Origin of the sequence: Roseibium sp. (assembly GCF_048260565.1) — a bacterium.
In the GTDB taxonomy this organism is placed as follows: domain Bacteria; phylum Pseudomonadota; class Alphaproteobacteria; order Rhizobiales; family Stappiaceae; genus Roseibium.
On record NZ_JBLXGP010000004.1, the window covers coordinates 337837 to 394629 of the forward strand.

The 56793-nt window shown below is 62.0% G+C and carries 54 protein-coding genes (2 of these 54 cut by a window edge); 27 read left to right on the plus strand and 27 right to left on the minus strand.

Annotated features, from left to right (window positions below):
* Nucleotides 1-1009 carry the 3' portion of a methyl-accepting chemotaxis protein gene (locus ACN0SO_RS12515; RefSeq protein ID WP_417678099.1) on the plus strand. The gene continues 680 nt to the left of window position 1, outside the view, so only the last 1009 of its 1689 coding nucleotides appear in the window; the start codon falls outside the window, past its left edge; it ends in the stop codon at nt 1007-1009.
* 67 nt (nt 1010-1076) lie between these two features.
* Here the strand turns inward: ACN0SO_RS12515 and coaA are convergent, their stop codons facing one another.
* From coaA to hisB, 8 genes are all read right to left on the minus strand, one after another.
* Nucleotides 1077-2042: a type I pantothenate kinase gene (gene coaA / locus ACN0SO_RS12520; protein ID WP_417678101.1), complete on the minus strand. Its 966-nt coding sequence runs from the start codon at nt 2040-2042 to the stop codon at nt 1077-1079.
* A 44-nt stretch (nt 2043-2086) separates the two neighbouring features.
* Entirely contained in the window at nt 2087-2410 is a 324-nt protein-coding gene (locus tag ACN0SO_RS12525; protein WP_417678103.1) for a phosphoribosyl-ATP diphosphatase, read from the minus strand.
* A gap of 35 nt (nt 2411-2445) precedes the next feature.
* Entirely contained in the window at nt 2446-3225 is a 780-nt protein-coding gene (hisF, locus tag ACN0SO_RS12530; RefSeq protein WP_417678105.1) for an imidazole glycerol phosphate synthase subunit HisF, read from the minus strand.
* A gap of 18 nt (nt 3226-3243) precedes the next feature.
* Nucleotides 3244-4020 carry a DUF2711 family protein gene (locus ACN0SO_RS12535; RefSeq protein WP_417678107.1) on the minus strand — a complete coding sequence of 259 codons (777 nt, stop codon included), beginning with the start codon at nt 4018-4020 and terminating at the stop codon, nt 3244-3246.
* Nucleotides 4007-4759: a 1-(5-phosphoribosyl)-5-[(5-phosphoribosylamino)methylideneamino]imidazole-4-carboxamide isomerase gene (gene hisA, locus ACN0SO_RS12540; RefSeq protein WP_417678109.1), complete on the minus strand. Its 753-nt coding sequence runs from the start codon at nt 4757-4759 to the stop codon at nt 4007-4009. The genes ACN0SO_RS12535 and hisA overlap by 14 nt, the downstream gene beginning before the upstream one ends.
* An 85-nt stretch (nt 4760-4844) precedes the next feature.
* Nucleotides 4845-5498 carry an imidazole glycerol phosphate synthase subunit HisH gene (hisH, locus tag ACN0SO_RS12545; protein WP_417678111.1) on the minus strand — a complete coding sequence of 218 codons (654 nt, stop codon included), beginning with the start codon at nt 5496-5498 and terminating at the stop codon, nt 4845-4847.
* Nucleotides 5495-5995, minus strand: a complete 501-nt coding sequence (locus ACN0SO_RS12550; protein ID WP_417678113.1) for a DUF2628 domain-containing protein — start codon at nt 5993-5995, stop codon at nt 5495-5497. Before ACN0SO_RS12550 ends, hisH begins: the two co-directional genes overlap by 4 nt.
* A gap of 15 nt (nt 5996-6010) precedes the next feature.
* Nucleotides 6011-6604 (minus strand): imidazoleglycerol-phosphate dehydratase HisB, encoded by a 594-nt coding sequence (gene hisB / locus ACN0SO_RS12555; RefSeq protein ID WP_417678115.1) that lies wholly within the window; start codon nt 6602-6604, stop codon nt 6011-6013.
* A 222-nt stretch (nt 6605-6826) separates the two neighbouring features.
* On the opposite strand from hisB, the gene pyrF reads away from it, so the two are divergent.
* Nucleotides 6827-7555 (plus strand): orotidine-5'-phosphate decarboxylase, encoded by a 729-nt coding sequence (gene pyrF, locus ACN0SO_RS12560; RefSeq protein WP_417678117.1) that lies wholly within the window; start codon nt 6827-6829, stop codon nt 7553-7555.
* Between the two features lie 10 nt (nt 7556-7565).
* Here pyrF and dgt read toward each other — a convergent pair whose 3' ends face one another.
* Together dgt and hppD are read right to left on the minus strand one after the other, a co-directional pair.
* Nucleotides 7566-8897 carry a dGTP triphosphohydrolase gene (gene dgt / locus ACN0SO_RS12565; RefSeq protein WP_417678119.1) on the minus strand — a complete coding sequence of 444 codons (1332 nt, stop codon included), beginning with the start codon at nt 8895-8897 and terminating at the stop codon, nt 7566-7568.
* A gap of 211 nt (nt 8898-9108) precedes the next feature.
* Nucleotides 9109-10221 carry a 4-hydroxyphenylpyruvate dioxygenase gene (hppD, locus tag ACN0SO_RS12570; RefSeq protein ID WP_417678121.1) on the minus strand — a complete coding sequence of 371 codons (1113 nt, stop codon included), beginning with the start codon at nt 10219-10221 and terminating at the stop codon, nt 9109-9111.
* A gap of 124 nt (nt 10222-10345) precedes the next feature.
* Here hppD and ACN0SO_RS12575 point away from each other — a divergent pair, with 124 nt between their 5' ends.
* The 3 genes from ACN0SO_RS12575 to ACN0SO_RS12585 all read left to right on the plus strand — a co-directional run bounded on the left by ACN0SO_RS12575 (nt 10346) and on the right by ACN0SO_RS12585 (nt 12201).
* Nucleotides 10346-10813 (plus strand): Lrp/AsnC family transcriptional regulator, encoded by a 468-nt coding sequence (locus tag ACN0SO_RS12575; RefSeq protein ID WP_417678123.1) that lies wholly within the window; start codon nt 10346-10348, stop codon nt 10811-10813.
* A gap of 113 nt (nt 10814-10926) precedes the next feature.
* Nucleotides 10927-11658, plus strand: coding sequence for a tellurite resistance TerB family protein (locus ACN0SO_RS12580; protein WP_417678125.1), 732 nt, complete (start codon nt 10927-10929; stop codon nt 11656-11658).
* Between the two features lie 75 nt (nt 11659-11733).
* Complete coding sequence (locus tag ACN0SO_RS12585; protein WP_417678127.1) at nt 11734-12201, plus strand: DUF1203 domain-containing protein; 468 nt, start codon at nt 11734-11736, stop codon at nt 12199-12201.
* Here the strand turns inward: ACN0SO_RS12585 and ACN0SO_RS12590 are convergent.
* A complete protein-coding gene (locus ACN0SO_RS12590) occupies nt 12188-13363 on the minus strand; it encodes a hypothetical protein (RefSeq protein ID WP_417678129.1) in 1176 nt (391 codons plus the stop codon). The genes ACN0SO_RS12585 and ACN0SO_RS12590 overlap by 14 nt on opposite strands.
* 205 nt (nt 13364-13568) lie before the next feature.
* On the opposite strand from ACN0SO_RS12590, the gene ACN0SO_RS12595 reads away from it, so the two are divergent.
* The 12 genes from ACN0SO_RS12595 to ACN0SO_RS12650 all read left to right on the plus strand — a co-directional run bounded on the left by ACN0SO_RS12595 (nt 13569) and on the right by ACN0SO_RS12650 (nt 26502).
* Nucleotides 13569-15173: a GMC family oxidoreductase gene (locus tag ACN0SO_RS12595; RefSeq protein WP_417678232.1), complete on the plus strand. Its 1605-nt coding sequence runs from the start codon at nt 13569-13571 to the stop codon at nt 15171-15173.
* Nucleotides 15174-15213: 40 nt separating this feature from the next.
* A complete protein-coding gene (locus tag ACN0SO_RS12600; protein ID WP_417678131.1) occupies nt 15214-15594 on the plus strand; it encodes a winged helix-turn-helix domain-containing protein in 381 nt (126 codons plus the stop codon).
* Nucleotides 15595-15631: 37 nt separating this feature from the next.
* Nucleotides 15632-16405 (plus strand): molybdate ABC transporter substrate-binding protein, encoded by a 774-nt coding sequence (gene modA / locus ACN0SO_RS12605; RefSeq protein ID WP_417678133.1) that lies wholly within the window; start codon nt 15632-15634, stop codon nt 16403-16405.
* A 55-nt stretch (nt 16406-16460) separates the two neighbouring features.
* A complete protein-coding gene (gene modB / locus ACN0SO_RS12610; RefSeq protein WP_417678135.1) occupies nt 16461-17168 on the plus strand; it encodes a molybdate ABC transporter permease subunit in 708 nt (235 codons plus the stop codon).
* The gene (gene modC / locus ACN0SO_RS12615; protein WP_417678137.1) at nt 17161-18291 is read left to right on the plus strand and encodes a molybdenum ABC transporter ATP-binding protein; all 1131 of its coding nucleotides are present in this window, start codon (nt 17161-17163) and stop codon (nt 18289-18291) included. Before modB ends, modC begins: the two co-directional genes overlap by 8 nt.
* An 8-nt stretch (nt 18292-18299) precedes the next feature.
* A complete protein-coding gene (locus ACN0SO_RS12620) occupies nt 18300-20090 on the plus strand; it encodes an ATP-binding protein (RefSeq protein ID WP_417678139.1) in 1791 nt (596 codons plus the stop codon).
* Nucleotides 20091-20096: 6 nt separating this feature from the next.
* Nucleotides 20097-21434, plus strand: coding sequence for a sigma-54-dependent transcriptional regulator (locus tag ACN0SO_RS12625; RefSeq protein ID WP_417678141.1), 1338 nt, complete (start codon nt 20097-20099; stop codon nt 21432-21434).
* Nucleotides 21435-21515: 81 nt separating this feature from the next.
* Nucleotides 21516-21947 carry a carboxymuconolactone decarboxylase family protein gene (locus tag ACN0SO_RS12630; RefSeq protein ID WP_417678143.1) on the plus strand — a complete coding sequence of 144 codons (432 nt, stop codon included), beginning with the start codon at nt 21516-21518 and terminating at the stop codon, nt 21945-21947.
* A gap of 7 nt (nt 21948-21954) precedes the next feature.
* Nucleotides 21955-22869, plus strand: a complete 915-nt coding sequence (sigJ, locus tag ACN0SO_RS12635; protein ID WP_417678145.1) for an RNA polymerase sigma factor SigJ — start codon at nt 21955-21957, stop codon at nt 22867-22869.
* A gap of 234 nt (nt 22870-23103) precedes the next feature.
* Entirely contained in the window at nt 23104-24111 is a 1008-nt protein-coding gene (locus tag ACN0SO_RS12640) for a DctP family TRAP transporter solute-binding subunit (RefSeq protein ID WP_417678147.1), read from the plus strand.
* A 110-nt stretch (nt 24112-24221) separates the two neighbouring features.
* On the plus strand, nt 24222-24842 hold the full coding sequence (locus ACN0SO_RS12645) for a TRAP transporter small permease (RefSeq protein WP_417678149.1): 621 nt from the start codon (nt 24222-24224) through the stop codon (nt 24840-24842).
* Nucleotides 24843-24852: 10 nt separating this feature from the next.
* Nucleotides 24853-26502: a TRAP transporter large permease gene (locus ACN0SO_RS12650; protein WP_417678151.1), complete on the plus strand. Its 1650-nt coding sequence runs from the start codon at nt 24853-24855 to the stop codon at nt 26500-26502.
* Between the two features lie 223 nt (nt 26503-26725).
* Here ACN0SO_RS12650 and ACN0SO_RS12655 read toward each other — a convergent pair whose 3' ends face one another.
* Complete coding sequence (locus ACN0SO_RS12655; RefSeq protein WP_417678152.1) at nt 26726-27826, minus strand: citrate synthase/methylcitrate synthase; 1101 nt, start codon at nt 27824-27826, stop codon at nt 26726-26728.
* A 78-nt stretch (nt 27827-27904) separates the two neighbouring features.
* Between ACN0SO_RS12655 and ACN0SO_RS12660 the strand changes: the two genes are divergently transcribed.
* Nucleotides 27905-29071 (plus strand): citrate/2-methylcitrate synthase, encoded by a 1167-nt coding sequence (locus ACN0SO_RS12660; protein WP_417678154.1) that lies wholly within the window; start codon nt 27905-27907, stop codon nt 29069-29071.
* Here ACN0SO_RS12660 and denD read toward each other — a convergent pair.
* From denD to ACN0SO_RS12720, 12 genes are all read right to left on the minus strand, one after another.
* Nucleotides 29068-30045, minus strand: a complete 978-nt coding sequence (gene denD / locus ACN0SO_RS12665) for a D-erythronate dehydrogenase (RefSeq protein ID WP_417678156.1) — start codon at nt 30043-30045, stop codon at nt 29068-29070. The genes ACN0SO_RS12660 and denD overlap by 4 nt on opposite strands.
* A 68-nt stretch (nt 30046-30113) precedes the next feature.
* On the minus strand, nt 30114-30608 hold the full coding sequence (locus ACN0SO_RS12670) for a GNAT family N-acetyltransferase (protein WP_417678158.1): 495 nt from the start codon (nt 30606-30608) through the stop codon (nt 30114-30116).
* A complete protein-coding gene (locus tag ACN0SO_RS12675) occupies nt 30598-33804 on the minus strand; it encodes a toll/interleukin-1 receptor domain-containing protein (RefSeq protein ID WP_417678160.1) in 3207 nt (1068 codons plus the stop codon). Before ACN0SO_RS12675 ends, ACN0SO_RS12670 begins: the two co-directional genes overlap by 11 nt.
* 148 nt (nt 33805-33952) lie before the next feature.
* On the minus strand, nt 33953-34786 hold the full coding sequence (locus ACN0SO_RS12680; RefSeq protein ID WP_417678162.1) for an isocitrate lyase/PEP mutase family protein: 834 nt from the start codon (nt 34784-34786) through the stop codon (nt 33953-33955).
* A 57-nt stretch (nt 34787-34843) separates the two neighbouring features.
* Complete coding sequence (locus tag ACN0SO_RS12685) at nt 34844-36643, minus strand: IlvD/Edd family dehydratase (protein WP_417678164.1); 1800 nt, start codon at nt 36641-36643, stop codon at nt 34844-34846.
* Nucleotides 36644-37195: 552 nt separating this feature from the next.
* Nucleotides 37196-38917 carry an ABC transporter ATP-binding protein gene (locus ACN0SO_RS12690; RefSeq protein ID WP_417678166.1) on the minus strand — a complete coding sequence of 574 codons (1722 nt, stop codon included), beginning with the start codon at nt 38915-38917 and terminating at the stop codon, nt 37196-37198.
* A gap of 4 nt (nt 38918-38921) precedes the next feature.
* On the minus strand, nt 38922-39878 hold the full coding sequence (locus tag ACN0SO_RS12695) for an ABC transporter permease (RefSeq protein ID WP_417678168.1): 957 nt from the start codon (nt 39876-39878) through the stop codon (nt 38922-38924).
* Between the two features lie 16 nt (nt 39879-39894).
* Nucleotides 39895-40869 carry an ABC transporter permease gene (locus ACN0SO_RS12700; RefSeq protein WP_417678170.1) on the minus strand — a complete coding sequence of 325 codons (975 nt, stop codon included), beginning with the start codon at nt 40867-40869 and terminating at the stop codon, nt 39895-39897.
* Between the two features lie 68 nt (nt 40870-40937).
* Nucleotides 40938-42521 (minus strand): ABC transporter substrate-binding protein, encoded by a 1584-nt coding sequence (locus ACN0SO_RS12705; protein ID WP_417678172.1) that lies wholly within the window; start codon nt 42519-42521, stop codon nt 40938-40940.
* 140 nt (nt 42522-42661) lie between these two features.
* Complete coding sequence (gene argE / locus ACN0SO_RS12710; protein ID WP_417678174.1) at nt 42662-43819, minus strand: acetylornithine deacetylase; 1158 nt, start codon at nt 43817-43819, stop codon at nt 42662-42664.
* A gap of 46 nt (nt 43820-43865) precedes the next feature.
* Nucleotides 43866-45560: an adenylate/guanylate cyclase domain-containing protein gene (locus tag ACN0SO_RS12715; protein ID WP_417678176.1), complete on the minus strand. Its 1695-nt coding sequence runs from the start codon at nt 45558-45560 to the stop codon at nt 43866-43868.
* Between the two features lie 77 nt (nt 45561-45637).
* On the minus strand, nt 45638-47323 hold the full coding sequence (locus tag ACN0SO_RS12720; protein ID WP_417678178.1) for an adenylate/guanylate cyclase domain-containing protein: 1686 nt from the start codon (nt 47321-47323) through the stop codon (nt 45638-45640).
* 120 nt (nt 47324-47443) lie between these two features.
* Here ACN0SO_RS12720 and ACN0SO_RS12725 point away from each other — a divergent pair, with 120 nt between their 5' ends.
* Nucleotides 47444-48790 (plus strand): FAD-binding oxidoreductase, encoded by a 1347-nt coding sequence (locus ACN0SO_RS12725; protein WP_417678180.1) that lies wholly within the window; start codon nt 47444-47446, stop codon nt 48788-48790.
* Between the two features lie 162 nt (nt 48791-48952).
* On the plus strand, nt 48953-49312 hold the full coding sequence (locus tag ACN0SO_RS12730) for an ArsC family reductase (protein WP_417678182.1): 360 nt from the start codon (nt 48953-48955) through the stop codon (nt 49310-49312).
* Nucleotides 49313-49319: 7 nt separating this feature from the next.
* Here the strand turns inward: ACN0SO_RS12730 and ACN0SO_RS12735 are convergent, their stop codons facing one another.
* Entirely contained in the window at nt 49320-49739 is a 420-nt protein-coding gene (locus ACN0SO_RS12735) for a YcbK family protein (RefSeq protein WP_417678184.1), read from the minus strand.
* Nucleotides 49740-49987: 248 nt separating this feature from the next.
* Between ACN0SO_RS12735 and ACN0SO_RS12740 the strand changes: the two genes are divergently transcribed.
* Complete coding sequence (locus ACN0SO_RS12740; RefSeq protein WP_417678186.1) at nt 49988-50785, plus strand: 3-keto-5-aminohexanoate cleavage protein; 798 nt, start codon at nt 49988-49990, stop codon at nt 50783-50785.
* On the opposite strand, the gene ACN0SO_RS12745 is transcribed toward ACN0SO_RS12740, so the two are convergent.
* Nucleotides 50782-51708, minus strand: a complete 927-nt coding sequence (locus ACN0SO_RS12745; RefSeq protein ID WP_417678188.1) for a LysR family transcriptional regulator — start codon at nt 51706-51708, stop codon at nt 50782-50784. The genes ACN0SO_RS12740 and ACN0SO_RS12745 overlap by 4 nt on opposite strands.
* A gap of 101 nt (nt 51709-51809) precedes the next feature.
* Between ACN0SO_RS12745 and ACN0SO_RS12750 the strand changes: the two genes are divergently transcribed.
* Complete coding sequence (locus ACN0SO_RS12750; protein WP_417678190.1) at nt 51810-52055, plus strand: hypothetical protein; 246 nt, start codon at nt 51810-51812, stop codon at nt 52053-52055.
* A 14-nt stretch (nt 52056-52069) separates the two neighbouring features.
* On the opposite strand, the gene ACN0SO_RS12755 is transcribed toward ACN0SO_RS12750, so the two are convergent.
* On the minus strand, nt 52070-52669 hold the full coding sequence (locus ACN0SO_RS12755) for a LysE family translocator (protein ID WP_417678192.1): 600 nt from the start codon (nt 52667-52669) through the stop codon (nt 52070-52072).
* 87 nt (nt 52670-52756) lie between these two features.
* Between ACN0SO_RS12755 and ACN0SO_RS12760 the strand changes: the two genes are divergently transcribed.
* The 5 genes from ACN0SO_RS12760 to ACN0SO_RS12780 form a co-directional block, all read left to right on the plus strand.
* A complete protein-coding gene (locus ACN0SO_RS12760; protein WP_417678194.1) occupies nt 52757-54160 on the plus strand; it encodes a PLP-dependent aminotransferase family protein in 1404 nt (467 codons plus the stop codon).
* 107 nt (nt 54161-54267) lie between these two features.
* Entirely contained in the window at nt 54268-55047 is a 780-nt protein-coding gene (locus ACN0SO_RS12765; RefSeq protein ID WP_417678196.1) for an energy-coupling factor ABC transporter ATP-binding protein, read from the plus strand.
* Nucleotides 55044-55703, plus strand: coding sequence for an energy-coupling factor transporter transmembrane component T family protein (locus ACN0SO_RS12770; protein WP_417678198.1), 660 nt, complete (start codon nt 55044-55046; stop codon nt 55701-55703). The genes ACN0SO_RS12765 and ACN0SO_RS12770 overlap by 4 nt, the downstream gene beginning before the upstream one ends.
* Nucleotides 55704-55705: 2 nt before the next feature.
* Nucleotides 55706-56260, plus strand: a complete 555-nt coding sequence (locus tag ACN0SO_RS12775) for a biotin transporter BioY (RefSeq protein ID WP_417678200.1) — start codon at nt 55706-55708, stop codon at nt 56258-56260.
* A gap of 28 nt (nt 56261-56288) precedes the next feature.
* Nucleotides 56289-56793, plus strand: partial view of an AMP-binding protein gene (locus ACN0SO_RS12780; RefSeq protein WP_417678202.1) — the beginning only. 935 nt of this gene lie beyond the right edge of the window; the window shows 505 of its 1440 coding nt (coding positions 1-505); the start codon lies at nt 56289-56291; its stop codon lies off the right edge, out of view.

The following is a 56793-nucleotide window of genomic DNA, read 5'->3' on the forward strand; positions in this document are numbered from 1 at the left end:
CGAGGGTGACAGCGATATCGAGATCTCCGGCGCCGACCGCGGTGACGAGATCGGCCAGATGGCCGCTGCCATGGAAGTCTTCGTCCGCAATGAAAATGCCCGGAAACGCCTGGAAGAGGAACAGCTTGCCGTTCAGAAGGATGCCGCGCGCCGCGGCCAGGAAATCCAGGATCTGAGCGGGGAATTCGACCGCCAGATCATGGAAATGATGAGTATCATTGAAACCTCGGTTGAAAGCCTGCAGGACGCGTCCGCGGACATGACCAGGGGCGCGGCGCATACGAACGAGCAAAGCGGTCTTGTTTCCAACGCATCGTCCCAGGCCGCCCACAATGTCGAGACCGTTGCAGCTGCTGCAGAGGAACTGTCGGCTTCGGTCAATGAAATCAGCCGCCAGGTGCACGCTTCCAGCGACATCGCGGCGAAAGCCGCATCCGAAGCGGGTTCGACGAATGAGCGGATGAACGGCCTGTCGGAGGCCGCGGGCAGGATCGGCGAGGTGGTCACGCTCATTCAGGCGATTGCCGAGCAGACCAACCTTCTCGCCCTCAATGCAACCATCGAAGCCGCCCGGGCGGGCGAAGCCGGCAAGGGCTTTGCGGTGGTCGCCGCCGAGGTCAAGGAACTCGCGACCCAGACGTCCAAGGCGACCGAGGAGATTTCCAGTCAGATTTCGGCAATTCAGGGCGAAACCCAGACGGCGGCAACCGCCATCTCCTCCGTGACCGAAATCATCAATCAGATGAACGAGATCGCCCATTCGATCTCCGCGGCCGTCGAGGAGCAGGGAGCTGCGACCCAGGAGATCGCGGTCAATGCGACCGAAGCGTCCCGCAGCACCGTGGCGGTCACCACCAGCATCGAAAGCGTCGCAGAGGCTGCGGAAAATACCCGCAATACCGCAGAAACGGTGGATGAAGCTGCAAAACAACTGCACAGAAACGCGGATTCCCTGAAGACGCAGGTCGCAACCTTCCTCGAAGAAGTCAGGAAGCGGTCCGCCGCCTGATCTCACGGTTCGAAAAAGCGAAAGCCCCGCCCGTCCCGGCGGGGCTTTTTTCGTTTGACCGGTTAAATCAGATCTTGCGCAGGGCGACCTTTGCGATCCGATGGCTGGCATCCTTGGTCAGGATCAGGTCGGCGCGCGGGCGCGTCGGCAGGATGTTTTCGCGCAGGTTTTCCAGATTGATGTCGTTCCAGATCTGGTGGGCCGTCTGCAGCGCCTCCTCGTCGGAGATCCGCGAATACTTATGGAAATAGGAGCTGGGATCGCGGAAGGCGGTTTCTCTCAGCCGCATGAAGCGCTCTACGTACCAGCTCACCAGAAGCTCTTCGTCCGCGTCGATATAGACGGAAAAATCGAAGAAATCGGACACGAACGGAACCGCGCGTCCATCCTTGGGCAACTCGCGGGTCTGCAGCACGTTCAGGCCCTCGACGATCAGGATGTCCGGAGTGTCGACCGTGACCGTGTGTCCCGGCATGACGTCATAGTAGAAGTGGGAATAGACCGGTGCCCGGACGTGGCGCTTGCCGGCCTTGATGTCGGACAGGAATTTTAAAAGCCGCGGCCGGTCGAAGCTCTCCGGAAAGCCCTTCTTGTGCATGATGCCTTCGGCTTCCAGCACCGCGTTCGGATAGAGAAACCCGTCCGTGGTGATCAGGTCGACCTTCGGGCTCGCCGGCCAGCGGCCGAGAAGCGCGCGCAACACGCGTGACGTGGTTGATTTTCCGACAGAAACCGACCCGGCGACGCCGATGATGAACGGCGTCTTGTGGTCCCACAGCCCCAAGAAGTTCTGGGTCGCCTGGTGCAGGCTGACGGTGGCTTCGGCGTAATAGGCCAAGAGGCGCGATAGCGGCAGATAGATCTTCTCCACCTGCTCGATGGACATGGGATCGTTGAGGCCCTGAAGTTCCGCCACTTCGGACGCCGTCAGCGTCATGGGCGTGTCGGCGCGCAGGCGTGCCCATTCCTTCTCGGTAAAAACCCGATAGGGAGACAGGTCCATGTCTCCGTTCGCAGCTACTTTCTGATCCATGTGCAGTTGCAGTCCGTGCTGCCCGAGATCCGTCGGCCCCACAATCAGTCTTGAGGCCTGGACGCCTTTTCTTCGAGACCGGTTTGTCCGGTCCGGCTTGCCAGTTCCGCCATCACGTCTTCAAGGGGCACATCGGCCACCTTGAGGACGACCAGCAGGTGATAGAGGACGTCCGCGGCTTCCCCCGTCAATTCATCCTTGTCGTTCCGAACGGCGGCAATCGCCGCTTCGACAGCTTCTTCCCCGAGTTTCTGGGCGCATTTGGCCACGCCCTTGCCGACAAGCTTGCGCGTATAGGACTTTTCATCGTCGCTGTTCGCACGTGCAGCAATAATTGCGTCGAGATCGGCCAGAGTGAAATTCGTCATTCGTCTAGTCTTTTCCGAATCTGAAAGCGGACCGGTCACGCATCGAGGCGCATGGGGATACCGGCGTCATTCATATACGCCTTTGTTTCATGAATTGTGTATTCCCCAAAATGGAAGATAGAGGCGGCCAGAACGGCGGTGGCATGTCCGTCCCGAATGCCTTCCACCATGTGATCGAGAGTGCCGACGCCGCCCGACGCGATCACCGGCACCGGCACCGCATCGGCGATTGCCCGGGTCAGGGCGATATTATACCCCGATTTGGTGCCGTCCCGGTCCATGGAGGTGACCAGCAGCTCGCCGGCGCCCAGCTTGACCACCTTCCGGGCGAATTCGATGGCGTCGATGCCGGTCGGCGTCCGCCCGCCATGGGTGAAGATCTCGAATTTCTCCGGCTCGCCTTCCGCGTTCACCTGTTTGGCGTCGATGGAGACGACGATGCACTGGGAGCCGAATTTTTCCGCCGCCTCGCGCACGAAATCCGGGTTCTTCACCGCCGCGGTGTTGATCGACACCTTGTCGGCACCGGCAATCAACAGCTTGCGGATGTCTTCCACCGTGCGCACGCCGCCGCCGACGGTCACCGGCATGAAGCAGGCCTCCGCCGTGCGCCGCACCACATCATAGATCGTGTCCCGGCCCTCGTGGCTGGCGGTGATGTCGAGGAAGCAGAGTTCGTCGGCGCCGGCCGCATCATAGGCCTTGGCCGCCTCCACCGGATCGCCGGCATCGATCAGGTCGACAAAGTTGACGCCCTTGACGACACGGCCGTCCTTGACGTCGAGACAGGGAATTACGCGGGCTTTGAGGGTCATGTTCAAATCCGGCCTGGTTTAATGCGGAGGCGCGATGTACTTGCGCTCACCCATCTGATTTTCGACATCGAAGTACCAATCGCAAACGGTCAATTCGTTACAGAAAAAACCTTCGAAGATTGAACTCCGGCGAATTGCATCGGCCAGCTTGTTAGGGCCGTGAATGACAGCATGAAAGTCGCCGAAATAGGTGGTGATCGCAAAATCGACGTTACTGTTGGAACAGTACTGTGTACGCGGCAATTGCACAAAGTCAGGCGCCTCTGCCAGCGCATACTTTTGATTTTTTAGATCTTCATCCCCCCAAGCTATGTCAAACTGAATTATGTGATCGAAGCCAGCATCCTTAAGAAGCTGATAAATGTATCTTAATTCATAAGACTCTAAGATATTGTCGTGGATCTCTTCAAGATTATGTATTTCCTGGAAATCGATAATCTTTTTTGCCAAGTCCGGCCTACGATACTCTTCCGTCAAATGACCCCATGTGGAGCTTTCGGCAATTTCGACTTCGCCTATATTCTTCAGTTCCATCTGTTTGGCGACGTAATCCCACGACCAGATCTCGCCTTCGTCCAGGAGAAGACGCTCCAATTCTTGATACGGACGGCCATCTGACCGGCGGAGCTGAACATTAACCCAGGGCTGGAAGTCCGTGACCCGGGCAGACGAAATCCGTTGGAACGGTTTGAACCAGACAAATGCAAAGTCGAAATTGGCGCCGAACCCAGAGAGATAGGGATCGCCGGTCGAAGAAAGCCCAATTACATCTTTGTAGAAGTCAGAAAGCCGCATTTGCCCCCCGTGCAGCACGGATCAGGTCCATCGCCTCTTTCGGATCGAGACGCCCGTCATAGAGCGCCCGGCCGGAAATGGCGCCTTCCAGAATGGCGCAGTCGGGTTGAAGCAGCCGTTTGACGTCTTCGATCGAGGCCAGGCCGCCCGACGCGATCACCGGGATGGAGACCGCATGGGCGAGTTCCAGGGTCGAGGGGATGTTCAGGCCCTTGAGCACGCCGTCCCGGTCGATATCGGTGTAGATGATGGCCGAGACACCCGCATCCTCGAACCGTTTGGCCAGGTCGACAGCCGTCAGTTCGGAAGTTTCCGCCCAGCCCTCGACGGCCACGTAACCGCCCTTGGCATCGATACCCACGGCAATCTTGCCCGGAAATCTGCGGCAGGCTTCTTTCACCAGATCCGGATCGCGCACGGCAACGGTGCCGAGAATGACCCGGGTGATGCCTTTTGAAAGCCAGGCTTCGATATGGTGGAGCGTCCGGATACCGCCACCGAGCTGAACCGGGTTTGTCGTCGCCTTCAGGATGGCATCGACCGCATCGCCGTTGCGGCTTTCGCCGGCAAAGGCGCCGTTCAGGTCGACCACATGCAGCCACTCAAAGCCCTGGTCCTCGAAGGCCTTGGCCTGGGCGCCGGGATCGTCGTTGAAGACGGTCGCCTGATCCATGTCGCCCAGCTTCAGGCGCACACACTGACCGTCTTTCAGGTCGATGGCTGGGAAAAGAAGTGTCATTCGATCTTGCGTTCCTTCAGTGCCGGTCAGACGGCACCGTTCTCGTTGGTATGTCTCGCCGTCGAGGCGATAAGACATCTCGGCCTCAAGGCGTCCAGTCCAGGAAATTGGCGATCAGCGACAGCCCGAGCCGCTGGCTCTTTTCCGGGTGGAACTGGGTGCCGACCATGTTGTCCTTCGCCACCATCGCCGTGAACGTGCCGCCATAGTCGAACGTGGCCAGGCGGTCCCCCTCGCGGGTGCAGGCGAAGTGATAGGAATGGACGAAGTAGGCGTGCAGCCCGTCCGCGCCGGTCTCGACATCCTTTAAAACCGGATGGCCGCCGGGGCGCAAATCGATCGTGTTCCAGCCCATGTGCGGGATCTTCAAAGACGGGTCGGACGGTGTCATCTCGACCACATCGCCCTCGACCCAGCCGAGCCCGTCTACGGTCTCGAATTCCAGCCCGCGGGCCGCCATCAGCTGCATGCCGACGCAAATCCCCAGAAACGGTTTGCCCTGAACCCGGACGGCCTCTTCCAGCGCGTCGATCATGCCATCGACGGCGGCAAGGCCGCGCTTGCAGTCGGCAAAGGCGCCGACACCCGGCAGGACCACGCGATCCGCCTTAAGGACGTGGTCCGGATCGGCCGTGACCATTACGTCCGGATTGAGGGCATGATCGCGGGCCGCGCGCTCGAATGCCTTGGCCGCGGAACGCAGGTTCCCCGAGCCGTAATCGATAATGGCAATGCTCATCTTCGGGTCTCCTGGCCGAGTGTCAGGCCGACGACATGTTCGGTTCCGATCCGGGGAATGATCGGTGTTGCGGTCGGATGCGGCGGGGCCGGCATTTTCGGAGGTTCCGTCGTGCCGTGGTCCAGTCCGCGGAAGAACCGCAGTTCGGCCTCTTCGACATCGCTGCCGCAGGCAACGGCGATCATGCGCCAGCCCTTGCGCTCAAGTGTCCAGCGTCGCAACCCGTTGGCCTCGAAGGCGAACAGCAGCGAGATCGCGATGGTGGCGACCGCGGGTGCCGCATCCCCGATCATCGATGCCGACAGTTCCAGGGCAGTTGCGACGACCAGATAGCCAAGCAGAACCAGCCACATCCTGTGCCACAGCAGGTAGATCACGGAAAAGCCGAAGGCGAACCAGGAAAACCGGTCGGCAATGAAAACGAGCCGATCCGCCGCTTCCGGGCTGGCCGCGGGATCTTTCACATCCGGCGGCGCCATCACCATGTAAGTGCTCATCAGCCGGTCCGTCCGTTAGCCGCCAAGCTGGCCCTTGGTGGTCGGCACCCGGTCGGCCTGGCGCGGATCGATCTCCACGGCCTTGCGCAGGGTGCGGGCGACCGCCTTGAAGCAGGTCTCGGCGATGTGGTGGCAGTTGGCGCCGTAAAGATTGGCGATATGCAGCGTGATCCCGGCGTTCATGGCGAAGGCGCGGAAAAACTCCTCGAAAAGCTCCGTGTCGAAATCGCCGACCTTGTCCCGGTCGAAGGTCACGTCCCAGACCAGGAACGGCCGCCCTGAAACGTCGAGCGCGCAGCGCGTCAGCGCCTCGTCCATGGCAAGGTGCGTGTCCGCGTAACGGGTAATGCCGGCCATGTCGCCGAGCGCCTGAGAAATCGCCTGACCGAGCGCGATGCCGGTGTCCTCCACCGTGTGGTGGAAGTCGATGTGGGTGTCGCCCTCGGCGCGGACGGTGATGTCGATCAGCGAATGGCGCGCAAGCTGCTCCAGCATATGGTCGAAGAATCCGACGCCGGTCGCCACGTCATAGGCGCCCGTGCCATCGAGATTGAGTTCGACGGAAATGCGGGTTTCCTTGGTGTTGCGCGAGATTTTCGCTGTGCGCATCTGCTTCCCCTTAATGCGTACCGGTCATCGTTCCGGCAGACCGGCGCCGTTTTAGCAGGCCGACCGGCCCAAGGAAACACTTATCCGGATTAGACTCCGAGCTGGCCGGATCGCGGTAAATATGTGCGGGTCTGCTCACGCGTTCCGACTGGTCCATTCGCGGCCGTGGTGCTAAGCACTGCGTGCCGCCGTCCGCATTGCCATCGATTCGAGGATCCGCCCATGACCGTGAGCCCTTTCAAGCCTGCAACCGCCCGTGAACGCCTGATGCTGCCGCTGGATGTGCCGACGGTGGACGAGGCCAGGGTTCTGGTCGAAAAGACGGCCGGCGCGGTCGGCATCTACAAGATCGGTATGGAGCTTCAGTTCGCCGGCGGCCTGGAGCTGGCGCGGCAACTGGCGTCGGAAGGCCACAAGATCTTCCTCGACGTGAAACTGCACGATATCGACAACACCATCTTCAGTGCGGTCCGGAACGTCGCGAAAATGGGCATGCGCTTCATGACGCTGCATGCCTATCCGAAGACCATGCGCGCGGCGGTCAAGGCAATCCGGGAAGACGGCGTGACGGATCTCTGCCTGCTCGGCGTGACGGTGCTCACCTCCATGGACGACGATGACCTGCATGAGGCCGGGTACCGGGGCCGGGTGGCGGAACTGGTGGCTCGCCGTGCCGCCGATGCGCGGGCCGCCGGCATGGGCGGCATCGTCTGTTCGCCACAGGAAGCGGCCGCCATGCGGCCCGTTCTGGGCGACGAACTGGTCATGGTGACCCCGGGTGTCCGACCGGCGGGCAGTGCGGCGGGCGACCAGAAGCGGATCATGACGCCCGGCGATGCCATCCGTGCGGGCAGCGACTATCTCGTCGTCGGCCGCCCGATCTCCAAGGCGGACGATCCCCGGGCCGCGGCGGAAGCGGTCGTCGCGGAGATCGAGGAAGCCCTGGTTTAGGGTCCGTATCCTAGATCCCGGACAGCATCCGGGCGGTCTTGACGGCAAAGCGGTCGGTCATGCCGGAGACGTAGTCGGCAAGCGAATGCAGGGCGGTGTAGGGCGTCGTCACGTCGCGGATATCGACGCCGGCGGCCTTGATGAGTTGCCGGTGATAGGAATCGAGCTTCTCCCCGTCCCATCCGACCTCCTGTAGCCTGACGTAGATGCCTGAAACACCGTCAAGGACCCGATGAACCGAGTTCCGGCCCTGGACCTCCAGCTCCGTCTTGCGCGGTGACGTGAACAGACGCTCTTTGGCCAGTTTCTTGATATTCTTGAATTCTTCTGCCTTGGCGGACATGTCGATCAGGGCGCCGGAGAAGGTGCCGTCCATGATGGGCGCGTAATTCTCCTTGAAGGCCTCGACACAGGCGGAAATTGCGATGCCGATACCCCGCGCCCGTGCATAGGCAATCCGGTCCGGGTCGGCCATGTGGGACAGATCCTGATTGGATTTGCCGGTCATCGGTTCCAGATGCCCGATGACGGTCTCGGCGGAGAGATCGCCGGACGTATAGGCGTCCTCCAGGTCGAGGATGTTGTAGCAGATGTCGTCGGCGGCCTCGACGAGGAACACCAACGGATGGCGGCGCCACCAGGTTTGGCTTTCGTGCGTTTCCGAGGGCAGCCCGACGGCGTTTGCAACTTCGGTGAATTGCTCGAATTCGCTTTCGAAAACGCCGAATTTCTTCAAGCCGCAATAATCGCTTTTCACCTGATCCTGGACGCGTGCGGTGACCGGATACTTGCTGAAAGCGCCGAGCACGCCGCGTGACAGACGCATGCCGCCTTCGTTCCGGTACATCTCCAGGCGGGTGAGGATGCGAAACCCCTGCGCATTGCCCTCGAATTTCTCGAATTCCAGCCGCAGGTCCGGGTCGAGCTCGGAGAAGAGCGGCGCATCCGAGGCGAATTTTTCCGCAAACCACCGGCCGATGGCTTCCTCCCCGGAATGACCGAAAGGCGGGTTTCCGATGTCGTGGGCCAGGCAGGCGGTGCCGATAATGCCCGCAATCTTGTGCCGCTCTCCGGCCGGAACGGCCTCCTGCTGCTCCAGCCAGTCGCCCACCTCCATGCCGAGCGACCGGCCGACACTGCCGGTCTCGATGCTGTGGATCAGCCGGTGGTGAATGTGATCGTTATCGTAAAGCGGATGGACCTGGGTCTTGTTCGCCAGCCGCCGGAACGGTGCGGAGAACGTGATGCGGTCGGAATCCTGAACGTAGGTCGGACGATTGGGCCGCTCGGCGTAGGCGGGATCCTGAAGGCGATGTCCATCCAGCAAACGGGCCCAATCCAAGACGGTCTCCAAAGGTTCGTATCTGAAACGAGGTGAGTGCGGTCCCGAATCCGGGACGACTCAGGAGCGTGGATCTAACAATAGGCGTGGACCCAAGACAACGGGTCTGCGTTCGGCGCACTCCGAATGCCGGGGCCCGGACCAAACGAAAACCTCCCCGCCTTCATTACAAAGACGGGGAGGCTCTTCCTCTGGATTATGGCGTGAAGCCTTACTCCGCAGCATCCACCTTCAGGACGCCGCGGCGGATCTGGTCTTCCTCGATGGATTCGAACAGGGCGCGGAAGTTGCCTTCGCCGAAGCCCTCGTCGCCCTTGCGCTGGATGAATTCGAAGAAGATCGGGCCGATCACGGTCTTGGAGAAGATCTGCAGCAGGATCTTGGTCATGCCGCCGTTCACCACGCCTTCGCCGTCGATCAGGATGCCGTGCTTCTTCATCCGCTCGATCGGCTCGTCATGGCCGTGGACCCGGTCGAAGCTCTTTTCGTAATAGACCTCCGGCGGGCCCGGCATGAATTTCAGGCCGTTGTCGGCGAGCTTGTCGGTGGAATCGTAGATCCCGTCCGTGCCGACCGCAATGTGCTGGATGCCTTCGCCCTTGTACTTCTTCAGGTATTCGACGATCTGGCTGGTGTCGTCCTTGGATTCGTTCAGTGGAATCCGGATCTTGCCGCAGGGCGACGTGATCGCCCGGCTGACGAGGCCGGTGATGCGGCCGTCGATGTCGAAATAGTGGATCTGGGTGAAGCCGAACAGCTCGCGGTAGAAGTCCCACCACTTGTCCATGTTGCCGCGATAGACGTTATGGGTCAGGTGGTCGAGATAATAGAAACCGACACCTTCCGGCTTCGGGTCGCGCTCGCCCAGCCATTCGAACTCCGCGTCATAAGCGGAGCCGTGAACCCCGTAGCGATCGATGAAATAAAGCAGCGAGCCGCCGATACCGACGATCGCCGGCACGTCGAGAGCCTTGTCGTCGCCTTCGTAAGGAGTGGCGCCCTTGGACACCGCATAGTCGAACGCATGCTTGGCATCGACTACGCGCCAGGCCATGGACGGGGCGCAGGGGCCGTGCTCATCCACGAAGCGCATGGCATGGCTGCCCGGCTCGGCATTCAGGATGTAGTTGATGTCGCCCTGGCGCCAGACCGAGATGTTCTTCGTCTTGTGGCGGGCGACCTCGGTGTAGCCCATCCTGGTGAAGAGCTCTGCGAGCTTCTCCGGTTCGGAATGGGAGAACTCGACGAATTCGAAACCGTCCGTGCCGGCGGGATTGTCTTCGGTGATCTTCGCAGGCGGTGCGTCGTGCGGAAACGGGCCCATGTCATTCTCCTTTACGTTTCGCGTTCCAGATCAGAATGCGCGCAAATCCGCGCGACATGTGTGCAATGTCAGGAAAATAACGTATGTTCATGCACGGAACGCGCATGAAAACGAGATTCAATGCATGACTATCGCACTCGATGGCTTCGATCTGAAACTGCTGAGCGTCCTTCAGGAAAATGCGGCCCTGACCAACCATGAAATCGGTCAGCGGATCAGCCTGTCGGCCAGCCAGGTATCCCGCCGCCGCCAGAGGCTGGAACAGGATCGGGTGATCCGCCGCTACCGTGCCGACCTGTCGCCGGACGCGCTGGGTCTGACGGTGACGGCCTTCGTCGGCGTGACGCTGGGCGCCCACAGCCGGGAAAACGCCCGCAAGTTCCGGCTCATGGTCACCGCCATGCCGGAAGTTCAGGAGGCCCACACCCTGACCGGCGACGTCGATTACATGCTGAAGGTGGTGGTCAGGGACCTGAAGGCCCTCAGCCGGATCATCAACGACGAACTCCTGCCCCATGAGGCGGTCCAGAACGTGCGCTCGTCGATCGCTATGGAAACCCTGAAGGACGACAATCTGCTGCCGCTTGAATAGCGCCGGCAGGTCTTGCCTCCGGCAGGCTCCTTCCCCATCTGAAAGGCGGTTCAACAACGGAAGATGGCCGGCAACGCATTGCTGCGGGGCCTTGCAGACGGGAGATAGAGAGAATGTTCGACGCCAAGTCCCTGCTCGACCAGTTCATGGGTGGCGCCGCGGGCGGCGCAACCGGAGGCGGGTCCGCCCGGCGCTCCGGCGGATCGAACGATCTTCTCAATCAGGGCAAGGATTTCCTGTCTTCGCAAGGCGGCGGCCTGGCGCTGGGCAGCCTGGCGGGTCTGATGCTCGGCACCAAGACCGGCCGCAAAATCGGCAAGAAAGCCGTGACCTACGGCGGTCTGGCGCTGGTCGCGGGCCTCGCCTACAAGGCCTATCAGGGGTATCAGGCGAACCAGCAGGGCGCGCCGCGCCCGCAGATGGAACCGGTTCCGGTGGAAGGCCCGAAGGACACGCCTTTCGATGCAGCCCGGGCGCCGGGCGGCGAAAACGCCTTTGCCCTCACTTTGCTGACGGCGATGATCCAGGCCGCCAAGGCCGACGGGCATATCGATGCCCAGGAACAGGACAGGATCTTCTCCAAGATCGACGAGGCGGGTCTGGACGGTGAAGCCAAGGCCTTCCTGATGGACGAATTGCGCGCGCCGCTCGATCTCGACAAGGTGGTTGCCGGCGCGACCTGCCCGGAGACGGCGGCGGAAATCTATGCCGCCTCCCGTCTTGCCATCGACCCGGATCACCGCGCCGAACAGGCCTATCTCAACATGCTCGCCGCGCGGCTCAATCTGGATCCGGCGCTGGTCGAGGAAATCGAACTGGCGGTGCGGGAGGCGGAGATCGCCTGAGCGCTCGCAAATCGGGTCGCCCGGAGTTGAGGGCAGGGCTATGACGGCTCCGGTCACACGAGGAGCCGCAAGCCCATGCATTTCCAGATCCATCCCCTCCCCGACAGCGCGTTTTCCTATCTGTCGGGCCTTTCCGAGGAAGACCTTGCCGCCCGGCACATCCGGACCTATGTCGCAGATGAAAAGCCCGGCTTTCCCTGCCGGGTCAGCCTCGCCGATGCGGAAGTCGGCGAGAAGGTCTTCCTGCTTCATTACGAACATCAGCCGAACGACACGCCTTACCGGGCAAGCCATGCGATCTTCGTCAAGGAAGGTGCCGTGTCACGTCAGCCGGAGCCGGATACGGTTCCCGAAAGCATCGCCAGCCGGCTTTTGTCTGTCAGGGCCTTCGACAAGGCCCATGCCATGATCGATGCGGAGGTGATCGAGGGCCGGGATGTTCCGGGTCTCATCGGGAAGATGTTCGAAAACCCCGACGTCGACTACCTGCACCTGCACTACGCCCGCCGGGGCTGCTTTGCGGCCGAGGTCAGGCGGGCTTAGCCGCCTTCACTTCCTGACGATGCCAGGCAATGAGCATGATCATTGCCATGGCCATCAGGTAGGGGAAATAGAACCGCGTCTCGAAGTGGGGAAAGACCAGGTATTTGGCGCAGATCGAGGCGAACATCCCGTAGAGAAGCACCTTGGTCCGCTCGCCCAGCTGGTTGGGATCGATCACCTTGGCAAAGAACAGGACTTGCGCGAACAGCAGCGCAAGCCAGTTCTGGTGCATGATCGAGCGCACCGTGGAGCGCACCAGCATCTTCAGATAGATCGGAACCGAAAACGGCGGATGGAAGCCTTCCAGCGTGGGCACATATTCCACGTGGGTGAACCACAGGTGGATCCACCAGCCGGGATGATCGGACCCGGATGTCAGCCAGACATAACCGGTGAGACAGATCGCGAAACAGGCCGTCATGACCCAGCGGCCCGGTCCGTAGATCGCGGCGAAGACGAAGAAGACGCCGATGAAGGCGAGATGATCCGGGCGGATGAAAAACGCCACAATCAGCGACAGCGCTGCCCCGATATCCTGGCGTTCCAGATAAAGAAAGGCCGCCAGCAGGATAAAGACCGACGCGTAGAGATCCGGACTGAGAAGGGCGGCGGATTCGCCGAAGCTCGACAGCACCAGAAGGCCGGCAACCACGGGGCCGTACATCAGTGCGCCATTGCGTGCCAGCCAGAGCATCAGGACGGCGCCAACGGCAAGTGCCGAACCGATGGAGATCAGGCGCAATGCCTTCACCGGATCGACGAACCGGGTGAGTACTCTCGCTGTTTCGATGTAAAGCACCTTCAGCCGGTAAAAGCCCAGCATGGTTGAAAAAGCACGCGGGTCCTCGTACTGGCGGATCCGGTACTCCCGGTCCTGGGTCAGGGTCAGGAACTCGCCGGGAGAGACGTTTTCCTTCAGCAGTTCATAGGACCTGTCGTGCAGCTCCACCGGATCGGCGATCTCCGGCTCCAGGGTCGAGGCCGTATAGGCGACCATATCCCAGTTGGAGACGGGAAACACATGGACGACCGCGGCGGTGGTGATCACCAGAAGGGCCAGGACCGCAGCACCCATCCAGCTCCGCAACGGACGGTAGCTCCGGCAGACGCCTCCATAAAAGGCCAGGAAAACGGTTTCCAAAAGCTGGGCGGTACGGGTCACGGGGCTCTCCGGAAGGTGCGGGATTGCCGGAAGACCCTGCCTCTTTCCGGTAACGATAGCGTAAATTTTGCCGATGGCGTCTTGCACAAAAGTCTTGATGCGTAAAAGCGAAACCGTTGTGCGGCCTTGACGCTTGCCCTTTGGTCGGCGACGTGTCTCCAATTGGAAAAATGAAAAGGGCTGACGGGGAGACACCATGCAGGATCTGGGCGAATGGGACTATGTCATTGTCGGCGCGGGGTCCGCGGGCTGCGTCCTTGCCAACCGCCTGTCGGAAGATCCGGACGTGAAGGTGCTTCTGCTCGAGGCGGGCAAGGACGACAATTACATCTGGGTGCATGTTCCCGTCGGCTATCTCTACTGCATGGGCAATCCGCGCACCGATTGGGGGTTCAAGACCGCCAAGGATCCGGGGCTCAACGACCGCTCGCTCATGTATCCGCGTGGCAAGGTGCTCGGCGGCTGCTCGTCGATCAACGGCATGATCTACATGCGTGGCCAGGCGCGCGACTACAATCAGTGGCGCCAGCTCGGTCTTGAAGGCTGGAGCTGGGACGATGTCCTGCCGTTCTTCCGCAAATCCGAAGACCATTACAAATGGAACGACGACCTGCACGGCCAGGGCGGCGGTGTCCGGGTGGAGGAACAGCGCCTGTCCTGGGAAGTGCTGGACAGTTTCCGGGAGGCCTGCGCGGAAACCGGTATTCCGAAGATCGACGATTTCAACACCGGCGACAATTTCGGCGTTTCCTATTTTCAGGTGAACCAGAAAGCCGGCATCCGCTGGAACACGGCCAAGGGCTTCCTGCGCCCGGCCATGAAGCGGCCGAACCTGAAGGTCGTCACCGAAGCCCATGCCAGCCGGATCCTCGTCGAGGATGGCCGGGTGGCGGCGCTTGAACTGGATGTGAAAGGCGCGCCGGCAAAGGCGGTCATCAGGGGCGAACTGGTCCTGTCGGCAGGCTCCATCGGCTCGCCACAGCTTCTGGAACTCTCCGGCATCGGCGATCCGCAGGTTCTGTCGGCGGCCGGTATCGGGGTTACCCATGCGCTGCCATCGGTGGGCACGAACCTGCAGGATCACCTGCAGCTCAGGACGATCTTCAAGGTCAAGGGCGCGAAGACCCTGAACCAGATGGCGAACACGCTCGTCGGCAAGGCGAAGATCGCGATGGAATACGCGCTGAGCCGTTCCGGGCCGATGTCCATGGCGCCCAGCCAGCTCGGCGCCTTCGCCAGGTCCGATCCGTCCTATGAGACTGCCAATGTGGAATATCACGTGCAGCCGCTGTCGCTCGACAAGTTCGGCGATCCCCTGCACGACTTCCCGGCGATCACGGCGAGTGTCTGCAATCTGCGCCCCGAAAGCCGCGGCCATATCCATATCACCTCGCCGGACAAGCATGTGCAGCCGGAAATCCTGCCAAATTACCTGTCGGCGGAAGCGGACCGGAAGGTGGCGGCCGATTCCATTCGCCTGACCCGCAGGATCATGGCCGCACCCGCCATGGCGAAATACACGCCGGAGGAATATCTGCCGGGTCCGGACTATACGAGCGACGAGGAGCTGGCCCATGCGGCCGGCGATATCGGCACGACCATCTTCCATCCCGTCGGCACCTGCCGGATGGGGGCGGACGAGGCGTCGGTTGTCGATAGCCGGCTGCGCTTGCGCGGGGTGAAGGGCATTCGGGTCGCCGATGCTTCCGTCATGCCGACGATCACCTCCGGCAACACCAATGCGCCCTCCGTCATGATCGGCGAAAAGGCGGCCGACATGATCCGTGCGGATCGCCGCGCCGGGGTGTAGGGTGTCAGGCGGTATTGTCTGAACAGGATCACCCGAACCGATGGCGAAAGACTTTCCGAAGGTCCGCCTGCGCATCGTCCTGGCGCCGGGCGTGGCGTTCGGTCCCGGAAAAGCGGATCTCCTTGAGGGGATTGAGGAAACCGGGTCGCTGAGTGCCGCCGGCAAGCGTCTGCGCATGAGCTACAAGCGCGCCTGGAATCTGGTCGGAGACCTGAACGCCCAATTCGCCGAACCGGTTGTCGAAACCGCGAAGGGCGGGTCCGGGGGTGGCGGCGGAAGTCGTCTGACTCCCTTTGGCAAGAAACTGCTCGAAACTTTCCGCGCCATCGAAGCCCGGATGCTGGCCGATTCGGCGACGGAATTCGGGGCGCTTTCCGGCATGGTGAAGTCTTCGCTTGAAACCGGTGAGGCATCCGATTAACGTTCGATATGTCCGAGTAAACATATCGAGGTTTCTCATGTTCCGTTTCTCCCGCCGCCTTCTGGGTGTCGCTGTGGCGGCCGCCGTGGGCTTTGGCGCCATGGTGGGTCACGCCCTGGCTGACCGGATCACCGTTTTCGCTGCCGCCAGCATGACCGACGCCCTGAAGCGCATCGGCACCGCCTATACGGACAAGACCGGAACCGAAGTCGTTTTCTCCTTGGCCGGAACCGGCGCGCTTGCCCGCCAGATCGAAGCAGGGGCGCCCGCCGATGTCTTCATCTCCGCAGACGAGGCTTGGATGGATTATGTGAACACGGCCGGCGCCGTGAAACCGGAAAGCATCCGGCCGATTGCGGCGAATTCCCTCGTTCTCGTTGGAACCGCCGATGCCGAGCCGCTGGCGTTGGAGCCAAAAGCGCTGGCCGGCCGGCTCGATGGCAACCGGCTCGCCATCGCCGACACCGAAACCGTTCCGGCCGGGCGCTACGGCAAGGCAGCCCTTCAGGCAACCGGCCTGTGGGACACGGTGGCAGATCGCCTCGCACCGATGGACAACGTCCGTGTGGCCCTGGCGTCCGTGGCCCGCGGCGACACGCCGCTTGGCGTGGTCTATGGCTCCGATGCCCATATCGAACCCAAGGTCAACGTCCTTGCGGTCTTTCCCGCAGACTCCCATCCCGCTATCGTCTATCCCGCCGCAGCGACAAAAGGCGCAAGCGACGCGGCCCGGGGCTTTCTGGATTTTCTGACCGGTCCGGACGCGCAGGCGATCTTTACCGACAGCGGCTTTACCGGTGTTGGCGGATAAGTCCTTCAGGATGATATAGAGGTCCGGACGAGGACATGAGGGAACGGAAACGGGCGTGGGGTTTATCGAGCTTCAACCGCAGGAATGGCAGGCGCTGGTCCTGACGCTGCAGGTGGCCGCAACGGCCCTGTGCTTTGCCGTGCCTCTCGCCGTTGCCGTTGCCTATGCGCTGGCCCGCTACCGGTTTCCCGGCCACGGCATCGTCAACGCCCTCGTCCACATGCCTCTGGTGCTGCCGCCGGTGGTGACCGGTTATCTGCTCTTGCTCCTGTTCGGGCGTAACGGCCCGATCGGCCGGGTTCTTGCCGAGACCTTCGGGATCGTCTTCGCGTTCAACTGGACCGGTGCGGCGCTCGCCGCCGGCGTCATGGCCTTCCCGCTGATCGTGCGGCCGGTCCGGCTCGCCTTCGAGGCGGTCGACCCGAAGCTCGAGGAAGCCGCCGCCTCGCTCGGGGCCCATCGTCTCGTGACCTTCGCCGTGGTCATCCTGCCCCTGACCCTTCCCGGTATTCTGGGCGGCGCCATTTTAGGGTTCGCCAAGGCCATGGGCGAATTCGGTGCGACCATCACCTTCGTCTCCAACATCCCCGGCGAAACCCGGACCCTGGCGCTGGCGCTTTATACGGCGACCCAGACCCCGTCCGGCGATCTGGCGGCCTTCCGCCTGACCCTGATCGCAGCCATTGTCGCCTTCGGGGCGCTGATTGCCTCGGAAATCTGGGCGCGACGCCTGCGCCGACGGATCGGAGGCGCCGATGTTTGAGGTCGACCTGAAAGGCCATGTCGGCGGCTTCCGGATAGAGGCTGCCTTTGAAGGGACCTCCGGTGTGACCTCCCTGTTCGGCCAGTCCGGCGCGGGCAAGTCGACGATCACCAACATGATCGCCGGAATTCTGCGCCCCGACAGCGGCCGGATCACGGTCAACGGCGAGACGCTTTTCGATTCCGAGCGCGGTATCGACGTGCCAGTCCGCGCGCGCCGCGTCGGCCAGGTCTTTCAGGATGCACGCCTGTTTCCGCATTTGAGCGTGCGCTCCAATCTGACCTTCGCGCGCTGGGCCGGGCGCCGCCACGACACGCGTCCCCTTGAGGAGGTCGTCGAGCTGCTGGGGATCGGCCATCTGCTCGACCGCAAACCGGGCGGGTTGTCCGGCGGCGAACGCCAGCGGGTCGCGATCGGCCGGGCGCTGCTGTCCGCACCCCGGCTGCTGCTCATGGACGAACCGCTTGCCTCTCTCGATCAGGGCCGCAAGGCGGACATCCTGCCCTATCTCGACCGTCTGCGCAGCGAGGCGGGGATTCCGATCCTCTATGTCAGCCATGCCATGGAGGAAGTCGCCCGTCTGTCGCAGACGCTGGTCATCGTCTCGGATGGCAAAACGATCGCTTCCGGACCCGTGGCGGAAATTCTTTCCCGTGTGGATCTGGGCAGGGCAACCGGCCGCCACGAAGCGTCGGCTCTGCTGGAGGGCGTGGTGTCCCGCATCGATCCGGAATGGGGTCTGAGCAGCGTCGATATCGGCGGTCAGGTCGTCCAGGTGCCCGGGCTCGACGCGCCGCTCGGCGAGGCCATCCGCCTGCGTATCCTGGCCCGCGACGTGGCGATTGCGATCTCGGAGCCGAAAGACCTCAGCATCCGCAACGCGCTTGCAGGTACGATCACCGGCATAACCGATGAAAGCGGCCCCTATACCGAAATTCTCTGCAAGGTCGGCGATCAGGCGCTCAGAGCGCGCGTGACCCGGGCATCCGCCTCCGGGCTCGGCCTCGCACCCGGCAAGTCGGTGTTCCTGCTCATCAAGGCCGTTGCTATCGCCCGGCGTCAGCGTGCTCCGGCTCCGGAAGCCGAATTGCCGGACGCGACAGGCCAGGAAACGCTGGTATAGTCTGACGTATGAGCAGTTTGACGCGCCGCCGGCTGACCCGAAGGATCAAGCTACTCGCGGCAAGTTTCATTCTGGCCGTGAGTGTCGGCGTCGTGTGGCTGACCGGTCTGATCAGCCTGGATTTCTTTCTGGGCGAAGTGGAGCGTCGCGCCGAGGCGACCCTGGCCGTCCAGGCGGCGGTTCTGGAAAAGCTTCTGGACAAGTTCCGATTGATGGCGCCGCTGATGGCGCGCGGCCCGGATGCGGCGGAGATCGTCCTCAACCGCGATGCGGCGCGCGGCAAACAGGTTGCCGCCATTGCCGCCGGCATGGCAGGCGCCGAGGAAGTCTGGTTCCTGGACCGGAACGGAGACGTGATCGTGTCCAGCACCAACAACGACCTGATCGCGACCGGCAGCGGCCGGGCGGCGATCCGCGTGGTGTTCCGTCAGGCGATCCAGGGCCAGCTCGGACGCCAGCTCCTGCCGGGCACGCAAACCCGGCCTGCCAGCTATGTGTTCGCCTCCGCCGTCCGTGAGCATGATGCGGTGGCCGGCGTGATAGCGGTTCGGGTCGGCCTGGCCGACGTGGAGCAGGCCTGGGCGCTCAGCAAGGATCCGATCGTCGCCCTCGACCCGTCCGAAGCCGTGGTCGTGACGAATGTGCCCGCCTGGCGGGGCAGGCCGTTCTCGGAATTGACGGAAGAAGCCAATGTCGTCGTGGCGCACGGGGACAATGAGCTGACCGAGGTGATGAAGCTCACGGACCGGGCGCGCGGCAAAAGCCATCTGCAGCTTGCAACCAGGCTCCCGGCTCTGGACTGGTCCGTGGTGATCCTGGCGGACACCACCGAGGCCCGGCGCCAGTCGGCAAGGGCCATGGTGATCGCCCTCCTGTTGTGCATCATCGCCGGCGGCGCCGTCTGGGCCATGCTGGCCCGGCGCGAGGAAATGGCGCGCCGGCACCGGCGGGACAAGGCCGCCTCGCTGCGGCTCGAACGGCGGGTGCGCAGCCGGACCGCCGATCTGAGACAAGCCAATGCGCAACTGGAACAGGAGGTCCGCGATCGCCTGCAGGCGGAAGCCGACCTGCGCCTTGCCCAGGCGGAACTGGTTCAGGCGGCGAAGCTGGCGACGCTGGGCAAGATGTCCGCCGCGCTCAGCCACGAATACAATCAACCGCTGGCCGCGATCCGTTCGGACGCGGAAATCGCCGAAATGCTGATTGCCCGGGGTTCGCCCGACAAGGCGCTTGGCAACCTGTCGCGTATTGGCAGCATGGTGGCGCGCATGGCCGAAATCGCCCGGACGCTGAAGGGCTTTTCCCGCCGGTCGGGCACGGATATCCGCCCGGTGTCCCTGCGCCAGGCGATAGACGAGGCGATGCTTCTGGTCATGCCGCAGATCAAGCGCAGCGGGGTGACCCTGAAAACCAGCCTGCCGAAAGAGGAGATCGTCGTTGCCGGCGGACGCATTCGCCTGGAACAGGTGATCGTCAATCTGATGACCAACGCGCTCGATGCGGTCAGGGACCTGCCGGCGCCGCGTGTCGAACTCAGGCTGGAGCAGTTGGGGGACCAGGTTATTCTTACGGTGACCGACAACGGCAAGGGGATCGATGCCGAAACCCTGCCGCATATTTTCGAACCCTTCTTCACCACCAAGGAAACCGGTTCGGGTCTGGGCCTCGGGCTTTCGATCGCCTACAAGATCGTCCATGATTTTTCCGGTACCCTGACGGCCCGCAACACGGACGAGGGCGGGGCGGAGTTCACGATCCGGCTGCCGGTCGCCGGTGAAAAAACCATAGCTGCGGAATAGAACCAGATGGATCAGGGCTGCGTCCTGCTAGTTGACGACGAAGAAGATCTCCGGGCCTCGCTGACCCAAGGGCTGGAACTCAGCGGTCAGACGGTGATGGCGACGGGCAATCCGGAAGACGCCCTGGAGCGCGTCACCCGCGACTTCTACGGCGTGCTCGTTACCGACATCCGCATGCCCGGCGAGGACGGCTTCCAGGTCATGCGCAAGGCGTTCGAGATCGACCCGGCGCTGCCGGTGGTCCTCATCACCGGCCACGGCGATGTGCCGCTGGCGGTCGAGGCCATGCGCGCCGGCGCCTACGACTTCATGGAAAAACCGTTTTCGGTTTCGAGCCTGGCCTCGGTGGTCGACCGGGCGCTCGACAAGCGCAGGCTGGTGCTGGAAAACCGCAAGCTGCGCGAGGAACTGGCCGACCGGACCGGGATCGAAGGTCGCCTCGTCGGCCGCGCGCCGGCCATGGACCAGTTGCGCCGTACCGTGCTGGCGCTCGCTCCGACCGATGCGGACGTGCTGATCCTGGGCGAGACCGGCGCGGGCAAGGAAGTGGTTGCCCGGGCATTGCATGACGAGGGGCCGCGCCGGTCCCGGCCCTTCGTGGCCCTCAATTGCGGCGCTCTGCCCGCCGAAATCATCGAATCCGAACTCTTCGGCCACGAGAAGGGCGCCTTCACCGGCGCCAGCGGCCAGCGCATCGGCAAATTGGAACACGCCCACGGCGGCACGGTGTTTCTCGACGAGATCGAGTCCATGCCGCTTGAGCTGCAGGTCAAGCTGCTCCGGGTGATCGAGACCCGGACCATCGAACGGCTCGGCTCCAACAAGTCCATCGATCTCGACGTCCGCTTCATTGCGGCCACCAAGGAGGATCTTGAGGCGGCGGGCCGCGACGGCCGGTTCCGGCTGGACCTGTTCTACCGGCTCAATGTGGTCACGGTGGCAATCCCGCCGTTGCGGGAACGGCTGGAGGACATACCGCTCCTGTTCCAGCATCTCGCCGTCGAGGCGCGGGCCCGCTACCGGCGCGAGATCCCGGATATGCCGGACAGTTTCCTGGCGAAACTCATGGCGCATGACTGGCCCGGCAATGTGCGCGAGTTGCGCAATGTCGCCGACCGGTTCGTCCTCGGGCTGGAAACGCAGGCCCCTGCGTCGAACGGAAGCGGCGCCAGCCTGTTCGACCAGGTGGCGGCCTATGAGAAGGCGCTGATCGCCGCCGAACTGAAGAAGAACGGTGGGGTGATCAAGGAGACCTATGAAGGCCTCGGCCTGTCCCGCAAGGCGCTTTACGAAAAGATGCGCAAATACGGTCTGGCGAAGGAAGACATGATTTCGGCCGAATAATTCTAGAGCCGATGTCACGGATGGGCAAATTGGCTCGTCGTACGGGTGTCAATGAAGTTCACATCAGACTGGAAGACATCGATGACATCTGTAGCCGTAATCAATCATGAACAGCATATTCCGGACGTCCTCAGGGCCTTCGCCGAGGCCCATGCCCGGATCTGCAGGACGCCGCTCGACGGCAAACTGCATCATCTGGTGAAGCTGCGCGCCTCCCAGATCAACGAATGCGCCTTTTGCGTGAAGATGCATACTGCCGAAGCACGCAAGGACGGGGAAACCGCGGACCGGCTCGAGCGGCTGGTGGTCTGGCGTCATGTCGACGACTTCACCGACGCGGAGCGGGCAGCCCTTGCCTGGACCGAGGCGCTGACACGGCTCGACGACAAGGAGGACTACGGCAGCTTGCGCGCAGACCTCCAGCAACATTTTAGCGACACGGAAATCAGCGCGATCACCGCGGCCGCGGCCATGATCAACCTGTGGAACCGGATCGGGATCTCCAATCACTGAGATGCCGATGCTCGAGACCAAAACCAAGCGGTTCGAGGACGCGAGGCCCCAGTTGATGGGCCTCGCCTACCGCATGCTCGGAGTCGTGGCCGATGCGGAAGATGCGGTCCAGGACACGTTTCTCAAATGGCAGGCGGCGGACCTTGCCGGCATCCGCAACCCGGACGCCTGGCTGGTGACCGTCTGCACCAACCGCTGCCTCGACATCCTCAAATCCGCCTCCAGGACACGCATGAGCTATGTCGGCCCGTGGATCCCGGAGCCCCTGCAGACCGAGACGATCTCTCTCCAGGAGGCGGATCTCGATCGGGCCCAGTCGCTGACCACCGCCTTTCTCCTGCTTCTGGAACGCCTGACGCCGAAGGAGCGCGCCGCCTTTCTGCTCAGGGAGATCTTCGGCAAACCCTATGACGAGGTGGCCCGCACGCTTGGAATAAAGGAGGCGGCCTGCCGGCAACTCGTCTCCAGGGCCTCCAAATCCGTCCGCAAGAACCAGGCGCGGTTCACGCCGTCCGCGGACCAGCAGGAAGCGTTTCTGGCCGCCTTTCAAAACGCGCTTGCGACCGGCTCGGCGGACCGGCTTGAGGAACTCCTGGCCGAGACGGTCAGCCTGAGAACGGATGGTGGCGGCAAGGCAACGGCTATCAGCAGGGTTATCGAGGGCCGGCACCTCGTCGGTAAGTACATTGCACGCATTCTCGGCCGGCTCCTGACGAACGTCAGGTTAGAGCGGCGCGAGGTCAACGGCATCGGCGGTCTGGTCACTCTGGATGGAGACACCGTCGTGACTGCCATGACAATCGGCTATGCGCCGGACGGAACCGTGGACCGGATCTACCTCATCCGAAATCCGGACAAGCTCCGTCACCTGACGGCGCCAGCCCGCCATGATCCGGCCACGGGAGGTCTGCGGTTCCAATAGGAGACAGGCTTCGCGATGTGTCGATTCCAACACGTCTGCCCTGTCTTATGGGTCGGTATCGACACGCTTTCCGCCCGTTTTTCGGGTGTGTGCTCTAAATTTTCTCAATTATTGCTGAATTCTTAACGCTTCCGGCCGTCTGGCACGGCCATTGCTATAATGGGCCCAGCGTGAGTACCGCGCAGCCGGGTGCAGTCGCATCCGGAGTGAGAGGAAATGTCTGGGAGGACATCCATGAAAAAATTCGTTCTGGCTGCGGCAACCGCGGCCACTTTCGCTTTGTCCGGCGCAGCCTTTGCGGCTGATGATTGCAGCGACGGCGAAATCGTCATCAAGTTCAGCCACGTTGTAGCGGCAACCGGTCACCCGAAGGGCGATGCGGCAACCATGCTGGCCGAGCGCGTCAACAAGGACATGGACGGCAAGGCCTGCATGCAGGTGTTCCCGAACTCGCAGCTCTTTGACGACGACAAGGTCATGGAAGCGCTGCTGCTCGGCGACGTCCAGCTTGCCGCACCTTCGCTGTCCAAGTTCGAGGCTTACACGAAGAAGTTCCGCCTGTTCGATCTGCCGTTCCTGTTCCAGGACCTGGACGCGGTCGGCCGCTTCACCCAGAGTGACGCCGGCAAGGGTCTGTTGAACTCCATGACCGACGTCGGCTACACCGGCCTCGGCTACTGGATGTCCGGCATGAAGCAGTTTTCGGCCAACAAGCCGCTGCTGCTGCCGACCGACGCCGCGGGCCTGAAGTTCCGCGTTCAGACGTCCGACGTGGCCGTTGCCATGATCGAAGCCATGGGCGCCAACGCCCAGAAGCTGGCCTTCAAGGAAGTCTACGGCGCCCTGCAGACTGGCGTTGTCGACGGTCAGGAAAACACATGGTCGAACATCTACACCAAGAAGTTCTTCGAGGTTCAGGACGGCGTGACCGAAACCAACCACCAGTCCCTGGCCTATCTTCTGGTCACCTCCGACGAATGGCTGAAGGGCCTGGACCCGGAAATTCGTGACCAGTTCCTGACGATCGTCAACGAAGTGACCATGGATGCCAACGCCAATGTCGCCAAGCAGGAAGCGATGAACCGTCAGCGCATCCTGGATGCCGGCAGCACCATTCGCGTGCTGACCCCTGAACAGCGCAAGGCCTGGGTGGAAACCATGAAGCCGGTGTGGACCAAGTTCGAAGGTGATATCGGCATGGATCTGATCGAAGCGGCGCAGTCTGCCAACAACGCGAGCTGATTACGGCCGACAAGATGCGGGGAGGCCTTGCGGGCCTTCCCGCAACGATCCGGTACAAAAAGCATAATTCGGGAAAGACCGGGGCCGGTCCGGCTCGGGGGGGAGGACACATGAAACGCGTCGACGATTGGGTCACGCGCTTTGAGGAAAGCGTACTTGCGTTTTTGCTTGCGGCGATGACCCTCGTTTCATTCACACAGGTGGTCGCGCGCTACGGCTTCAATGCCGGCTGGGGCGGCGCTCTGGAATTCACGCGGATCCTGTTCGCCTGGCTGATCCTGTTCGGCATGAGCTACGGCATCAAGATCGGCGCGCATCTGGGCGTCGATGCGATCATCCGCCTGTTTCCGCGCCCGATCTTCCGCGCCTTCGCCGTGTTCGGGGCCCTGTGTGCCGTTGCCTATGCCGTTATCCTTCTCTATTCCGACTGGCTCCAGATCTTTGGCGCTCACGCCCGCGGCGGCGCGATCGACTACTGGATGAAGATGTACAAGGTCGGCATCGGGCTCGACGATCTGCGCTATCCGGATCTCATTCAGGAGGTCTTCGGCACGAAGGAGCGCGTCCAGCGCTGGATCGCCTATCTGATCCTGCCGGTCGGGCTGGCGCTTCTCGCGTTCCGCTCGGTTCAGGCCGTGTGGCAGATCATCACCGGGGAGCGGGAAATGGTGATCGCGGCCCACGAGGCGGAAGACCTCGTTGCCGAAAACAAAGATGTGCTGAAGGACTGAGGGGAAAACCATGGAAGCCGCAGTCCTTTTCGTCATGGTCCTGGCACTTTTGTTCCTGGGCGTCCCGATTGCGATCTCGCTGGGCCTGTCCAGCGTCATCGCCATTGCCTTCTTCTCCAGCGATTCGATTTCCTCGGTCGCGCTGCAACTGTTCACCGCATCGCAGAACTACACGCTGCTCGCCATTCCCTTCTTCATTCTGGCTTCGGCCTTCATGTCGACGGGGGGCGTCGCCCGGCGCATCATCCGCTTCGCCATTGCCTGTGTCGGCCATGTGCGCGGCGGATTGGCGATCGCGGCGGTGTTCTCCTGCATGCTGTTCGCGGCCCTGTCGGGCTCGTCGCCGGCAACGGTGGTCGCGATCGGCACGATCGCCATCGCCGGCATGCGCCAGGTTGGCTACACCAAGGAATTCGCCGCCGGCGTGATCGCCAATGCCGGTACGCTCGGCATTCTGATTCCGCCGTCCATTGTCATGGTCGTCTATGCGGCGGCAACCGACGTATCGGTCGGCCGCATGTTCCTGGCAGGCGTCATCCCGGGGCTCGTCGCCGGCCTGATGCTGATGATCGCGATCTATGTCAACGCCCGTATCAAGAACATGCCGAAACAGCCGTTTGCCGGTATGGGAGAAATCCTGTCGTCGGCCGGCGAGGCCGCCTTCGGCCTGCTTCTGATCGTCATCATCCTCGGAGGCATCTACGCCGGTATCTTCACGCCGACGGAAGCGGCCGCGGTTGCCGCCGTTTATGCCTTTCTGATCGCGGTCTTCATCTACCGCGATATGGGGCCGCTTAAAGAACACCCGTGGTACACGGCGGACACAGGGCGAAAGGCAATTGCGGGTTTTAAGGCCCTCACCTTGACCCTGTTTGTGTTCGTTTGTGCACCGGTTGCGATCGCTTGGCTCATTTTGTGCGCCATTTTAACCAACGTCGGTATTGAGTTTGGACCGGAAATCCGGATCGCAATCGCCGGCATAATTCAGATCATCACGCTGCTGATGGCGCTTTTCCTCTATCCCCTTTGGTACGAAAAGCTTGAGGCAAGGGATCTTCCCGAAGCATTTTGGGGAGGCCTTAAGATCTGGGGACGGAACCTTTGGCTGATCCTGGTCTATTTCCTGCCCGGCTGCTTCCACTCCGACACCAAGAAGGTCCTGACGGACGCGGCGAAGACGACGATCATGCTGATGTTCATCATCGTCAACGCGCTGCTGTTTGCCCATGTGCTGACCTCGGAACGCATTCCGCAGGCGATCACCGACTGGATGATCGGCGTCGGCTTCAACTGGTTCACCTTCCTGATTGCCGTGAACATCCTGCTTCTGATCGGCGGTCAGTTCATGGAACCCTCGGGCCTGCTGCTGATCGTGGCGCCGGTGGTGTTTCCGATCGGCCTCGAACTCGGTGTCGATCCGATCCATCTCGGCATCATCATGGTGGTGAACATGGAAATCGGCATGATCACCCCTCCGATCGGGCTTAACCTGTTCGTCACCTCGGGGATCACGGGCATGAGCCTGTTCCGCGTGGTTCGCGCCGCAGCCCCCTTCGTGGCAATCCTGCTCGTGTTCCTGGTGATGGTGACCTACATCCCGGTACTCTCTACCTGGCTGCCCTACAGCCTGATGGGTCCGGAAATCGTCACACGGCCCTGAGGCGGGCGAGAGAAGACAAAAAGGCCGGGGCACAGCGCCCCGGCCTTCGATTGCCAACAAAAACAAACCGTCCATCGTCACCCCGGGCGAACGTAGTGAGACCCGGGGCCGGCGAGGCAGAAGCCTGAAGAATTCAGCAAAGTCGTTCCCGCAAAAGCTTTGGCTCTCCGGTCCCGGATCTCCGCTTACGCTGCGTCCGGGATGGAGAAATCGGGTTTTGCACTCAGCCGGAAACAGCCGGCCCGACATAGCGTGACGCAGGCCGGATCAGTTTGCCGGTTTTCTGCTGTTCCACCACATGGGCGCACCAGCCGGGCGTGCGGCCGGCGGCAAAGAGCGGGGTGAACAGGCTGCGGTCGATGCCGACCGCATCCAGCAGGACGGCGGTGTAGAACTCCACGTTGGTGTCGAGCTTCCGGTCCGGCTTGGCGCGGGCAAGGGCGGAACGGGCTGCCTTCTCCACCGCTTCGGCAAGCGCCAGGCGAGGATTGTCCTTTGGCAGCTCGCCAAGGCCGGCTTTCAAGACATCGGCGCGCGGATCGCGGGTGCGGTAAACCCGGTGGCCGAAGCCCATCAGGCGTTCTCCGCGCTCAAGTTCCGCCATCACACAGCTTTCCGCGTTTTCCGGCGTTCCGACCGCATCGAGCATGTCGAGCACCGGGCCGGGTGCGCCGCCGTGAAGCGGGCCCCTGAGCGCGCCCATGGCGCCGATCACTGCGTCGCGCATGCCCGCCCGCGTCGAGGCGATCACCCGTGCGGTGAAGGTCGAGGCGTTGAGACCGTGATCGAGGATCGTCACCAGATACCGGTCCAGGGCGTTGACCGCGTAAGCGGCCGGGGGCGCGCCGGTCAGCATGCGCAAGAGGTCCTCTGCAGAGGAGAGCCCGGCATCGGGACCAATTGGTACATAGCCCGTCTCCAGGCGCGCTGCGGCCGCCAGAAGAACGGGACAGGCGCCAGAGATCAGTTCCGCGTCCGTCAGGCCTGTATCCTCCGGCAGGGCGCCGATCCCGAGTCGCATGCGGTCATAGGCGCCGATCCCGGCCGGTGCCTTCTCCATGGCGGGCAGGGCGGCCATGGCCATGCGCCGGGCCTGGGCGAATGCATTTCTCAGATCCGTCCCGGAGGTGGGCACCAGATCGCCCCAAAGGTGTTGGACGGCCGCCTCGAACGGCATGCGGCCGGCAAGATCCTCGATCCGCCTGCCGCGCAGAACCAGTTCTCCGTTCTGCCCGTCGACGTCGCTGAGCACCGTGTCCGCGACGACGATGCCTTCCAGCCCGGTGCTGGGCACGAGATCGGCGGGTTTGAGGGGTTGGGTCATGTCGGTCTCCTTTTCTGGATGGCGACACTCAAATCGAACGGAGTTGATATCGTCAATATTGATAAATACAATCAATATATGTCGACACCGATCTATCTCTCTGCCGCGGAAGCGGCAACCGAACTCGGGGTGCGTCCCCAGACGCTTTACGCCTATGTCAGCCGCGGGCTGATCCGTTCCATTCCCGGTCCCGGCAAGCAGCGCCGCTACGACGCGTCGGATGTGCGCAGGTTACAGGGGCGAAAGGACGGGCCTGGCGAAGGCGGCTCCCGTCCGCTCTCCGGAGACGAGGTGCTGGAAACCCGGCTGACGCTGATCGCGGAAGGCGGGCCGTTCTATCGAGGCCATTCGGCCACTGTCCTTGCCCGGTCCTCGACGCTGGAGGCGGTGGCGACCCTGTTATGGGACTGCGACAGCGATCCGTTCGCCGGTCAGGTGCCCGCGCCGCCGCCGGCGAATCCGGCGCTGGGGCCGATCGACCGGCTGATGATGGCGGTTGCCGCCTGGTCGGCGCAGGACCGGGCGGCCTATACTCTTTCACCCAATCTTCTTGCGGAAAAAGGCGCGGGCCTGCTGCGCTATGGCGTCGCTGCGCTTCTGGGCACAGACCCGGATGCCGATCCGGTCCATGAGCAATTTACGAAGGCCTGGACCGTGGAGCCCTCCGTGGCGCCGGTTCTGCGGGCGGCCCTGGTGCTCGTCGCCGATCATGAACTCAACACCAGCGCCTTTGCCGTTCGCTGTGCTGCTTCCACCCGCGCGCCGCTCCATGCCACGCTTTTGTCCGGCCTCGGCGCCTTTTCCGGCCCGCGTCACGGCGCGGCTTCCGACCGGGTGTCGGCCTGGCTTGAGGAAATCGATGAGGCTGAAGACATCGAGCGGGTGATCGGCGGACGGCTGGCGCGCGGCGAACCTCTGCCCGGTTTCGGTCATGCGGTCTATACCGGCCCGGACCCGCGCGCGGAGTGCTTGCTGGCGATCCTGAAGGAACAGGCGGGCGGGTTGCCCTTCGTCGACCTGCTGCCGGCCATTGTTGAAGCCGGCAACGACCTTTATGGCCTGAAGCCCAACATCGATTTCGCGTTGGCCGCCGCGCAAAAGGCATTCGCGCTTCCCGAAGGCGCCGGCAAGCTTCTGTTCTGCGGCGGCCGGATCGTCGGCTGGATCGCCCATGCCCTGGAACAGTACCGGGTCCCTGAGCAGATCCGGCCTCGCGCAGCCTACGTCGGCGAGCGGCCCGCCTAGAGATTTATGCCTTCTTCCTCGATGTAGATGCGGACGATCTCATAGAACGAGGCATCCACCTGGAAGCCCAGGCTCACCGCGCGGGCGGCATCGAACTGGCGTGGCCAGCCGGCCACGATCCGCTGCACGGTTTCATCCGGCTCGCGGCGGATCAGCTTGACCCTGGCCTCGCCGCCGATCCTGCGCAGGGCGTCGATTTCCTCGCCCACGGTGACCGGCAGGCCCGGCATGGTCAGGCTGCGGCGCGGGCCGATCTTTTCGCCGTCCATATTGGCGGCATGGATCAGGAATCCGACCGAGGCGCGCGGGCTTGCCATCCAGTGCAGCACGTCGTCACTGACCGGGAGTTTCGCTTCCTGTCCGTTCAGCGGTTCGCGGATGATGCCGGAGAAGAAACCCGAGGCGGCGGCATTGGGCTTTCCGGGCCGGACCACCACGGTCGGCAGGCGGATGCCGATGCCGTCCATCATGCCCCGGCGGGTAAGGTCGGCAAGCAGAAGCTCGCCGATCGCCTTCTGCGTGCCATAGGAGGTGAGCGGGGTCAGGTGGAAGTCGTCCGGGATCGGGTCCGGGAACGGGGCTCCGAAGACGGCGATGGAGGACGTGAACACCACCCGCGGGCAGTAGCCGTCGCCTGCGAGCCGGATCGCCTCGAACAGCCGCTGCGTTCCGTGCAGGTTGATCCGGTATCCCTTCTCGAAATCCGCCTCCGCTTCGCCGGAAACGATGGCCGCCAGATGAAAGATGATCTCCGGCCGCTTGGCGATCAGGGTCTCTGCCTGTCCGGGTTCGGAAAAGTCGCAGGCGATCGTTTCAACCGGGCAGGGAGCGCCGGCAGGTGCTGAGGGGGCGACGACATCGGCCAGCAGGAGTTCGCTGATCTCCCGGCCGCCCAGGTTTTGTTCCGAAACCAGCCGGTCGACGAGTTTGCGCCCGACCATTCCGGCCGCACCGATCACCAGTACCTTGACCATTCCAATCCCTTCCGGAGTTTCGATATTTTTTAGAGATTAATCCGGCGTTCCTGTGCCGGAAAGGCCGTTCACACGGGATTGTGTTCGCTGCCTGGTTCGACCGGACGCGCCATGTAGACCACGTGCTTGTCGCCGATCTGCTTGCGGCCGGTCTCGAGGAAACCGTGACGGGCGTACCAGGCGCGGTTCGTGTCCATCAGCACATTGGTGAACAGCCGCACCTCCGGCAGACCCAGTTCCTCCGCACGATTCAGCGTGAAATTCAGAAGAAAATTGCCCAGTCCGGTCCCCTTGGCGGCAGGGTCGACAGCGATGCTCCACAACAGCAGATGGTCGGGTTCCTTGACGAGTACAAGCGCTCCCGATGGGGCCTCTTCGGGGCCGGTCACCCAGACTTCGTGGTCTGCGATGAACGACCCGTAGTCGGCCGTCATCGGCAGGGGAACCGCTCCGATGACCTCGACCCAGGGCGCATAGGCCCGCTCGGCAAGGCTGAGCAGGCGCGAAGCGTCCTCAGGAACGGCCGGCCTCGGTGCCGGGTGAGGGATGTTTTTAGCGGTCACCGCACCACTCCGGTCTTGTTTCCGTTACATGCAGGATTTTCCGTTCCGCGTCCGTCAGGCAGCGCGGGGCCGTTTCCTTTGCGGCGCTCAGAAGATCCTCAAGCGTCGGCCAGAACGGCAGTAGGTTGACCGTATTGTCCCACGAGGATGTGGCGATCAGTCCCCCGTCGGGAGAAAACCGGAGATCACGGACGTGGTCCGTGTGGCGCCGGTGCCGGCCGACGACCGCCCCTGTAGCGGTGTCGAGAAGACGAATTTCACCATGGCCGAAGCCGATGGCGAGCGTTTTGCTGTCCGGAGAGAATTTCAGGGAATGGACGGTACTGAGGTAGCTTTCGGTCGGGAAACGTCCAGCAACCTCGTTGGTTGCTATGTTGATCAGAAGCAGGTTGCGGGAAACGCCGCCCACGGCAGCAAATTGCCCGTCCGGAGACAGGGCAACCCGCATGGCAGGCCAATTCTTGCCCGGTTCTACCGGGTAATGCTGGCTCTCACCCGTGGCAAGGTCCCATACCCGTGCATCGCCGTCACTCGATGCCGTGACGATGCGCTTTCCGTCCTTTGTGAATTTGGCGTCCCTGATCCAGTCCTTGTGTCCCTCGTAGGATTGGTATTTTCCGGTTGAAATGTCCCAGACGCGCAAGACACCGCTGCGGTCCCCTGTCGCGACCAGTCGATCATCCGCGGAAATGGCGAGTGGCAGAGCCTGGGGATGACTGCCCTCAAGCAACACTTCGCCTTTGTCATTCCGGATTTCGAATTTGCCATCGACTTTCGCCAGGGCAAGGATGTGCCCGTTCGAACTGACCAGGCTTCCTTCATCCGAGCGGAGGTTCCACCCGGTGCCGGGAAGGGAAAACCGTTTTTCCAGAGTGTCTCCATCCCAGACCGTCGCGTTCGAATAATCCCCGCTCACGAAAATGCTTCCGTTTGCCGCGGCAATCAGGTTGGAGGTATGCGGAAGCGTCTTGACCAGTTCGCCGGTCCGGCTGTCTCGGATCGTGATCGGACGTTCCGGAGTACCCCAGGGCCCCACGATGATCTGCTCGCCCCCTTTCAGGAAGGAGCTGGCGCCTGCGCTTTCGGGGATTGCAGGCGCATTGGCCGCACGGCGCCAGTCCCACAGCCGGGCGGTTCCGTCATAGCCGGATGTCAGGATGGTTGCCCCGTCCGGCGAAAACCTGGCTTTCTTCACATCGGATGTGTGTCCGTAAAGTACAGTGACCGTTTCGCCGGTCGCAGCGTCCCATATGCGTGCCGTGTCATCCTCGGAGGCCGTGAGGACGTGACGCCCGTCCGCTGAAAAAGAGATGTCGTAGATACTGACTTGGTGCCCGATCAGCGAAGTCACAAGGCTCTTCTCCGCCAGATTCCAGACGCGGGCATTGCCGTTTTGGGAGGCGGTGGCGAGATACTGGCTGTCCGGGGAGAAATCCGTGTGCTCGATCGGCGAGCTTTCAAAATAGGGAATTGAAAACCGGACATGGCTGCTTTCCCGGTCCACCACGAAAAGTTCCTGATGTTCCAGGTCCTGATAGATGAAGACCGATCCGTCCGGTGAATAACGGGCTGTCTTGCCCAGGTCGGCGCCATAGTGCCGGGCGATCAGGGATCCGTCGGATGCCTTCCGCCGTTCCACTCCGCCTTCCGCGTCGACCAGAATTTCCGTGTCGTCCGGTGCGAAAATCGCCTGCTCGATTTTCGTCTCGCTGCCTTCGATGGTGTAGACGGCAGCGCCGGTCGCCACGTCGATCTGCTCTCCGCGTGCCGTAAGCAACCGCTTGCCGTCTTTGGAAAACGTAACGCCGCGGGCCGGAATGAGCCCCGGTTTCAGCATGAGGGTTCGAATGGGGGCAAACGTGTGCGCATCCCAAAGCTGAATGGCGGTCTGGATGCGATTGTCAAAACGGGCTGTGCCCGACGCGGCCATGATGTTGCCGTCCGGTGAAAAGGCGATACCGGTAATTTCCACTCCGGACGACAAGTCCGTAAGATGAGCGCCTGTCCGGCCGTCCCATATGCCGGCACCTCCGCCGTTTGCTGTCAGATACGCGGCTGTAATCAGTTTCCCGTCTGGCGAAAAATGGATGTTGTAGGAGCCTTTCTTGCCATGGAAGTCGAGAACGGCAATCTGTTTGCCGGTCCCGGCATCGAACAGGACGGCCTGCGAAAAATCGGAACTCAGGATCCGTTGGCCGTCGGGCGAAAATTCCGCGTCTGCGTTGGACGTGGGCTGCGGAAAACGCAACGTGTGCAGTTCCCGCCTCTCCGCCATCGCCTCGGTCAGGGCCATCCGGGCGGCTGCGACATAGGGCCTGTTGCGTTGTTGCGGGTCGGTCGAAGAGGTATCCGGCAGGGCCTCGATCGCGCTCAGGATCGCCATGGTCGTGTCGCCCCGCGCAAGAGCCTCCTGTGACAGATCCGCCAGGTAGAGCGACTGCGCCTTGAGCGCGTCGTTGCGCTGGGTCAACGCCACACTGCGCTGCCAGAATGCCGTCGCGGCCAGGGCCAGTCCGACAACGACGGCTGCCAGAGACAGGGCAAGCGTCAGCTTTTGCTGGCGCTGGGCGTTGCGACGGCTTTCGGTGATGAATGTGGTCTGGTCCGGCGTGATCTGCGGAGCGTCGCGGACACGCTCGTCGCGCCAGCGTTCCGCGTCGGCAATGTCCGCGCCTCTCAGCAGCAGGGAGCGCCGCTCCCCGGATTGCCGCCACCGCCGCGCAAGACCGGCGAGCCGCGTATGTTCCCGTATCCAGTCGATATCCGTGTTGACCGCGGAAACGACGCTGTCGACCGCATCCTCGAAGGGATCCCGGTCCGTGCAGAAAATGAAGTTCAGCCGTGCAAGGATCGGCGGGATGTCCTCGCCCGGAACGTCTTCGATCACGATCGGCGCGATGCGCTTTTCCAGTTGATGGGCGAGCTCGATCTCCCAGGCGCAGACCTCGGAAGTCGCCGAAGCCGGGCTCAAGAGGAAGATGATCGTGTCGGCCTCGCGGATCAGCTGCTCCAGCCGGTCACGCCACTCCTCGGTCGGGAGAATATCCTCCGTATCCCGGAAAACGCCGAGATTGCGGTCGGCAAGCACCTTGGAAATGCGATGGGCCTTCTCGCGGTCCTTGCGCGAGTAGGAAACGAATACCTTCGGCTGATCTTCCCCTTCGGCATGCTCGGGCGGCGTCAGGGCGTCAGACAAATTCAATGTCCTTCATAAGAAATCCGGGGGCCTGTTTTTAAAAAATTCAATGCAATTGCTATCAAACGATCCGCCGTAAAATACTGACGGAAATAACTTTTATTTCAAGTCTCAAGGTCTTGGAGGCGCCGATGTCCGGGAGAGGCTTTTACAAGCGGCCCTTCATGAACAGGTCGAAGTCCTCCATACCTTCCTCCCGGTCGAAACAGCCGAAACTGCCGCTGTCCTTCAGGCTTTCCGCAGCCGCGGTGAAGGCCCCGAAGGCGATGCGGGCAAGGCCGCTGCCGATGGAGACGCGGGTCACACCCATGTCCTCCAGTTCCTTGCGGGTCAGGTGAAAATTCTTCCGTCCGGCCAGGATGTTCAGCGGTGCCGGGACTTCCGCGAGCACGGCTTCAATATGCTGCTTTTCAATGAGGCCGGGGGCATAGACGCAATCGGCGCCGGCATCGGCAAAGGCCTGGAGACGTTTGATCGTTTCGCGCAGATTGTCGTCCGTCCTGACCTGCGCCTCGCTGCGGGCCGTCAGGACAAAATCCGGCGCAAGGCGGTTCCGGGCATCGACCGCGGCCTTTATCCGCTCCACCGCCAGGCCGAATTCGTAATAGGGATTGAGCGGATCGGGCGAGAAGTCCTCGATCGAGCAGCCGCTGAGGCCCACCTCGATGGCGCCGCGGATGGTCTCGACGACGTCTTCCGGACTGTCGCCGAAGCCGTTTTCCATGTCCCCGCTGACCGGCAGCGTGGAGGCGCCAACGATTGTCTGGGCATGGGTCAGCGCCATGTCGCGCGTGATCAGCCCCTCCGCATCCTTCAGCCCGTGGGTGAAGGCAAAGCCGGCGCTGGTCGTGGCCAGCGCCTCGAAGCGCAGGCCCTCCAGAATGCGGGTGGTGCCGATGTTGTACGGATTCGGCATGAGAAAGGCGCGGCGCTCCGCATGAAGCGCCTTGAAGCGGGTACGGCGGTTTTCGATCGTCTGCATGGGAAACCTCCAGTCTGATACCGGATGTCAATCCAGTTGTATAAATCAGATAATATACTAGTGGTTGTCTCTTGGCAGGCCTTTCGTGTGTGCCACATCCTGGTATTTGACGGCGGGCTTCAGCACCATGCCCTTGTCGAACTGGTCGACCATGCCGCGCTGGATCTCCTGCCAGGGCGTCTGATGATCAGCATAGGCAAAACCGCCCTCGGCTTCCAGATCCGAACGTCGTTTCGCAAGTTCTTCGTCCGAAATCAGGATATCGGCGGTTCCCTTGCCCAGGTCGATCCGCACCATGTCACCGGTCTGGATAAGGGCGAGCCCGCCCATGGCGGCCGCTTCCGGAGATGCATTCAGGATCGACGGGGATCCGGACGTGCCCGACTGGCGGCCATCGCCGATGCACGGCAGCGAATGAATGCCTTTCTTGATGAGGGCCGCCGGCGGCTGCATATTGACCACTTCCGCCCCGCCCGGATACCCGATCGGACCGGTGCCGCGGATGAAGAGCATGCAGTTTTCGTCGATGTTGAGATCCGGATCGTCGATATTGTCGTGATAGTCCTCGGGCCCTTCGAACACGATCGCCCGGCCCTCGAAAGCCTCCGGGTCGTCCGGATTGGACAGATAGCGGTCTCGGAACTCGTCGGAAATCACGCTGGTCTTCATGATCGCGCTGTCGAACAGATTGCCCTTCAGGTTCAGGAAGCCGGCATTTTCCGTCAAAGGGTCATCGTAGCTTCGGATGACGTCGGAAATCAGGATTTCCGCATTCTCGCAGTTCTCGCCGATGGACTGGCCGTTGACCGTCTTCGCGCCCGGATGAGGCAGTTTACCGACGCGCATCAGTTCGTTGACGACGGCCGGAACGCCGCCGGCGTGATGATAATCCTCGCCGAGATAGTCGCCAGCCGGCTGGAGATTGACCAGAAGCGGGATCTCGTGACCGACGGCCTGCCAGTCGTCGTTGTCGAGCGGTACGCCCAGGTGGCTGGCAATGGCGTTGAGGTGGATCGGCGCGTTGGTCGAGCCGCCGATGGCCGAATTGACCACGATGGCGTTCTCGAAGGCTTCGCGGGTCATGATGTCGGAGGGTTTCATATCCTCGTGCACCATGTCCACGATGCGTTTTCCGGTCTCGTAGGCCATCTGTCCCCGTTCCCGGTAGGGGGCGGGGATCGCGGCGGAGCCCGGCAATTGCATGCCAAGGGCTTCGGCGAGCGAGTTCATGGTGGTGGCCGTGCCCATGGTGTTGCAGTAGCCGACCGACGGGGCGGAGGAAGCCACAAGCTCCATGAAGCCTTCATAGTCGATTTCGCCTGCGGCCAGCATTTCGCGGGCCTTCCAGACGATCGTGCCGGACCCGGTGCGCTCGCCCTTGTGCCAGCCGTTCAGCATCGGACCGACGGAAAGCGCGATTGCCGGAATATTGACCGTGGCCGCGGCCATCAGGCAGGCAGGCGTTGTCTTGTCGCAGCCGATGGACAGAACCACGCCGTCGATCGGATAGCCGAACAGAAGCTCCACAAGGCCGAGATAGGCGAGGTTCCGGTCAAGCGCCGCGTTTGGCCGCTTGCCCGTTTCCTGGATCGGATGCACCGGAAATTCGAAACAGATACCGCCCGCCTCGCGAATGCCCTCACGTACGCGCTTGGCCAGTTCCAGATGATGGCGGTTGCAGGGGGACAGGTCGGACCCGGTCTGGGCAATGCCGATAATGGGCTTTCCCGATTGCAGCTCCTCCCGCGTGAGACCGTAGTTCAGATACCGCTCGATATAGAGGGCCGTCATCGCCGGATTGTCCGAGTTATTGAACCAGGCGGTGGATCTCAGGCGTGGATGTTTTGAACCGCTCATGAAGCCTCTCCCTCATTCTTGACCGGCTGTTCCGGTTTGAATCGATTAACATCACCCGGACAGCGTTCTGTAAAGCCGCGTTTATAGCGAAGATGGTCTCCGGGCGCGGAGTTTTTGAGTTACGGACATCATACTGCGGCCGTTTGGCGCCGACGTGCCGTTCTGAACAAAAATCAGGCGCTTGTGATCGAATGCGTTGCAACTTTCAGGAAGCTGAAAGTAAGTTCACCTGAAAAAGACCTCGTAAACACGCTGGTTCCCAAACTAAAATCTTAAATACATTAGGAAATCTTATGAATCGCAGCACGTAGATCGGATCGGTTAATGGAAGCTCCAAGTGTTGGTTAATGTGACATAAATTTACGCAGCGTATTCGATGAAATTAGCTTAAATCTACTTTTCCAGGCGGGTTAATTCGGCTAATATGCTTCTTGTAATTTGAAGTGGCTCGCGGGATTTCAGAGCCGCAGGATTTGACCTCAAATCTTTTCATCCAGATCGGGAGGGGGCTTGCCCCCTCCCTTTTTCTTTTCCGTCAATTTCGTCCGCCGTTCAGGCGGTTTCCAGATTTTCCATGGACAGCAGATCGAGCGACGGCATCAGGCTGAGCAACTCGCGCGTATAGGGATGTTGCGGTGTTTCGAACAGCGCATCGCAATCGGCGACTTCGCACAGTTCGCCGTGCCGCATCACCCCGACCCGGTTGCACATCTGCCGGATGACGGCGAGGTCATGGCTGATGAACAGCATGGTCAGGCCCAGCTCCTGCTGCAGGTCCTTCAGCAGGTTGAGGATCTGGGCCTGGATGGATACGTCCAGGGCGGAGGTCGGTTCGTCGCAGACCAGGAACCGGGGACGGGTCGCAAGCGCGCGCGCGATCGAAATCCGCTGGCGCTGACCTCCGGAGAACTCGTGGGGAAACTTCTCGCCGGCAGCCGCTCCCAGGCCGACATGATCGAGAAGGTCGTCCACGATCTGCCGGACTTCCCCGTTGGAGGAGGCAAGCCGATGAAATTTGATCGGCTCCGCGATGATGCTGCACACCCGCATCCGGGCATTCAGCGACGAGAACGGATCCTGGAAGATCATCTGCATCTGCCGGCGCATGGCGAGGATCTGCTTGCGGTTGCTCAGTTCGGTGAGCTCCTGCCCGGCGAAGCGGATCGATCCGCCGGTCGGGTGATAAAGACCGGTGATCAACCGGGCGATGGTCGACTTGCCCGATCCGCTTTCGCCGACGAGACCGAAGGTTTCGCCTTCCGCGATGTCGAAGCTGACCGACCTGACCGCGTCGAAATAACGCCTGCGGGACGGAAAGATCGAACCGGCCACCTGGAACCGCATGCTGAGGTCGCTGATCTTCAAGAGAGACCCTTCGGCCTTATCGTAGGCGCGGGCCTTGCCCAGCCAATGGGTGGCGATGTCGATCTGCCGGGTCGGCGTGCCCGCCTTTTCGATATAATCGACCACCGGAAACCGCTCGATGCGAATATCCGGACGGGGAACGGCGGAAATCAGGCTCTTGGTATAGGGGTGCTCGGGCGAGCCTAGCACCTGGGTGGTCTCGCCGTATTCGACCAGCTTGCCTCGATACATCACCGCCACGTGGTCGGTGATATCCGCAATGACACCCATGTCGTGGGTGATCACCAGCATGGCCACATGACGCTCGGCGCAGAGCTTTTTCATCAGTTCCAGGATCTGGGCCTGGATCGACACGTCGAGCGCCGTCGTCGGCTCGTCGGCGATGACGAGTTCCGGTTCCGCACACAGGGCGAGCGCGATCACGACCCGCTGGCGCATGCCGCCGGAAAACTGGTGCGGATACTGCTTGATCCGTTCAGGCGCATCGGGAATGCCGACCGCGTCGATCAGTTCGATGGCTCGAGTCCTGGCCTCGTCCCGGGTCAGCGCCAGATGGGTGCGGATGGTTTCCATCAGCTGGGATTCCACCGTCTGGAGCGGATCGAGCGAGGTGAGCGGATCCTGAAAGATCATGCCGATCTTCCGGCCCCGCAACAGCCGTTTCTGCTTTTCCGGCAGGCTGTCGATCCGCTGGCCGTGGAGATAGATCTCGCCTTCGGCTATGCGCCCGGGTTCGGCGAGGAGGCCGATCACCGCATTGCCGACGGTGGACTTGCCGGCACCGCTTTCGCCGACGACGCCGAGGATCTTGCCGGCTTCCAAGGACAGATCGACGCCCTCCACCGCAACGAATGTGGATTTGCGGCTCGGAAACTCGACCTTGAGATCGCGGATCTGAAGAACGCTCATGGCCTCACCGCAGTTTCGGGTTGAGGGCGTCGCGCAGCCAGTCGCCCAGGAGGTTGACGTTGAGGACGAGCAGGGCCAGCGCCAGGCCGGGGAAGATCGCGATCCACCATTCGCCGGAGTAGAGGAAGTCGTTGCCGATGGCGATCAGCGTTCCGAGCGAGGGCTGGGTCGGAGGCATGCCGACGCCCAGGAACGACAGGGTCGCTTCCGTGACGATGGCGATCGCGAGGTTGATGGTGGCGATCACCAGCACCGGTCCGGTGACGTTGGGCAGGATGTGGCGGACCATGATGGTGACGGAGGGAATGCCGATCACCCGGGCGGCCTGCACATATTCCTTGTTCTTCTCCACCATGGTCGAGCCGCGCACGGTACGGGCATATTGCACCCAGAACGATAGCGCGATGGAGAAGATCAGGATCCAGAAGGAGAACACTTCCCGGTTAAGGGTGCCGAATATGCCATGCGCGGCCCCGTCCACCAGAAGCGCTATCAGAATCGCCGGGAACGTGAGCTGGATGTCGGCAATGCGCATGATGAACGCATCCACCCGGCCGCCCATGTAACCGGCAACCAGCCCGAGGGTGATGCCGAGAGCGGCTGCCAGAAACACCGAACAAATGCCGACGATCAGCGAGATCCGCATACCGTAGAAGATCGCGGAAATGATATCCCGGCCCTGATCGTCCGTGCCCAGCGGAAACCGGGGATCAGCAAATTCCATCCAGAACGGCGGCACCCGGGCGTCCAGAATGGACACCGAGGCCAGGTCGAACGGATCGTGTGGCGACACCAGCGGCGCGAAAAAAGCCACGAAAAACAGAAGCAGCGTGCCGATCGCCGCCAGCACGGTGATGCGCGAGCGTAAAAACGAGTGGAACATGTCGCTGTCGATGATCCGGGCAAAGAGGCCGGGCGCAGCTTCGGGATCCTTGGCGTCCTTGTTGGAGACGTCAGACATGGGCGCGGTCTCCTTGTCAGGCCCGCTCGACCCGCAGGCGCGGATCGACCAGGAAATAGAGAATGTCGACGACGAAGTTGATGACGACGAACAGAAACGCCGTCAGCAGCAGATAGGCGGACATGATCGGGATATCGACGTTCTGCACCGCTTGCAGGAACATGATCCCCATCCCCGGCCACTGGAAGACGGTCTCGGTGATCGTAGCGAAAGCGATGATCGACCCGAGCTGCAGGCCGGTGATCGTGATCACCGGAACGAGGGTGTTTTTCAGCGCGTGCCGGAAATGCACAATCCGGTCGGGCAGGCCGCGGGCGCGGGCGAACTTGATGTAGTCGGTGCGGATGACTTCCAGCATTTCCGCCCGGATCAGGCGCATGATCAATGTCATCTGGAACAGGCCGAGGGTGATCGACGGCAGGATAAGCGCCTTGATCCCGGACCATGTCAGCAGTCCGGTTGTCCACCAGGATCCGAGCTTGACCACTTCGCCGCGTCCGAAACTCGGCAGCCATTGCAGCGTGACGGAAAACAGGAAGATCAACAGGATCCCGATGAAGAATGTCGGCAGGGATATCCCCACCAGGGACACGGACAGGAACAGTTTCGACAGCGGCGAATCCCGGTTCAGCCCGGCATAGATGCCCATGGGAATGCCCACCACCAGGGCAAACAGCGCCGATACGAAGGAAAGCTCGAGGGTCGCGGGGATCCGCTTGGCGAACAACTCGCTGACCGGCTGTCGGAACTGGTAGGACGTGCCGAAATCGAATTGGGCCGCATTGACGACGAAGCGGCCGAACTGGATCGGGATCGGGTCGTTCAGGCCGAGACGTTCCCGCAGGGCTTCGCGTTCCTGGATCGACGTCTCGATCCCGACCATCATGTTCACGGGGTCGCCGACAAAACGGAACAGGGAAAACGACAGCAGGGCCACGACCAGCATGACAACGATCGCCTGCATGAGACGACCTACCGCGAAACCAAGCATGACGGCCCTTTTCTTCGGTATTGGGCATCCCCCGTCCGGAGACCGGGGATGCGGGTTTCAGGTCCGGGTTACTTCTTGGTGACGAAGCGGAACAGGAACTGGTTGTCGGCGCGCTGGGCGAGTTCGACGCCATCACGAACACCCCAGGCAAGCGCCTGCTGATGCAGCGGGATGTGGGAGACCTCGTCGTTTGAGATCGTGAACGCTTCCGCAATCAGGGCGTCGCGCTTGGCCTGATCGTTTTCCACGAGGATCTCGTCGGCGAGCGCGTCAACCTTCTTGTTGCAGTAGCCGCCAAGGTTGAAGGCGCCGCCGTTTCCTTTTTCGTCCCGGCACTGGATCAGGTTGTCGAGGATGTTCCAGCTGTCGAAGGACCCCGGGGTCCAGCCGAGCAGGTAGAAGGACGTGTCGTAGCCGGCCGCTGCCAGCACCTTGGCGAAGTATTTCGCCTTGGGCTGGGCGTTCAGGTCGACCTTGACGCCGATGCGGGCGAGCATGGCGGCGACGGCCTGGCAGATCGCCTCGTCATTGACGTAGCGGTCGTTCGGGCAGTCCATACCGACCTCGAACCCGTCCGGGTAGCCGGCCTCCGTAAGCAGTTCCTTGGCGGCCTTCGGGTCATAGGGGAACCGCTTGAACTCGTCGGAGCGCGCGTACAGGAACGGCGAAATCATCAGGGCCGACGGCTCCGCCAGATTGCGCATCACCTTGGCCTTGATCGCGTCGATGTCGATCGCCTGATAGAAGGCCTTGCGCACCCGGACGTCCTTGAACGGGTTCTTGCCCTTCACGTTCGAATACAGCAACTCGTCACGCATCTGGTCCATGCCAAGGAAGATGGTGCGCAGTTCCGGACCGGTCAGCGCCCGGGTACCCTGGTTGCTCTCGACCCGTTTCACGTCCTGAACCGGGATCGGATAGACCATGTCCAGTTCGCCCGAGAGCAGGGCGGCGACGCGGGTCGCGTCGGAGCCGATCGGGGTGAACTCGACCGTGTCGAGATTGTGGGTCGGCTTGTCCCACCAGCCGTCGTATTTTTCATAGACGGTCTTCACGCCCGGCTCATGGCTGACGATCTTGAACGGACCGGTGCCGTTGGCGTGAAGGGCCGCATAGTTCGAAGTGGTGTCGGAAGCGGATGTGATCGCAACCGCATCGTTTGCCTCGGTCCACTCCTTGTCCATGATGTACCAGGTGTCCCACTCGTAAGGCAGGATCGGGTTCGGGCCCGGAAGGACAAAGTCGACCGTATGGTCGTCGACGATCTCCAGCTTCACGTCCGCATTGACGCGCTTTGCGAGATCCGACCCCTCGCTATGGAGGCGTTTCAGCGAAAAGGCGACATCTTCCGCGGTAAAGTCGTTGCCGTTCTGGAACTTCACGCCCTTGCGCAGATGGAAACGCCAGCGGTTCGGCTCAATGACTTCCCAGCTTTCGGCGAGCGACGGCTCGATTTCCAGCTTTTCGTTACGCCGGGTCAGGCCCTCATAGGTGTTGCCAAGGGCGGACAGCGTGAAGGTCTCGTTCAGGCTGTAGGGATCGAGTGTATTCAGCGTGCCCTGAAAGGCGAATTTGAGTGTTTCCGCCTGGGCTGACGATACTGCCAACCCGACGAACGCGGCGGCTGCCACGATGAGTGATTTTGTTTTCATGTTCCCCTCACGTCTTCGGTTTCCGGGTTTTGTCCTCTTTGTCAAAGGCTGTTTGCGAGCAGGGACTTGGCCTCCGTAAAACCAACAGGCCCCACTATTGCACCGGAGGCTGAACGTTCCAACCCTTGTAAAGTCGGCATTTAGGATAATTTTCGACACAGACCGTCCAGGAAGGCGACGCATTTTTCCAGCTCGGCCGCTTCGATGTATTCATCTGCCTGATGGGCCTGATCGATCGATCCGGGGCCGCACACGACTGTGGACAGACCGGCATCCTGGAACTGGCCGCCTTCGGTCGCATAGACCACCACATGTCGGCCGTTGTCGCCGGTCAGCCGGCGGGCGAGAATTTCCGCTTCGCCGTCCGTTTCCTGGCGGAGGCCCGGAACATTCGCGAGCCGGGTGATCTCGATGCGGCAGGACGGGGAAACCGCCTTCATGCCTGGCAGAACCTCTTCTTCGACAAAGGTTTCGTACCGGGCCTGCCAGTCCTCGCCGCGTTCTTCCGGCAGGGTCCGGATATCGGTCACGAATTCGCATTCCGCAGCCGTGATGTTATGCGCATCTCCGCCCCGGATCGTTCCACAGTGCAAGGTGGTATAGGGCGGGTCGAAAAGGCAGTCCGCATCCGCCGCTGCCTTGTTCTGTGCGGTTTGCCCGTCCAGCCAACCGATCAGGCGGGCGGCAACCGAAATGGCCGAGACGCCGCGGTCCAGCTGGCTGGAATGGACCGCATGACCGAAGATCTTCGTTTTCAGAACGACGATGCCCTTGTGCCCGGTTACGGCCTTCATGTTGGTCGGCTCACCGACAATCACGGCCGAAGGTTTGGGGCCGTCGGCAAGCATGCGTTCAATCATCGGCGGTGCGCCGAAACAGCCGATTTCCTCGTCGTAGGAAAGAGCGATATGGATCGGCCGGGTAAGGCCGGCCGCCAGCATTTTCGGGACATGGGCCAGTACGGTGGCCGCGAAACCTTTCATGTCGGCCGTTCCGCGGCCATAGAGGCGGCCGTTTTCGGCGCGCAGGCGGAAGGGATCCGAGGTCCATTCCTGATTGGCGACCGGCACAACGTCCGTATGGGCGGACAGAACCACGCCATCGGGCTGCGCCGGGCCGATCATGGCAAACAGCGAGGCCTTTTCGCCGGTGTCATCGAAGACACGCGTCGTGGCAACGCCGTGGTCTTCCAGATATGCAGCGACGAAATCGACCAGGGCGAGATTGCTTTTGTCGGAAACGGTATCGAACCGGACAAGGGCGGCGAGCATTTCCTGCGGTGTGTAGGTGCGGGCCAATAGTCACTCCAGGCGGGCAGGGTCGAAACGGGATGACCCTAACAGGTCAAACCGGAACCGGTTCCCTATCCAAATCCGTCAGAGAATAGATTTGCAAGGGGACGGTTTTCCCGCGCAGCACGATTTCCCGGGTTTCGCAGTCCGGAAGCCGGACTTCGGCCGCCTTGAGGACAGCGGCGGACAAGGTCAGCAGGGAGCCGTGGGTCTTGTTTTCCGCCTCCAGACGGCTTGCGGTATTGACCACATCCCCGAGCGCGGTGATCGAACTGCGCTCGCCGCTCCCCCCGGCGGCGCCGATGCGGCCGAGGATGACAGGCCCGGCATGCAGGCCGATTCCGATCCGCAGCGGTTCACGCAGGTTGTTGCCGCGTTCGCTGTTCAGGACATTGACCGCCTTGGCGATTTCCCTGCTGGCGCGCAGCGCCTGGCGGGCGCCTTCGCGAAGGTCGGTTTCCATGCCGAAGATCGCCATGATGCCGTCGCCAATGAACTTGTCGACATAGCCGTCCTGTTTGCGGATTTCGTCGGAAACCAGGTCGAGATAGCGGTTCAGCAGGTAGACCACGTCGAAGGAGAGGGTTTTTTCCGTGAGCCCGGTAAAGTCGCGAATGTCGACGAACATGATGACGACGGGCCGTTCCACCCCCCAGTAATAGGCGTCCTGATGGGCCTGCGATCCCCGTTCGGCCGCTCGTACCGGAATAAGCGGGTGTACCTGCAGATCGTCGGTCGGCCGGATCTGACAGGCCAGCCGGACGCTGTTGTCGGCGCCGATCTGCTTCAGGACGGTCGCTTCGGCCTGACCGGGCGCTTCGAGTTTCTCAGCCCCGGCCAGGATCTTGACCCGGCATGTCGAACACCGTGCACGTCCGCCGCAGACCGCTGCGTGGGCGATGCCGTTTTCGCGGCTGATTTCCAGAAGGGAAGAGCCGGGAGCCGTGCGGACCACGAGATTGCCCGGGTATTCAATGGTGATCGTCTTGCCGAATTGCCGTATGGCCATGCGGACGAGCACGACGGCGAGACTGAGAAAGAACAGCCCGAAGATCACCGCCCGGGCCTGGTCGGCGAGCGTATAGACCCAGTCCAGGTGCCAGTTTTCAACTGCCGGCTTGCTGTTGCCGGACGCGGCAAGCTGCCGGGCGCCGCTGATCCAGCCCCAAAGGGACAAAAGCGGGAACGCGACCGCTCCGGCGGACAGAAGCGGCAGATACGGACGATACCAGGCTTTCAGCCTCAGCCAGAAATGCAGCCCGATCATCGCATGTGTCCAGACCACCAGAAGAAGAACGGACTGGGCGAACGCATTGTCGGGCCACAGCAGGGCCAGGGTATCCGAGTAATCGGTTGGCAGGTCGAAAGCGTTATCCAGCCCGACCGTTGCAATGGCATGCGGAATGAGCGTCCAGGGTATGTAGAGCCCCAGAATAAGCTGAAGGGTTTCCCAGAGCGGCAGTCTGAGCGTCCGGCGCCGGGTCGTTCGCCACAGGGCCAGACCCACATGAGTGACGGCGGCTGTCACCAGAACGATCTGGCCCGGCAGTTCGCCCCAGATAAAATGATGGATTGCCTCGCCGGCCCGCATTGCCGCCACGGACCAGATGCCAAGGGCGTGATTCAGGAAATGGGACACGCAGAATGCGAACAGAACCAGACCGCTGAAGAGCCGGGCCTGTTGGCGCCAGTTCCCTCGTCCCGACTGGCTGGATGACGACGATGAGTGCGTTTTTCCTGAAGTCATGCGGAGCGGCTTCGTCTCTTGGCGGGAAACCGTAGCGGGCGGAGAACACGGGGGCCGGGACGCATCCTGTTCCGGCCTCAGGCGCGCAAGGTTTCACGAAGGATGTCGGTTTCGGAAATGCAGATGACATCGAGGGGAGCCTGCCTGCCTCTCACCACCACAGAACGTCTCGTGACGTTTCCGTTGATCTCAAGGCCGGCGGCCTCAAGGATCTCGCTGGAAATGGCCGCCATCGCATTTTCCTCCTTGGAGACGCCTTCAAGGCGGCTTGCGACGTTGACCACATCTCCAAGCGCCGTCAGGCCCGAAGCGACGCCGCTTTTGCCATCTAGGCCGATGCGCCCAAGAATCACCGTACCGCCGTGCAGGCCCACCGCGACCCGCAAGGGGGCGTGGAGATGATCCGCAAGGTCCGCATTCACGCGCTGAAGTTCTTCCGTGAGGTCTGAAATGGTCGCGACGGCCGACCGGACACCGCTCTCGAACGGAGCATCGACGGCGAACAGGGCCATGATCCCGTCGCCCATGACCTTGTCCACCATGCCGCCGTTCTTGCCGATGATACGAACGACGCCGTCGACATAGCGGTTCAGGATGAAGACCACGTCGAAAGGCAATTTGCCTTCGCTGAGAGAGGTAAAGCCGCGCAGGTCGATGAACATCACCGCCACTTTCTGCTCCACGCCCCAGCGATAGCGGTCGTGCAGACCGTTGCGGCCGATGGCCCGGCCGGGAGAAAAGAGCGGACGGACGACCATGTCGCTGCGCGGACGCAGCTGGCAGGCGAGGCGGACGTTGGCGCTGGCGCCGATTCGCTTGAGTACGTGTGCTTCCGTGCGCCCCGGTTCGCTCAGGTCGGCGGACCCGGACAGGATCAGGGTCCGGCAAGTGGAACAACGGGCGCGCCCGCCGCAGATCGACATGTGGGGGATCCCCTTCATCCGGCTGATTTCAAGCAGGGTCGGGCCGGGAGCCGCCTTGATCGCGCGGCCGTTCATATAGCGGATCGTGATCCGGCGCCGGAAGTATGCGATCGCCTTGCGGATCAGGAACAGCAGAATGATGGCGGCCACCAGACCATAAAAGCCGATCCGGACGTCCTGGATCATGGCCAGAAGTTCCGCTTTCTGTGCGGGGGTGACGTTTATCTTCTGGCCGTTTTCCAGAACAAGGCGCCGTGCCGCCGTGATCCAGCCGGTCAGGGCGAGGGCCGGAACAAGCAATGCCAGGCTGAAAAGCGGTGTCCTTAGACGGGCATACCAGCTCTTCATTCGCAGCCAGTAGTGCAGGCCAATGCAGCCATGGATCCAGACGAGCAGTAAAAGTCCGCTTTGCCACAGCGCATCCGCCGGCCACAGCACAGACAATTCGTGCCGGTAGTCGATATAGGAGTCGAATTTGACCATCGCGCCGCGCGTCACGAAGATATGCTTGATCAGCACATAGGGAATGAGCAGCCCGAGCACGAGCTGGGCTGCTTCCCAGAGCGGCATGCGCCAGGTTCGCCTGCGGGCGGTTTTCCACAGCGCCAGGCCTGCATGGGTCACGAGCGCGCCATACAGAACCCATATTCCGACGGTTGTCTGCCAGATCTGGGCGCGCAGGTTATCGCCCCAGTCCATCGCCGCCAGCGAAATATTGCCAAGCGCATGGTTGAGGAAATGAAAAAAGACGAAAACGAACAGGATCAGGCCGGCAATGAGGCGGATCTGCTGTTCAAGGGTTCCGGCCCCTGGCGGATGTTTCGCCTTCGACTGCGGCATGTATCTTGTCCCTGGTTGATCCACTGACTGTTTTGGCGTGCGGTTTGCTTTATGCTCATCTTGGTAAGATTTTGGCAGTCTGAAAAGCTCTTGCATGCTTTTCGCTAAGGAGAAACAGGAATGTCGGTGTCGGCTGCGTTGATGGATGAACTTAAAGGTTTGGAGCTGGCAGATGACGCCGCGACGCTTCGGCTGAAGAGCCGTGACTTTTTCTGGTTCTCTCCGGTCCTCAAAAGGCAGCTCGACGCATGCCGCGCGGATCTGGTCGTCCGGCCGAAGACCCGGGAAGAAGTGCTTCAATTCGCGGCGATTGCCGCCAAAACGCGCACGAAGGTCACCGTCCGGGGCGGCGGAACCGGCAATTACGGTCAGGCCGTTCCGCTGGAAGGCGGGATCGTCCTCGATATGGGCGCGCTGAACCGGGTTCTTGACGTGCAGCCGGGTATCGGCACCTTCGAAGCCGGTGCGACCATGCTCGACATCGACAAGGCGCTTGCGCCCGAAGGCTGGGAGCTGCGGTTTTATCCCTCGACACGGAAACAGGCGACCATCGGCGGCTTCGTTGCCGGAGGCGCCGCCGGCGCCGGGTCCTGCACCTGGGGACAGCTCGGCGACCCGGGCGCGGTGATTGCCGTCGAGGTGGTCACCGTGGAAGAGGAGCCGCAGGTCATCCGGCTGGAAGGCCGGGATGTGCTCAAGGTCCTTCATGCCTACGGCATCAACGGCATTATCCTGTCCGTGACCGTTCCGCTGGCACCTGCCCATCCCTGGGCCGAAAGGATTGTCGCCTTTCCGGATCTGAAGTCGGCGGCGGCTTTCGGTCAGACCTTCACCGAGGCCGACGGCATCGCCAAGAAGCTCGTGTCGGTGTTCGATCCGGCGATCCCGCCGAAACTCGGCCGGGTCGGCAAGCTCGTGCCGGAAGGCCGGGCGGCGGCCATCGTCATGGTCAGCGAACCGCAGGCCGACGCCATGGCCGCGATCGCCCGCGACTTCGGTGGAACCGTTGTGTTCGAACGGGGAGCGGCGGACGCACAGGCCGCCGCCTTCGAGGGAACCGGCAGCTACGGCCCGCTCTACGAATACACCTGGAATCACACGACCCTGCACGCGCTGAAACGGGATGCATCGATCACCTATCTGCAGATCAAGTTCCCGTCCGAACACAGCCTGGAGGTCCTCACCTGCCTGGCGGAAACCTTCGGCGAGGAAGTCCTCATGCATCTGGAATTCCAGCGCCGGTTCGGAAAGGTGGCGTTTTCGGCCCTGCCGCTGGTCAGCTACACGACCGATCAAAGGCTGGCCGAGATCATCGCCACCATCAATGCGACCGGCGCGCTGGTGTCGGATCCGCACAGCTATGTTCTCAACAATGCGGGCTGGAAACGGATCGATGCCCCACAACCGGAATTCAAGCGCCTGGCCGACCCGCATGGATTGATGAACCCGGGGAAACTGGCGGTCTGATCTTCAGCCCGAACCGGGTTTCTCGCGATTTATGCGCCTTGGATACAGCCATTTCCTGATCGACCTGAATACAGAAATTTGTGAGTCCGTACCCTAGCCCTTGAAAGCGCTGGCCAGAACGGCACATTGGGGTCCCCGATCAACCGAACCAGAGGCGGCCCCATGAAGGTCTACGGCATCAAGAATTGCGACACGGTCAAGAAGGCACGCAAGTTTCTCGAGGAAGCCGGAGTGGATTACACCTTCCATGACTACAAGAAGGAAGGGGTGGATGCGGACAAACTGACGGCCTTCGTCGGTGAATTCGGCTGGGACACGGTTCTCAACCGGAAGGGCAGCACCTGGCGCAAGCTGGACGACGAGATCAAGGAAACGGTTACCGACGCCACGAGCGCCATCGCGCTGATGATCGACAATCCGTCCATGATCAAGCGGCCGATCGTCGAGGGAGAGGCGAAGAATTTCATCGGTTTCGATCCCGTCGCCTGGGAAATGGCGCTGGAACTCGGCGAATTGAAATAGGCGCTGCCTACCAGGTCCGCCTCGGGCCCACATCGATGTGATAATGACCGGACCGGTAATATTTGTAGCCGCCGACTTCCTTTTGGCGCTTCAGGAACGCGATCACCGATGACGGATTGCCGGACACGGAAAAGTCGACGGCCCGGCAGTTCAGGTGATAGGAATCGCCGGCGCCGCCCTTCCACCAGTTCTCCAGCCACCAGCGTTTGGTCGAAGTGACCGTGACCCGGCCGTAGCGATCCGAAAGCCGGTTCAGGACCTTCTTCAGCTTTCGCGGCACGCACCATTCCGTATCCGTGTAGCGGATGTTGTTGTGCGAGGAAGTCATCCAGCCGAGGCCGGTGACGCCGGCGACGGAACCGCAACCCGCGAGAGCGGGAGCGATTGCTATCAGAACAGCCAGTGTAATCGGTCTGAGACGCGCCATGATGCTTTGTCTTGGGCTAAGGAAAATCGCCCTCAGGATCGGCGCAAGACGTTAAAATTGTCATGAAAAACATGGTTAAGCGTTAGGCAATCCATGGCTTCCGGAAGGGGTGGGCGTTAACGATTGGGCCTTCCGGAAAACAGGTTTTCCAGAGGGGGCTGCCGCTTCCGGGACATGGGTCCTTGTTGACGGTTCACGTCCGGATCAGGCACAAACCCGCCACGGTTTCTCAATTCGGAATTGATTTCATGACGTCTTCCGCGCCTCTTCCGTCTCTTCCGCGCATCATGGTGGCGCCCAATGGGGCCCGCAAGATGAAGAGCGATCACCCGGCCCTGCCGATCACCGTCGAAGAGACGGTCCGGGCGGCAAAGGCCTGTTTCGAGGCCGGTGCCGAAGGGCTGCATGCCCATGTGCGCGATCGGCAAGGCAACCATGTTCTCGATGCCGGTCTTTACCGCGAGCTTCTGAAAGAGATGGGCTCTGCCATTCCGGGCATGCATGTCCAGATTACCACCGAAGCGGTCGGAATTTACAGCCCCGAAGAACAGCGCGCTCTCGTTCGCGATGTCATGCCGAATGCCGTATCCATCGCCCTTCGGGAAATGTGCCCTGACGAGGAAACCGCCGAGGCCCGGTCTTTTTACCATTGGGCTGCGGAAGCGGGCATCGCCGTACAGCACATTCTCTACAGCCCGGAAGATGTCGACCGGTTCCTGTGCTTTGCGTCGGACGGTGTGATCCCCGGTCAGTCGGCACAGGTCCTGTTCGTTCTGGGTCGCTATGCGGAAAATCAGGAGAGCGATCCGGAAGATCTCGATTCTTTCCTGACCGAACTTGCCCGGTGCCCCGCCGACCTGAACCTCGACTGGGCCATTTGCGCCTTCGGTCATCGGGAGACGGACTGTCTCGTCCATGCGATGAAAAAGGGCGGCAAGGCCCGGATCGGCTTTGAAAACGGCCTGTGGAACCGGGACGGCGCTCTTGCGACCGATAATGCGGACCGCGTCCACGATCTGGTCATGGCCCTGAAGGGTGCTGCTTAAGCGACCTGTTTCAGGTGCTTCGAAACATTTTCCAGGAGCCAGTCGCGGAAGGTGCGGATTTTCCCAGTGTTCCGGCGGCTTTCGGGGTAGCTCAGTGTCCAGCCCCCATCGATTTCGCACTCGAGGCCGAAAGGCTGGATTAAAAGACCTTTGGCAAGGGCCTCCCGGTAGAAAAACGGCGTCAGGATCGCGACACCCTGCCCGGCGATCGCCCGTTGCGCTTCAAGGGCCTGCGACCCCATGCGCGCTGCTGGATAATCCGCCAGATTTACGTCAGAGATCCCGGCGGCCCGGAACCATTCGGTCCACCAGGTGTCGTTCGGATCGATGATCGGCAGTTTGAGAAGATCTTCCGGAGTGTGGACGCCGCCGATACTTTCGGCAAGTCCCGGCGACAGCATCGGGGTGAACCGGCACGGCACGAGTTCATGAAAGCGTAGCGCACCTTTAGGCCGCCGGCCTGCGGTGATCAAGACGTCGGCCGAAGGCGTTTCCGTCGTGGTCAGTTCCGATCCAGGCGCTTCGATCGAGCGGGCATAAGGAATGAGCCGGACCGCGAGACCGGGATTTTCGAGTTGAAAGCTGCCGAGGCGTTCTGACAGCCAGAAAATCGCGAAGGTCGAGCTACACAGGATCGTCAGGGTTCCCTGGCCGGTCTGACGTACCCCGTCGAATGCGTCTCGCAACGTTGAAAACGCGTCCGCGACCCGGGGCGCCAGTTGCGCCCCGATCTCCGTCAGCTCGATGCGGCGCGGCCGGCGGCGAAACAGCTCTGCGCCCAGACGGTCTTCCAGCACCTTGATCTGATAGCTGACTGCCGCCTGGGTCATGCCGAGTTCCTCACCCGCGCGGGTGAAACTCATGTGGCGGCAGACGGCTTCGAAGACGCGGATTGCGGCGACAGGGGGAAGCGGTTCGGACATGATGCATAAAATCTCCTTATGCATCATGTCCGATTTTTCGTTGGTTTTCCAGTGCGGCAGGGAACAGATATGTATCTGTAACCCACTGGAGAAACGAAGAAATGTCGGTCCATTTGACCCGGCCGCTGCGCGTCGCCGGGAATGCCTTTGCTTGTGTCCGGTTTATCGCAAAGGTCTGCGGGCGCCTGTTTCTGCGCTCGTGCTTACCTCAAGATAGCGGGCGGGAACCGAAGCGTCTTCTGAAGGAGATCGGTCCGGGTCGTTCCCGGTCCTCCGGCCTGTCTCTGGAGGACAAATGGCGGGAGGAACTTGTCATTCTGGCCAGGGAGCAGAGCGGGCGGAATTGAAGGGCCATGCTGCGTTACAGCAGCAAGGCCCAGACCGTGGCGGCCAGCATGCCCGCCGCCATCACGACCGTGGTCGTGCGCAGGACCGGTCCTTCGCCCAGAAAGGCCAGGATCGACACGCCGAGCAGGGCCCAGATCGAATGAGCGATCGTGCCGCCGAGAATGAAGCCGCCGGTCAGGACGAGCGCGTTTTCCGTCAAGCCCAGGCCGTTGCCCGCAAAGAAGGTCGTATAGGCGACCAGGCTCATGGTCCAGGTTTTCGGGCTCAGCGGATGGATCAGCAGGCCCTCCCAAAAGCTCGGCAAGCTGACCTCGCCCTTCGGCCTGATGCTGAGGGAAACGATCCGCCAGGCGAGGTAGGTCATATAGGCCATGCTGAGGACTTTGAAGACAACCACCAGCGGCCCGCCGCCGGCCATGGCCTGACCCAGTCCGTAACCGACGCACATGTTGAGAAAGATGGAGCCGATCTGCGAGGCCATGATCACCGGGAAGGCCGTCCGGTAACCGGAGGTCGCGCCGATGGCCATGAAGGTCAGGTTGCCGGGACCGGGTGTTCCGGTCATCACGGCGACGAAAAGGGCGAAAGCGGTCAGGGTCGATGCGTCCGGCATGGTATGATGACAATCGATACAATATGGATATTGAATAGAGATACTTGAGCAATTGTTCCGGTCAATGTATTTATTGTCCTTATGACAATGTGGGTGCCTGACATTTCCGGGGCGGATGGCCCGATCTATCTTGCCATCGCCGATGCCATCGAAACCGATATCGGGACGGGTGCCCTGGCAAGGGGCGACCGGTTGCCGCCCCAGCGCGAGCTGGCCTACCAGCTCGGCATTACCCTTGGAACGGTCACACGGGCCTACCGGGAGGCCGAACGCCGCCGCCTGTTGCGCGGCGAAACCGGACGGGGAACCTATGTCGCTCCGGAATCCCAGCCGGTCTCGCCGCTGATTCCCCATGAAGATGGCGGCGAAGACCTGGATCTCGCCCGGAACTTCGCCTATCCGCACCTCAATCCGAGCCTGAGCGAAGGCCTGATCCGGCTGGCGCGCACGCCCGGCATAGAGCGGCTTAACGGCTTCGTGCCTTCCCAGGGTCTCAGATCGCACCGGGAAACCGGCGCGCTTCTGTTTGAAAAGTTCGGCCTTGAGGCCGACCCGGACCGGGTCGCACTGACCTGCGGTGCCCAGCACGGGATCCAGATCCTGCTGCAGGCGCTGTTCCGCCCGGGCGATGCGGTTGCCGTCGATGCCTTCACCTATCCGTCAATCCTGAATTCCGCGCCCCATCTCGGACTGCGGCTCGTACCTGTTCCCGCCCTGCGCGGGCCGGACGGCGGTTTTCTGGCAATGGATCCGGATGCGCTCCTGGAAGCTGTGCGCCTTCACGGCGTCAAGGGCGTCTTCCTGATGCCCAACATGCAGAACCCCACCACCCACACCATGAGCCTTACCGAACGCGCGGCACTGGTTGCCGTTGCCCGCAAGGCGGGGCTCAAGATCATCGAGGACGATCCCTATACGCCGTTCATCACCGAAAACCTGCCCGCCTTCGGCCGGCTGGCGCCGGAGCTGACGGCATCGATTGCCAGCATTTCCAAGCTGATTTCGCCGGGCAGCCGGGTCGGCTTCGTCCATGTGCCGGCGTCTTATGGAGCCTCGGTGCGGAACCTGATTGGCGAAAGCACCTGGATGGCCTCGCCGATCACCGCGGAACTGATCGGCGGCTGGATCCGTGACGGCTCGCTGGAAAAGGCCCTGGCGGCCAAGCGCCGGGCGAACCGGAAACGTTCCGAACAGGCGGTGGAGCGATTGGGTGCCGACAGGCTGCAGGGCGGCGAAGACAAGGTCTTCGGCTGGTTGCATCTGCCCGATGGCGTCGATCCGGATGCGGTCGAGGCGACGCTTGCCCATCAGGGCCTGTCGATCCTGTCGTCCCGCTATTTCCAGACACCGGGCCAAAGGCTGGCGCCTTACATGCGCGTGACCTTCGGCTCGATCGCGGATGACGGCAGGTTCACCGAAGCGCTCGACCGAGTGGCGGCAACGATCGCCCGTTTCGAGAAGGGACCGGAACGGTCCCAGCCGGTTGGATAAGGCTGCGGTCTAAGCCAAATGATGAGTGGCTTACCTTTGACAAGCCTGTATTCCGTGTGAATAAGCGAGCAACCGGCACGGACCGGCCTGAAGGCTTGAAAGGCGACATGGCGTTCTGGACCCCGCACAGGAACAAACGAGACGAAGAGCAGCGCTTCGATCCGGCGCTTGCGGATTTTGCCGTCTTTGAAGGCGTTGGCCTGACCCTGGGCGGCCGTGAGGTGCTCAAGGATGTTTCCCTTTCGCTCTCCGAACGCCGCATCGGCGTCATCGGTCTGAACGGATCGGGCAAGAGCAGCCTGGTGCGCCTCCTCAACGGCCTGCATGTGCCCGGACGCGGCAGCGTGCGCATATTCGGCGCCGAGACCAAGGCGGTCCGCGCACAGCTGCCGCGCCATGTGGGGTTCGTATTCCAGAACCCGGACCACCAGGCGATCTTCCCGACAGTGGAAGAAGAAATCGCATTCGGTCTGACCCAGCTTGGCGCCGACAAACAGGCCGCACGGGATGGGGCCACCGATTTTCTGAAACGGCATCACTGCGAGCCGCTGGCCAAAAAGCCCTTTGCAGAACTGTCCGAGGGCCAGAAGCAACTCATCTGCATCCTGGCCGTTCTCGTCATGCAGCCGGAGCTGCTTGTTCTCGACGAACCGATGGCGAGCCTCGACGGTCTGGCCGCGCGCCGCATCCTGCGGAAACTGAAGTCGCTCGACCAGAAAATCGTCCTGATCAGTCACGATCTTGCGGTTTTTGACGGGTTCGACCGGGTGATATGGCTGGAGGACGGGCAAGTGCGCATGGATGGCGTTCCGGGCGATGTCCTGCCGGCCTATGTGGCCGATCTTGACCGCAGGGCCGGTGCCGCAAAAGAGGAGGCGGACCTGTGATTTCGGTCTACCTGCCAGGCACGAGCTGGATCCACCGGACACCGGTGCGGCTCAAGCTGCTGGCGCTCGCCGTCGTCAGCATGGCGATCCTGCCGGTTCACGATCCTTTGGTGCTGGGTGCGGCGCTTGCGGGCGTCCTTGCGCTTTATGCCGCGCTCGGACCACAGGGGTTGAAGCAGGTACTGCTTTTAAAACCATTGGTGTTCCTTTTCCTGATCATCTTTCTTCTGCACGGGATCAGTGGTTCCTGGGTGGAAGGTCTTGTGGCCGTGTTGCGCCTCGTTGCCATGGTGCTGCTTGCCAATCTCGTTTCCGTCACCACCCGCATGGACGACATGCTGGACGCGGTGATGCCGCTCTTCTATCCGCTGAAGATCTTCGGTGCTTCCCCGAAAAAGCCGGCGCTCGCCGTGACCCTGGTGATCCGGTTTGTACCGGTGCTGCTCTCGGTATATGCCTCTCTGGCAGAGGCCTACCGGTCCCGCACGGGCAAACGCGGCAGCTGGCGGTTGATTGCCCCGTTTGCGCTTCAGGCGCTCAGAATGTCGGAAAACGTCGCCGAAGCGCTGACCGCCCGTGGCGGTGCGGATGGTCTGGTGCCGGAAAGTACCGCAAATACCGACGTACAACGCCGGATGCTGAAAAGGAACTTATGAATATGACAGACCGTTCGCTGGTCCAGATCGCATTTTATGCAGCCCTGATCGCCGCCCTCGGGTTGCTGACGAAAATCACCATTCCTGTCATGGGCGGCGTGCCGATCACGGCGCAGACGCTGGGTGTGATGCTGGCCGGTGTCATGCTCGGTCCGGTCCGCGGAGCCCTTGCGGTGCTCCTGTTTCTTTTCCTCGTCGCCCTCGGCGCGCCGCTTCTGGCCGGTGGACGCGGTGGGCTCGGCATTTTCGCTTCGCCCTCCGTCGGTTTCCTGATCGGCTGGCCGGTCGGGGCCTTTGTGGCCGGCTTCCTTATGCAGCGGACGAAGGCGCTGTCGGTCCTCCCGGCGGCTGTTCTCGCTGCTCTCGTCGGCGGGATCGGCGTCGTCTATCTGTTCGGCATTCCGGGTGTTGCGATCATGGCGGATTTGCCTCTGGCAGAAGCCACCACTGGCGCTGCCGTCTATTTACCTGGCGATCTCATCAAGGTCGTCATTACCGCCATTGTCGCCGAGACAGTCGCCCGCGGCCTGCCCCGGGCCTTGATCTCGCGCGGCTGACCGGCCCGGTCCGAAGGGATGGCCTGATATGGCCTTTGTCGGAGACAGTCTGAAGGATCACGCCAGAGCGCGCGCGCAGGAGTGCGCTCTGGCCTGTGACCGGCGCTCCTGGACCTGGGCAGACCTGTTTAAGGATGTCGAGGCGCTTGCCGGTGAACTGGCATCCCGCACTCCCGAAGGTGCCCGGGTGGGCCTCTCCCTGACCGATCCGGCGGATCTGCTGATCGCCTTTCTCGCCGTCATCCGCCGGGGCGGGCTCGCCATGGTGTTCGACCCGGCCTGGCCACCGGCCCGCCGATCCTGGGTGGAGCGGGAGACGGCACCGGACCTTGTGCTTGACGCAGCCGCGCTCGCCGAACTCCGCGCTCGGGCGCCGCAATCGTCCGGATCGCTGAAAGCACCGGACGAAGCGGTTCCATTCTACGCGGGCTTTACTTCCGGCTCGACCGGCGACCCGAAGGGCTATTGCCGAACCCACCGCTCCTGGCTGAAGAGTTTCGACTTGAGCCGGGCGGAATTTGCCATCGGTCCGC

What these genes read in the sequence shown, in the direction of transcription:
- coaA (WP_417678101.1), bottom strand. Translation starts at nt 2,042, where the DNA reads ATGGATCAGAAAGTAGCTGCGAACGGAGACATGGACCTGTCTCCCTAT.
- ACN0SO_RS12525 (WP_417678103.1), bottom strand. Translation starts at nt 2,410, where the DNA reads ATGACGAATTTCACTCTGGCCGATCTCGACGCAATTATTGCTGCACGT.
- hisF (WP_417678105.1), bottom strand. Translation starts at nt 3,225, where the DNA reads ATGACCCTCAAAGCCCGCGTAATTCCCTGTCTCGACGTCAAGGACGGC.
- ACN0SO_RS12535 (WP_417678107.1), bottom strand. Translation starts at nt 4,020, where the DNA reads ATGCGGCTTTCTGACTTCTACAAAGATGTAATTGGGCTTTCTTCGACC.
- hisA (WP_417678109.1), bottom strand. Translation starts at nt 4,759, where the DNA reads ATGACACTTCTTTTCCCAGCCATCGACCTGAAAGACGGTCAGTGTGTG.
- hisH (WP_417678111.1), bottom strand. Translation starts at nt 5,498, where the DNA reads ATGAGCATTGCCATTATCGATTACGGCTCGGGGAACCTGCGTTCCGCG.
- ACN0SO_RS12550 (WP_417678113.1), bottom strand. Translation starts at nt 5,995, where the DNA reads ATGAGCACTTACATGGTGATGGCGCCGCCGGATGTGAAAGATCCCGCG.
- hisB (WP_417678115.1), bottom strand. Translation starts at nt 6,604, where the DNA reads ATGCGCACAGCGAAAATCTCGCGCAACACCAAGGAAACCCGCATTTCC.
- pyrF (WP_417678117.1), top strand. Translation starts at nt 6,827, where the DNA reads ATGACCGTGAGCCCTTTCAAGCCTGCAACCGCCCGTGAACGCCTGATG.
- hppD (WP_417678121.1), bottom strand. Translation starts at nt 10,221, where the DNA reads ATGGGCCCGTTTCCGCACGACGCACCGCCTGCGAAGATCACCGAAGAC.
- ACN0SO_RS12575 (WP_417678123.1), top strand. Translation starts at nt 10,346, where the DNA reads ATGACTATCGCACTCGATGGCTTCGATCTGAAACTGCTGAGCGTCCTT.
- ACN0SO_RS12580 (WP_417678125.1), top strand. Translation starts at nt 10,927, where the DNA reads ATGTTCGACGCCAAGTCCCTGCTCGACCAGTTCATGGGTGGCGCCGCG.
- ACN0SO_RS12585 (WP_417678127.1), top strand. Translation starts at nt 11,734, where the DNA reads ATGCATTTCCAGATCCATCCCCTCCCCGACAGCGCGTTTTCCTATCTG.
- ACN0SO_RS12600 (WP_417678131.1), top strand. Translation starts at nt 15,214, where the DNA reads ATGGCGAAAGACTTTCCGAAGGTCCGCCTGCGCATCGTCCTGGCGCCG.
- modA (WP_417678133.1), top strand. Translation starts at nt 15,632, where the DNA reads ATGTTCCGTTTCTCCCGCCGCCTTCTGGGTGTCGCTGTGGCGGCCGCC.
- modC (WP_417678137.1), top strand. Translation starts at nt 17,161, where the DNA reads ATGTTTGAGGTCGACCTGAAAGGCCATGTCGGCGGCTTCCGGATAGAG.
- ACN0SO_RS12620 (WP_417678139.1), top strand. Translation starts at nt 18,300, where the DNA reads ATGAGCAGTTTGACGCGCCGCCGGCTGACCCGAAGGATCAAGCTACTC.
- ACN0SO_RS12625 (WP_417678141.1), top strand. Translation starts at nt 20,097, where the DNA reads ATGGATCAGGGCTGCGTCCTGCTAGTTGACGACGAAGAAGATCTCCGG.
- ACN0SO_RS12630 (WP_417678143.1), top strand. Translation starts at nt 21,516, where the DNA reads ATGACATCTGTAGCCGTAATCAATCATGAACAGCATATTCCGGACGTC.
- sigJ (WP_417678145.1), top strand. Translation starts at nt 21,955, where the DNA reads ATGCTCGAGACCAAAACCAAGCGGTTCGAGGACGCGAGGCCCCAGTTG.
- ACN0SO_RS12640 (WP_417678147.1), top strand. Translation starts at nt 23,104, where the DNA reads ATGAAAAAATTCGTTCTGGCTGCGGCAACCGCGGCCACTTTCGCTTTG.
- ACN0SO_RS12645 (WP_417678149.1), top strand. Translation starts at nt 24,222, where the DNA reads ATGAAACGCGTCGACGATTGGGTCACGCGCTTTGAGGAAAGCGTACTT.
- ACN0SO_RS12650 (WP_417678151.1), top strand. Translation starts at nt 24,853, where the DNA reads ATGGAAGCCGCAGTCCTTTTCGTCATGGTCCTGGCACTTTTGTTCCTG.
- ACN0SO_RS12655 (WP_417678152.1), bottom strand. Translation starts at nt 27,826, where the DNA reads ATGACCCAACCCCTCAAACCCGCCGATCTCGTGCCCAGCACCGGGCTG.
- ACN0SO_RS12660 (WP_417678154.1), top strand. Translation starts at nt 27,905, where the DNA reads ATGTCGACACCGATCTATCTCTCTGCCGCGGAAGCGGCAACCGAACTC.
- denD (WP_417678156.1), bottom strand. Translation starts at nt 30,045, where the DNA reads ATGGTCAAGGTACTGGTGATCGGTGCGGCCGGAATGGTCGGGCGCAAA.
- ACN0SO_RS12680 (WP_417678162.1), bottom strand. Translation starts at nt 34,786, where the DNA reads ATGCAGACGATCGAAAACCGCCGTACCCGCTTCAAGGCGCTTCATGCG.
- ACN0SO_RS12685 (WP_417678164.1), bottom strand. Translation starts at nt 36,643, where the DNA reads ATGAGCGGTTCAAAACATCCACGCCTGAGATCCACCGCCTGGTTCAAT.
- ACN0SO_RS12690 (WP_417678166.1), bottom strand. Translation starts at nt 38,917, where the DNA reads ATGAGCGTTCTTCAGATCCGCGATCTCAAGGTCGAGTTTCCGAGCCGC.
- ACN0SO_RS12695 (WP_417678168.1), bottom strand. Translation starts at nt 39,878, where the DNA reads ATGTCTGACGTCTCCAACAAGGACGCCAAGGATCCCGAAGCTGCGCCC.
- ACN0SO_RS12700 (WP_417678170.1), bottom strand. Translation starts at nt 40,869, where the DNA reads ATGCTTGGTTTCGCGGTAGGTCGTCTCATGCAGGCGATCGTTGTCATG.
- ACN0SO_RS12705 (WP_417678172.1), bottom strand. Translation starts at nt 42,521, where the DNA reads ATGAAAACAAAATCACTCATCGTGGCAGCCGCCGCGTTCGTCGGGTTG.
- ACN0SO_RS12715 (WP_417678176.1), bottom strand. Translation starts at nt 45,560, where the DNA reads ATGACTTCAGGAAAAACGCACTCATCGTCGTCATCCAGCCAGTCGGGA.
- ACN0SO_RS12720 (WP_417678178.1), bottom strand. Translation starts at nt 47,323, where the DNA reads ATGCCGCAGTCGAAGGCGAAACATCCGCCAGGGGCCGGAACCCTTGAA.
- ACN0SO_RS12725 (WP_417678180.1), top strand. Translation starts at nt 47,444, where the DNA reads ATGTCGGTGTCGGCTGCGTTGATGGATGAACTTAAAGGTTTGGAGCTG.
- ACN0SO_RS12730 (WP_417678182.1), top strand. Translation starts at nt 48,953, where the DNA reads ATGAAGGTCTACGGCATCAAGAATTGCGACACGGTCAAGAAGGCACGC.
- ACN0SO_RS12735 (WP_417678184.1), bottom strand. Translation starts at nt 49,739, where the DNA reads ATGGCGCGTCTCAGACCGATTACACTGGCTGTTCTGATAGCAATCGCT.
- ACN0SO_RS12740 (WP_417678186.1), top strand. Translation starts at nt 49,988, where the DNA reads ATGACGTCTTCCGCGCCTCTTCCGTCTCTTCCGCGCATCATGGTGGCG.
- ACN0SO_RS12745 (WP_417678188.1), bottom strand. Translation starts at nt 51,708, where the DNA reads ATGTCCGAACCGCTTCCCCCTGTCGCCGCAATCCGCGTCTTCGAAGCC.
- ACN0SO_RS12750 (WP_417678190.1), top strand. Translation starts at nt 51,810, where the DNA reads ATGTCGGTCCATTTGACCCGGCCGCTGCGCGTCGCCGGGAATGCCTTT.
- ACN0SO_RS12755 (WP_417678192.1), bottom strand. Translation starts at nt 52,669, where the DNA reads ATGCCGGACGCATCGACCCTGACCGCTTTCGCCCTTTTCGTCGCCGTG.
- ACN0SO_RS12760 (WP_417678194.1), top strand. Translation starts at nt 52,757, where the DNA reads ATGTGGGTGCCTGACATTTCCGGGGCGGATGGCCCGATCTATCTTGCC.
- ACN0SO_RS12765 (WP_417678196.1), top strand. Translation starts at nt 54,268, where the DNA reads ATGGCGTTCTGGACCCCGCACAGGAACAAACGAGACGAAGAGCAGCGC.
- ACN0SO_RS12775 (WP_417678200.1), top strand. Translation starts at nt 55,706, where the DNA reads ATGACAGACCGTTCGCTGGTCCAGATCGCATTTTATGCAGCCCTGATC.